The sequence below is a fragment of the Ruegeria arenilitoris genome (genome assembly GCF_013031355.1).
GTDB lineage: Bacteria > Pseudomonadota > Alphaproteobacteria > Rhodobacterales > Rhodobacteraceae > Ruegeria > Ruegeria arenilitoris_C.
Genome location: NZ_WPZO01000016.1, coordinates 1 through 56,289, shown reverse-complemented (window position 1 = coordinate 56,289; position 56,289 = coordinate 1). Strand labels below are relative to the sequence as shown.

Here is a 56,289-nt window from a genome sequence, read left to right as displayed (position 1 = left end):
TTGGCTGCAGCCTTCTGAACGATGGCGTCCAGTTCGGACTGTTTGCACAGGCCCAGCGCAACCGGGTCGATCGGCTGCATGTTGGCGATGTTCCAGTGGGTGCGCTCGCGGATCGACTGGATGGTCGGCTTGGTGGTGCCCACCAGTTTTGCGATCTGACCGTCGCTGAGTTCAGGGTGGAACTTGACCAGCCACAGGATCGAGTTCGGACGGTCCTGACGCTTGGACAGCGGCGTGTAACGCGGGCCACGGCGCTTTTCCTCGCCAGCGGCGGCGGCGTTGAACTTGAGCTTCAGCTTGTGCAGCGGGTTGTTTTGCGCCGAGTCGATCTCTTCCTGAGTCAGCTGGTTGTTGGCGATGGGATCGAACCCTTTGACGCCAGCTGCCACGTCGCCATCGGCGATGCCTTGCACCTCAAGCTCGTGCATACCTACGAAATCCGCGATCTGCTTGAAGCTGATCGTGGTGTTGTCCACCAGCCATACGGCTGTTGCCTTGGCCATAAGCGGTTTTGCCATCAGCCCGTCTCCTATAAATACATCTGTCCCGTCGCCGGAATTCGGCGGCCCCTTGGTCTTGGGGCAGGTTTCCGTTGTCGGGGAACTTGGGGCCTATATAGTCGCGGCAAGGCAAGAAGGGAAGAGGCGAATGCTGCGGCGGGTTTTAGGGCTGGTTTTGTGGGTGTTCAGCGCGATGGCGGCACTGGCCGATGGCGAAAAGGCGGGGGAGTTCGACTATTACGTCCTGTCGCTCAGCTGGTCACCGAACTGGTGCGCCCGTGAAGGCGATGCGCGCGGGTCGGACCAATGCGATGCGCGGCATGACCACGGTTGGGTTCTGCACGGGCTCTGGCCGCAATACCATCAGGGCTGGCCTGCCTATTGCCGCACGCCCGAGGCACCACCGTCGCGCGCCATGACCCGTGACATGGCTGATATTCAGGGATCGCCGGGCCTTGCATGGCACCAGTGGAAGAAACACGGCACCTGTTCCGGCCTCAGCGCGCCCGACTATTTTGCGCTGTCTCGGCAGGCCTATGAGGGCGTTCAGCGGCCGCCTGTATTCCGCAAGCTGGACGCGTCGGTCAAACTGCCCGCCTCGGTGGTGGAAGAGGCCTTTCTGAAAGCCAATCCGGCGCTGGAGCGGGACATGATCACCATCACCTGCAAACAAGGCTATATCGAAGAGGTCCGCCTGTGCCTGTCCCGCGATCTTGAACCGGTGCCCTGTGGCCGCGACGTGATCCGCGACTGTACGGCCAAGGATGCGCTGTTCGATCCGATTCGTTAAAGCTCTCGGTTCTGGCATTCGCGGGCGTATTCCAACGCTTTGGCGGTGCCATTGAGATCGATTGCCATCACCACTTCGCCCGCCGTGTTGTAAACGGTCATCGTCTTGTTCTGAGCGATGGCGTTGACAAAGTTCCGGTCAGTGAAGAAGACCGTCGCCCCCGGAACGCGGCCTTGATTGAAGCCGATGGCGGTGGCATCAAAGCTTTTGCCATCCAACTCGAACCGGATCGGATAGCTCTCGCCCTGTTTGATGTCGCCCCATGCCTTGTTGAAGACGGCGAAATACCCGCGATTGTCCAACGCGTCATAGCCGATACGCACCACCGAGAGGTCTTGATAAATCGTTTGGATCAGACACCCGTTGCCAAGCGCGGGGTCCATCATGATGTTCCAGCCCTCAATAAAGCCCTTATCGATCAGTTCCTGCGACCAAGCGGCGGTTGCGGTAAAGGCGGCGAAGGTGAGGGCGAGAAAGTGGCGCATGTGGCGTTTCCTAGTATAGCAGCTTGTTAGTCTGGATAGCTATTACCTAGCTTCCAGAGACGGTTTCAAAATGGTTTTCGTAGACTGTAGCTTCGGTTCAACCTGATAGCTGCAGTTTTCTACCTTCTTCGACCCACGTGTACGCCATTGAAAAGATGGAGGCGGTAAGGGCGGTGTTGAAGATTCCTAGAAACCCAGCCACCGTATGGTACGTGGCATTTGAAACTGTGATACCTGCGAATGTTTCTGGAATAGCTGGGTCAAGGCCCTGTTGTGCCAGCGTAAGAGTAACGCCCACAAAAACCAAAGTAAAAACCGTGGGGCCAGTTATAAGCCTCCAAAGAATAAACCAGAAGCTTCTCCGTGCTCGCTTCAATGCAGCGCGAACACCCGTTGAAGCCTGAATCGCTGCAGCTGGTATCATTGTTCCGATCGCGGCGAGTAGCAGGCCAAACAACGGTAGTGAAACGAGCATGGCAAACCCCAGTGCCGCGTCTCCAGGAAGCATCTCAGCTGGCAGTTTGGCTTTGACGATGAAAAAGGCGATTCCCATCGCCAATAGCAAGATAAAAATCGGAAGAATAAATGCGACCCAGAAGCTCCAATTCGGAGAAGGAGTTTGGCCAGATGTTTTAAACACCGAAGTAGTGGCTCCGGTGAGCAGTGTGTAATGAAATGCGAACGCTAAGTAGCCATAAACCATTAGTGTTGGCACAAGAGATCGACCGATACTTCCTTGCCCCCAAATATCCAACAAAAACAAGATCACTGACGCAAACAATACTGGCAGCCAGTACATACGAAAGACGTGGAATGCTAGTTTGTACAAGGGTAGTGCCTTAGTTCTCGGTAGTCTTAAATCGGGACGGTGCTAGTTGAATAAAATAAATGAGTAAAGGCTTACAACTCCTTCCGCGCCCTCAGCGCTGCCGTAATCGTCCCGTCATCCAGATAATCAAGCTCACCACCAATCGGCACGCCCTGCGCCAGTGAGGTCAGGCGGACTTGCCCCTCCAGTTGATCGGCGATGTAATGGGCGGTGGTCTGGCCATCGACGGTGGCGTTCAGGGCAAGGATGACTTCGGTGATCCCCTCGGCCATCACTCGGTCTTTCAGACGGGGAATGCGCAGTTCGTCCGGGCCGACACCGTCCAGCGCTGACAGTGTGCCGCCCAGAACGTGATAGCGGCCTTTGAAGACCCCGGCGCGCTCCATCGCCCAGAGGTCGGCGACGTCTTCGACCACGCACAACTCTCCGGTCGCGCGGGCTTCGGAATCGCAGATGTCGCAGATATCGGTGGTGCCGACATTGCCGCAGTTCAGGCATTCGCGGGCGGTGACGGCAACCTGCTGCATGGCGTCCGAAAGCGGCGTCAGCAGCAAGGCGCGTTTGCGGATCAGGTGCAGTACCGCGCGGCGGGCCGAGCGGGGGCCAAGGCCCGGCAGCTTGGCCATCAGGTCAATCAGGTTGTCGATATCGCTGTTCGAACTCACTGCGGATGCTCCTGCAAAAGGGCCGGGCAGGGGTGCCCGGCCGGTATTCCGTCAGGAGTGTGTATCAGAACGGCAGTTTGATGTCTGCGGGCAGACCCATGCTTTCGGTCAGTTTTGCCATCTCGGCCTGTGAGCGTTCGGCCGCTTTGGTCTGTGCGTCCTTGATGGCGGCGAGGATCAGGTCCTCGACCACTTCCTTGTCGTCGCCGTTGAAGATTGACGGGTCGATGTCCAGACCTTTGAGCTCACCTTTGGCAGTGGCGGTCGCCTTGACCAGACCAGCACCGGATTCGCCCACAACCATCAGGTTGTTCAGCTCTTCCTGCATTTCTGTCATCTTGGTTTGCAAATCCTGCGCGGATTTCATCATCTTGGCCATATCGCCCAGACCGCCGAGTCCTTTGAGCATTGTTTTTCTCCTGTGTGTCGGTTTGCCGCCTAAATACGGATGCCTTCGGCGCGGCACAAGGGGCGAGGGTGCTCCCGCCCGTCGTCAAGGTCTTTGGCAAGACCTTTCCTACCGTTGGGCCCGGGAGAATTCCGGAGAGGGATTACGCTAGTCTTCCTCGAAGGGGTCCCATTCGTCTTCGACCTCGGGCAGGGCCTCGGTTTCGACCTTGGCGGCGCGTTCTTCCGGTGTTTCGATCCGTTTGATACGCGCTTTGGGAAACTGCATCAGGACGGCCTGAACCAGAGGGTGTTGCTCGGCCTGTGCTTTCAATGCCAGATCGGCTGCGTCGCGAACCTCGGCGATGGTTGCAGCATCCCCGTCGGCTACGATTGACACCGCCCAGCGGTTTCCGGTCCAACGCTGTAATGCCGAGCCGATCCGGGCGGCCAGATCGGTCGGGGCGTTGTCTGTAGGTGTGAACTCGATCCGGCCGGGTTGGTAGGACACGAGGCGGACGCCGTTTTCGACCTCGACCAGTAATTTCACGTCGCGGTTCGTCCGGATCAGTTCGACGACATGGTCAAAGCTGGGATAGCGCGCTAGGGCTGACTGAGTGTCCTGCGCCAGCGCGGCGGTGGGTGCGCCAGCTGGCCCGCGCGCGGTTGAGGCATACGTAGTAGGAGCAGGCTGAGCAGGCGCATGGGACGGTATGGCCATGCCGCCGCCGGGGCCACCATTCGGTGGGGGCGGCGGTGTATCTTGCAGCCGTTTGATCAGTTCCTCCGGGCTGGGCAGGTCGGCCACATGTGTCAGACGGATTACCGCCATTTCGGCGGCCATCATGGCGTTTGGTGCGGCCGAGACCTCTTCCAGCGCTTTCAGAAGCATCTGCCACATCCGGGTCAGCACCCGCATTGGCAGGGCTTCGGCCATTTGCACACCACGGGCACGTTCATCCGGCGACACGGTCGGGTCCTCGGCCGCGTCCGGGGTGATTTTAACAACCGACACCCAGTGAGTGATTTCAGCCAGATCGCGCAGAACGGCCAGCGGGTCGGCGCCCTCGGCATACTGTGCGCTCAGTTCGGTCAGGGCGCCCGCCGCGTCGCCGCGCAGGATCATGTCCATCAGGTCCAGCACCCGCCCGCGATCGGCCAGGCCCAGCATTGCGCGCACTTGGTCGGCGCTGGTTTCCCCGGCCCCGTGCGAGATTGCCTGATCCAAAAGCGAAGTCGCATCCCGCGCTGAACCTTCGGCCGCGCGGGTGATCAGCGCCAGCGCGTCATCCGCGATCTGGGCATTTTCGGCTGCTGCGATCTTGCTGAGCAGGCTGATCATGTCCTCGGGTTCAATCCGGCGCAGGTCGAACCGCTGACAGCGGGACAACACCGTTACCGGGACTTTGCGAATCTCGGTTGTGGCGAAGATGAACTTCACATGTTCGGGCGGTTCCTCAAGCGTCTTGAGCAGCGCGTTGAACGCACTGGTCGACAGCATGTGGACCTCGTCGATGATGTAGATCTTGTAGCGGGCAGAGGCAGCGCGATATCGGACGCTGTCGATGATCTCGCGAATATCGTTTACGCCGGTGCGGCTGGCCGCGTCCATCTCCATCACGTCGACATGGCGGCCCTCCATGATGGCCACGCAATGCTCGCACTGGCCGCAGGGTTCCGTGGTCGGCTTGCCCTCGCCATCTGGACCGATGCAGTTCATGCCTTTGGCGATGATCCGCGCCGTAGTGGTTTTGCCGGTGCCGCGAATGCCGGTCATGATGAAGGCCTGCGCGATCCGGTCGGCCTCGAACGCGTTTTTCAGCGTGCGCACCATGGCGCCCTGGCCAACGAGGTCAGCAAAGGTTTCCGGGCGGTATTTGCGGGCAAGAACCTGATAGGCGGGGCTGGGCGTGTCGTTCATGTCTGCTCTGTCGGATTCGGGTTCCGATGCAGCGTAGAGACCCCCGCCGCCCGCGTCCACATCCCGCTTGGCGAATTTCCGTTTGCGTCGCAGTTTATGTACCATAGACGCGTAGGTAGGAGGGCTGTCGCTTGAGACTGTTTGCAATTCATCCCGTGCAGGTGGGGAACGGTACGGTTGCCCTCTCGCCGCTGCCGGGGCGTGCGGGCAATTACCTGCAGGATCTTGGCGTCGTTCGAGACTGGCAGCCCGATCTGGTGATTTCCATGACTACTGAAGGTGAGATGCTGCAGGTGGGTGCCGCCGGATTCGGCGACGATCTGCGCGCCGCGGCAATCGGCTGGGCGCATCTGCCGGTCATGGATTTTGGTGCGCCGCCGCGAGAGGTTCAGGCCGCATGGCCCGAGGTCAGCGCGGCGGCGGCACAGGTTCTGGCCCGCGGAGGGCGGGTGTTGGTACATTGCCGGGGCGGTTGCGGGCGGTCCGGGATGATTGCCCTGCGCCTTATGGTCGAACACGGCGAACGACCCGAGGCAGCGCTGAAACGTCTGCGCGCCGTGCGGCCCTGCGCCGTCGAAACCGACGGCCAATTAGACTGGGCCGCACAGACGCCCGGCACCGGGCCTTACCACTAGTTCAGAGCGCTGCGTGCCGTTCCGGCTGCACGATCGGGCTTTGCGCGATGACAGAGGCCTCAAGCATCGCGCAGGGCGGTGTCGGCAATAGCTTGGCCGGGCGTGTCGTGAATTCTAGGCCGAACATCATATCCGCATAGTCGTCCAGAGTTTCGATCGCGGTGTCGGCGTCGGTCCCGCAAAACACGCGAATCTGATCTGCCTGTGCGCGAAACCGTGCAAGGCAGCCCTGTGCGCAATGGGTCAGTTCGCTGCTGCCTTCAAATTCGAAATCCGGCGTGGTCGCAGGTACGGCGGCCTCCATCGCCTGCACGACGGCGCGGGCCATCTGTGCCAGAGCGGGACAAGTCTTGCCGGTTTTCTGGCATACGGTTGCGGTGAATTGATGTGTCTTCGTCTTCCAGATCATGGTGCGCCCTCCGCGCGCAGGACGGGGGCGTAGGTCAGGTGTGACAGCGTGCTGACGACCTGCCCGGACACCCCGCCCGAGTTTCGGTTTTGGTTCGATGGCAGGTCTCCTGACTTGCGGGTCGTCGCTTTGCCGACCTTCCCAGCCTTTCGGCCAGTGGTGTTTCGGCATTGCTCACCGCTTACAGTTGCGGGGGCAGTCGCGGCCTTGGTTCGTTCCGGCATCACCGGGCAGAACCGCACCGTGTTCCCTTTTCATCCCGCCCCGGGACCGGGGACGAGAACCATCACCGCATCGCTAGCGGGTGCGGGTGGCCCGAGTCAAGCGGGCAATTTGCGCGGCCAAGTGGACGTGTGGTCATGTTCGGGCGCTGTTGACTTGTGGCGGGAATCACGGCGGACTGGTGGAAGTGAACCGATCGGTTCAAAAGCCCGGAGGCCGCCCCATGCTGGACGCTGCACAGACTGTATCGACCGAGGATTTCCGGTTTCCGTCAGGCGCTGGAACCCTGTCCGCACGCCTGTATCTGCCGACGGTGGCTCCCAGAGTGGCCGTGGTCATTCATGGCGCAACCGGCGTGCCGCGGGATTACTATCAGCATTTTGCCCGGTGGCTGGCTGAGGTACAGGGGATGGCCTGTCTGACCTATGACTACAGCGATTTCGGCCACTCACTGAACGGGTCGTTGAAGGCATCGCGGGTCAAGATGGCCGATTGGGCCCTGATCGACATGCCTGCGGCCCGGGCCGAGATGCGGCGTAGGTTCCCGGATGCGCAGCAGTGGAGCATCGGTCATTCCGTCGGCGGGATGCTGGGGCCGATACAACCTGACATCGATCAGATCGACCGCATGATCTGCGTCTGTTCCGGGCCCGTAACGGTATCGGATCACCCCTGGCCCTATCGGGCACTGGCTTTGCTGTTCTGGTACGGTCATGCGCCCTTGGCGGTGAAAGCCTTGGGGTATCTTCCGGGCAAGGCGCTGGGGTTCGGGGCAGATCTGCCTGCGTCGGTCTATTGGCAGTGGCGACGGTGGTGTACCGCGCCGCGCAACTACCTGCCCGAGATCGGGGTCACCCTGCCCGAAGCGCTCTGGGCGCAATCGGAGACGCCTGTGGATCTGTTCACCTTCGAGGATGACGATCTTGTGCCACCAGCGGCAGTCTGGCGGCTGGCTGATTTGTATGGGCCGCACGCGCGGCGACATCTGTTGTCACCCGGTGAATTCGGCCTGCCCGGCGTTGGCCATATCGGTGCCTTCGCGCGCCGCAATGCTGCCGTTTGGCCGCGACTAATCGCTTGAATTTTCTTTTTGGTTTTCGGCGGGAGCTAAAGTGAGAGGTTGGACATCGACCCAAGCGGGGCTCGTTGTGGCTGCTTCCTTCCGGACCTGACCAGGTTGGCGAGGCGCTCGCCCGCGCCAACCTCTCATCGGTCGATATAGGCAACAGGCGCGGAAAAGACAACCCGTTAGAGCGTCAAACGGATCAGCAAAAAACCCTCATCGTCTTCTCCAACCAGCTCGGGGGCGTATTCCTCAAGCTCGGCAATGTGATCGCGGGCCTTCGGACCGGTCCTGAGTAAGGTCGTCGCACGGGGTATTGGCACAAACCGAAAGGCTCGGGGCGCGTGTTCCAGCGGATCACGCGGCAGGGCACCCGAGAAGTAATCCTGCAGGATGTGTTGGACCGGTCGCGCGGGCATCGGGATCGGCTCGGCTTGTTCTACAAAGGGGAAATGGCCGCCTCCGTTGGCGCGGTAATTGTTCAGCGCGACGACAAAGCGCTGGTCAGGGGCTACAGGGCGCCCCTCGAATCGGATGTCGTGAATACGGCGATGCGCCGGGTCGATCAGATGACCGGAGGCAGCAAAGCGCGGCGGGTGCGAGAGGTCGATTTTATAGCTCAACCCCAGCAGAACGTCGAAATTGTGCCCGGCCCGGCTGGGATCGACCAGATCGGATTTACAGCCGGGTTCGATCTGATTGAACACACATGCCGACATTTCCAGCCAGTCGCCAATCTGCGCGCCATTGACGACAACGGCCTGCAATTCGTTGGGAAAGACATACAGGTCGTTAATGTGGCGCAGGAAAACCTGCCCCGGCGGTACATCGGTATAAAACCGAGGTCCGGCGCGCCCGCCGAATTTAGAAGGGGCCACTGCGGACAGAACAGGCAGCTTCGCAAAGGGTGTCCCCTGCAGATGCGGACGCAGGGCTGCCGCCTGCGCCGCTGCGGCTAATGCAAGCCCCCTGTCCGGGGCGCAAAAGCTGAAATAGCTGTGCAAATACCGGTCGGTCCGGCCCACCGGCTGCGCCGTGTGACGGCGTGTTTCCTTATGTCCCTCGTCGAAAAGGCGCAGCAAATCCGGGTCTTCTGCAACCGGATGACCCACGCCGTCAGCGCCGACCGGGCAAACTGAGCGCAATTCGGTGCTGTGGTCCTGAATTGCCCACGTCCCGCCATCCGCCCTGCGCAGTGTCAGGTCAATCAGCCCCAGATTCGATCCTGCGGGGCCTGGCATGACCACTGGCTTCCCGTGCACCCGGCCCCGGGCAGCATCGACATGGTCCAGCCCCTCATGCGCTGGGCCGGGGAGTGTCAGGTGGGAATGCCCGGCGACAACGGCATCAATGCCGTCAATGGCAGCCAGCGGGATAACAGCGTTCTCCATATCGGATTGCGCAATGGGTGATCCCAATCCCGTATGCGCCAGCGCAATGATCAGATCACAGCCCTTCGCCTGCAAGTCCCGCACCTTGTCGCGGGCGCAGGTCAGAATATCGTCCATGACGACCCGACCCTGTAGCCGGTGCGCCTCCCACTTTGCGGTCTGCGGGGGGAGAACCGAAAACACACCGATCTTCAGCGCAACCTGCTGGCCCTGGCACAGGACCACGCGCGTCAGGATCGCATCACTTTGCCACAAGGGATCTGAGTCCTGCCGGTGCGCGTTGCTGCACACCACCGGACAGGGGGCATCTTTCAGAATACGGTCCAGAACTCCGAGGCCAAAACCGAAATCATGGTTGCCTAGCCCAATGGCGTCATAGCCCAGATTACCGAATGCCTGCATAAGGACATGCGGTGTATTGGCCGGTTCCGCAGCCCAGTCCCCGATTGGAGTTCCCTGCAGCGAATCTCCGTTGTCGAATAGCAGAACCAGCGCGCCAGCCGTCACCGCCTCGGCCCGCGCGGCCCGGATCAGGCTGGCGGTCCGCGTAAGTCCGATTGAGGTCTCGGGGGCGTCCGAGTAATAGTCGAAGCCGCTCAGATTCATATGCAGATCGGAGGTTGCCAAAATCCGTATTTTTGTTTCGGAACAGGGCGGATGAGCGGAACGTGTCAAGTTTCTACTTCTGGCAGTTGGTCGTCAGCCATATTCCCTAAAAAGTATAGTACATGCAATTTACAAGGCGCGCCTGCGATCATTTGACGGTCTCAGGTTTCCGGGTGTTTGGAATTGCCATTGCAACGCTGCTGCTGCCGTGGCAGCCCTGTGGCGAAGATCCAAAGGAACACTCATGAAACATGCGGAACTTGTGACGTTTGGGGGCTCGGGCCTGGATCGCGCGGCGCATATCCGGGGGAATGCGGACCAGCTTGCGCAAATGCGAGCCCATCCGCAGGCGTCCTGCCTGCTGCTGTGGCGGGGCAAGCCACTGGTTCGGGGCGAGGCGCTGGATCGGCTGGATTTGATCCCCATGACGCACGAATTGGTGCAGAACGGACCGGGCGGCAGGGTGGAGGAACCCGTGTTTCTGGGTCTCTCGGACGGGTCGCCTGTTTTTGCCCTCGATATCTCAAACTGGTCCCCCGAGGGGCTGGACATGTCCCAGTTGGGGGCGTTTGTCGACCGGACCGAACAGCAGCATCCGGACCTGCCCTGCGGCCATGTCTTTGCCGAGCTGCGCCGGATCATGACCCGCCTGTCGGCCCGCGATGCGGAGCTGGCCGCAGCGGCCAAGGCGGTGATCGGATGGCATGAAACTCATAGGTTCTGCGCCCGCTGCGGTGCTGCCAGCGAAATATCACAAGCCGGATGGCAGCGCAGTTGTGCGTCCTGCGGCGGGCAACATTTTCCGCGCACCGACCCGGTGGTCATCATGTTGATCACGCACGGGGATTCGGTGCTGATGGGGCGGTCTCCGGGCTGGCCCGAGGGGATGTATTCGTTGCTGGCCGGTTTTGTGGAACCCGGCGAAACGCTCGAGGCCGCGGTCCGGCGCGAGGTGATGGAAGAGGCGGGCGTGCCTGTCGGTGCCGTCAGCTATCTGTCCAGCCAGCCCTGGCCGTTTCCGGCCTCATTGATGTTTGGCTGCGCGGGTGAGGCGCTGTCGCGCGAGATCACTATCGATCCGGTGGAAATCGAGGAGGCGATGTGGGTCAGCAAGCCCGAGATGATGCAGGCCTTTGCCGGCGAGCATCCGCAGCTGCTGCCGGCCCGCAAGGGGGCCATTGCGCATTTCCTGCTGCAAAACTGGCTTGCGGATACGCTGGACTGACGGATACAGAGTCTACAGCCAAGAGAACCACGAAACCGTCATGCAATTTACAGCGCGCGAAGATATCGAAGCCCCGATCAATGCGGTGTTCGAAATGGTTGCTGATTTTGAGCGCTTCGAACGTATGGCAATGCGCCGCGGGATCGAAGTGCGGCGTCTGTCGGGCCATATGGGCGTGGTGCCTGGTACTCAATGGGAAACCGAGTTCAAGCTGCGCGGCAAGCCCCGGCAAGTCGCGATTGAAATGGCCGAATGCGACCCGCCATCCCTTTTGCGGTTCGATGCGGTCAGCAAGGGCATGAACGGGGTGACGATCATTGAATTCCTGGCCCTGTCGCAGCGCCGCACCCGGCTAAGCGTCGACATGTCGCTTGCCGCCAGATCCTTACCCGCGCGGCTGTTGCTGCAATCGCTGCGGCTGGGTCAGGCGCGGTTCCGGCGGCAGTTTCAGTTTCGACTCAGCGAATTCGCTCGAGAGATGGAAGAGCGCCACTTGCACGGCGGCTGAAAAGGGCAAGGAACAAAGGGCGGTGGTTCGGGATGGATAATCTGGTTTTTCGAAAGGCCGTTTTGGACGATGCCGAGGGCCTGTCGGAGGTGCTGCAAGAGCTGACAGCCGCCGGAAAACGATCTCGGCCAAGCAATGCTGACTTTGTCAGGACGAACTACATTGCCGATCCATGTGGAATTCAGTGCACCGTGGCCGTGCTGGATGGACGCCTGCTTGGGCTTCAGTCGCTGAAAAGGGCGATTAAGGGAAATGCCTACGACGTGCCCGAAGGTTGGGGCATCATAGGAACGCATATTCGCCCCACAGCAGCGCGTTTGGGGATCGGGCGCGCCATGTTTCAGGAATCGCTGTCGGCGGCACGGGCGGCTGGAATCAAGTATATTGATGCGACCATCGGGGCCGAGAACGCTGAGGGCCTAGGCTATTATCAGGCGATGGGATTTGTCGACTACCGGCAGTCTGCGGGCAGTGTTTCCAAGAAATACACCTTGTAACGACCCGGGCGATCAGCCGCGCGGGTGGGCTGCGGGATAAACACCCAGCACTTCGACATTGGTGGTGAAGTGCTCCAGCTCGTCCATGGCCAGTTGCACATTGTGGTCGTCAGGGTGACCGACGATATCGGCATAGAACTGCGTTGCAGTGAACGAACCATCGACCATGTAGCTTTCCAGCTTAGTCATGTTGATCCCGTTTGTGGCAAAGCCCCCCAGCGCCTTGTACAGCGCCGCCGGAATGTTGCGCACCTGAAAGACGAAGCTGGTGATCATACCATAGGGTCCACGCCGGGACAGGTCCGCCTGCCGGGACATGACAAGAAAGCGGGTGGTGTTGTTGTCCTGATCCTCGATGTGGCGCGCCAGTACGTTCAACCCATAGATTTCGCCGGCCAGTTCGCTGGCCAGCGCCGCCGAGTGCAGATCGCCCTGCTCTGACACCTCACGCGCGGCGCGCGCGTTGTCGGGGCTGACCCGACCACGGATGTTGTGTTCGTTCAGGAACCCGGCGCATTGCGGCAGCAGGACCAGATGCGAATGCGCCTCGGTGATATCGGCCAGAGTTGCACCGGGCACAGCCAGCAGGTTGATATGCACGCGCACGAAGGCCTCGTCGATGATATGCAGCCCGCTGTGCGGCAGCAGCCGGTGAATATCGGCCACCCGGCCATAGGTTGTGTTCTCGACCGGCAGCATCGCCAGATCCGCTTCGCCCGAGCGAACCGATTCGATCACGTCTTCGAATGTGCGGCAGGGCAGGGCCTCCATATCGGGGCGCGCATTGCGGCAGGCCTCGTGGCTATAGGCACCGGGTTCCCCCTGAAATGCGATACGATTGGTCATTTGATCGATTCCGTGCAACAAGTTCTAGAATTGGGCGTTTAGTCGCGGTGTCTATACCTTGCCTCTTGCGAGGGGAAGCCTTAGACACCCCGCAGACAGCTGAAATGGACTCGCGATCAATGTTCGACACGATGACAGTTACCAAGGCCGCCGCAGGCCTGTTTGGCACCTTCTTGGTGCTGCTTCTGGCCAAATGGGGCGCCGAGGCACTGTACCATGCCGATGGGCATGGTGAGACGGCCTCTTACATTATCGAAACCGAAAGCTCTGGTGAAAGCGCGGACGGTGAAGAAGTAGTCTTTGAAGACATGCTGGCCGCCGCCGATCCGGACAAGGGCGCGCGCGTCTTCCGTAAATGCACCGCCTGTCACAAGCTGGAAGATGGCGCGAATGGTACCGGCCCGTATCTGTACGGCATTGTGGACCGTCCGGTCGCTTCGGCCAAAGGCTTCACAGGCTACTCGGCATCAATGCAGGCCCATGGCGGCAACTGGACACCCGAAGCGCTGGATGCCTTCCTGACCCGCCCCAGCGCCTATATCTCGGGCACTTCCATGAGCTTTGCCGGTTTGAAAAAGCCGCAGGAGCGCGCCGACCTGATTGCTTACCTGCAGACCATCGGCAACTGATCCTGTGATCAACCGCACTGAATTTCAAAGCCGCTGCCCCGTGCAGCGGCTTTATTTTTTTGCCTAACAACATCTTCACAAAGCGTTCACGCATTCTAAACTTGAACCTGACAGTGCTGGTCATTTAGCTGGCACGCAAAAGATTAAAGGCAGAGGCCAAGCAGGGGATGAGCAATATGAGATCCGGCAAAACTACCGTACAGGCGCGCGCATTGGATTTCAGGGGCTGGGCATATACGTCAATGCTGGGGCTGTTTCTGGTCCTGCTGGCAGCGACGCAGCTGTTTGCCGAAGAAAAGATCATCAAAAGCCACGGTTTCTCGGAATTTGGTGATCTGAAATACCCCGAAGGCTTTGCCCATTTCGACTATGTGAACCCGAACGCGCCGCGGGGTGGAGAGCTGTCCTATGCCGCGCAGGGTACGTTCGACAGTTTCAACCCGTTCACGCGGCAGGGTCGCGCCGGAGCACGGTCGGCGGATCAGTACGAATCCCTGTTGTATCCGTCTTATGATGAGCCCGCGTCCTACTACGGCCTTCTTGCGGAAAGTCTGGAGTACCCGGAAAGTCAGGATTGGGTGATCTTCAACATGCGCCCCGAGGCGCGGTTTTCCGATGGCACGCCCGTGACCGCCGAAGATGTCGTGTTCTCTCATAACCTGCTGCTGGACCAGGGGTTGAAGTCCTACGCGGATGCGGTGCGCAAGCGCATTCCACGTGCCGAGGCATTGGATGAACACCGGGTCAAATTCTATTTCGCGCCGGATATCCCACGTCGGGCGTTGATTTCGCAGGTGGGCGGTACGCCGGTATTTTCCAAAGCTTGGTTCGAAGCGGACCCGGAAAACCGCCGCCTGGACAAATCCCGTCTGGTACCGGGCATTGGTTCGGCTCCGTATCTTCTGGACAGTTACGACATCAACCGGCGCATCGTTTACAAGCGCAACCCCGACTATTGGGGCGATGATGTGAACGTAAACGTAGGCCGCAACAATTACGACAGCATCCGTATCGAGTATTTCAGCGACTCGATTGCCGCGATGGAGGGGTTCAAGGCCGGCACGTTCACACTGCGGCAGGAGAACAACTCGAAAAGCTGGGCGACCGCATACGATTTTCCCGCGATCGCAAATGGCTCTGTGGTTCGGGCCGAACTTGAGGATGGTAACGTGCCGACGGCCTCGGGCTTTGTCATGAACCTCGACCGCCCGCAGTTTCAAGACCCCCGTGTGCGCGAGGCTGTTCAGCTTGCCTATAACTTCGAATGGACCAATGAAAGCCTGCAATACGGGCTGTTTCAGCAGCGCAGCTCGTTCTGGGAAGGCACGCATCTGGAAGCCACCGGTCTGCCCGAAGGGCGCGAGCTTGAGGTGTTGCAGGCCCTTGGTGACGCAGTGGACCCGGCGGTTCTGACCGAGGAACCGGTCACGGCGCATGAATCCCGCCCGGCCCGCCAGAATGACCGCCGCAACCTACGCGCGGCGATGAAACTGTTGGACGAAGCCGGTTGGCTGGTCGGCGACGACGGCATCCGCCGCAACGCAAATGGCGAGGTGCTGTCGATTGAATTCCTGTCGGATCAGCCGACCCTGGACCGGATCATCCAGCCTTTCGTCGACAACCTGCGCGCCATGGGTGTTGATGCGAAATACAATCGCGTCGACAACGCCCAGTTCACTCTGCGCCGCAGGGACCGGGATTTTGACATGATCGTTGGCGGATATCCCACGTCGCTGCAGCCTTCGACTGGCCTTTATCAGCAATTCGGGACCGAGGCGGCCTCGTACTCCGTGTTCAACCCGTCGGGCGCGCATGGCCCCGATATTGAACCTCTGATCGACAACATCGTCGCCGCAACTGAAAGCGAGGAGCTTTTCGCCAATGTCCGCGCGCTGGACCGCGTGCTGCGTGCAAAGCGGATCATGGTTCCGACATGGTATCTGGGCAAATACTGGGTCGCCTATTGGGATATGTACGAATACCCGGAAAACCTGCCGCCCTATGACTTGGGCATCCAGGACCTGTGGTGGATCAACGCCGAGAAAGAAGCCGAGTTGAAGTCCTCGGGCGCGTTGAGGTAATCCGCCCCCATGGGAGCATATATTCTAAGACGCCTGTTGCTGGTCATCCCAACCCTGCTTGGGATCATGATCGTCAACTTCACACTGGTTCAGTTCGTCCCCGGCGGCCCGATTGAACAGATCATCGCCCAGATGGAGGGCGGTGGTGACGTGTTCGAAGGTATCGCCGGCGGTGGCAGCGATATCGAACAACAGACCGGTGGCGCGAATGACCGCTATGTCGGTGCGCGAGGCCTGCCACCCGAGTTCATCGAAGAGCTTGAGAAAGAGTTCGGGTTCGACAAACCGCCGCTTGAGCGGTTCCTCGACATGATGGGCAATTACCTGACGCTGGATTTCGGTGAGAGCTATTTCCGCTCGATCAGCGTGATTGATCTGGTGCTGGAAAAGATGCCGGTCTCAATCTCGCTGGGCCTGTGGTCAACACTGATCGCCTACCTGGTGTCGATCCCGCTGGGCATTCGCAAGGCGGTCAAGGATGGATCGCGGTTCGACACCTGGACCAGCGGTATGATCATCGTTGCCTATGCCATCCCCGGCTTCCTGTTCGCGATCCTGTTGCTGGTGTTGTTCGCAGGTGGCTCCTATTGGCAGATTTTCCCGCTGCGGGGGCTGACCTCGGACAATTGGGACAGTCTCAGCCTGTTTGGTAAGATCGCCGACTATTTCTGGCACATTACCCTGCCGGTGATTGCCCTGACAATTTCCGCCTTTGCAACGCTGACCCTGCTGACCAAGAACTCGTTTCTGGATGAGATCAAGAAACAGTACGTCATGACCGCGCGTGCCAAGGGGCTGAGTGAGGGCAAGGTGCTGTATGGCCACGTCTTCCGCAACGCCATGCTGATCGTGATTGCGGGCTTTCCGGCTGTGTTCATCGGCGTGTTCTTCAGCGGCTCGATCATCATCGAAACCATCTTCTCGCTGGACGGTCTGGGCCGTCTGGGATTCGAGGCCGCCGTGGCGCGGGATTACCCGGTGATCTTCGGAACGCTGTTCATTTTTGGTCTGATGAGCCTTGTCGTCGGCATCATCAGCGACCTGATGTATGTGCTGGTCGACCCGCGCATCGATTTCGAAAAGCGGGAGGGGTAAATGGCACTGTCCCCACTCAACCAGCGCCGCTGGCGCAACTTCCGCCGCAATGGCCGGGCGTTCTGGTCGCTGATCATCTTCTCGGTGCTGTTCGGCCTATCGCTGTTCGCCGAGTTCATCGCCAATGACAAACCGATCCTGGTGAAATACCGGGGCGAGTTCTACACGCCAATCTTCAATTTCTACCCGGAGACCGAGTTCGGCGGCGATTTCCAGACCGAAGCGATTTATCGCGACCCTGAGGTGCAATGCCTGATCGGCAGCGGCGGAATCGAAGACTGTTTCGACGACCCCGAAGGCATCATTGATGAGATCAACGCCGGGACTTATCAGGCTGACGGGTTTGAACGTGGCTGGGCCATCTGGCCGCTGATCCCGTATTCCTTCAACACCAGCGTGGATCGACCGGGGGCAGCGCCTTTGCCCCCCAATGGGCAGAACCTGCTGGGTACGGATGACACCAAACGGGACGTTCTGGCACGGGTCATCTATGGCTTCCGCCTGTCGATCCTGTTCACGCTGATGGTCACCGGTGCCGCCAGTATCATCGGCATCTTTGCGGGCGCCATTCAGGGTTTTTTCGGCGGTTGGCTGGATCTCGTGTTCCAGCGCATCATCGAAATCTGGTCCGCCACGCCTTCGCTCTACGTGATCATCATCATGTTCGCCATTCTGGGACGAAGTTTCTGGCTGCTTGTGGCGTTGATGATCCTGTTCAGCTGGACCGGATTGGTCGGCGTTGTACGGGCCGAGTTCCTGCGGGCGCGGAACCTTGAATATGTGCGGGCCGCGCGCGCGCTGGGCGTGGGCAACATGACCATCATGTTCCGCCACATGCTGCCCAACGCGATGGTGGCCACGCTGACTTTCATGCCGTTCATCGTTACGGGCACAATCGCGGGTCTGGCCTCATTGGATTTTCTGGGCTTCGGCCTGCCATCCTCTGCCCCGTCGCTGGGCGAACTGACCTTGCAGGCGAAACAAAACCTGCAGGCGCCGTGGCTTGCCTTCACCGCGTTTTTCACCTTTGCCATCATGCTGTCACTGCTTGTCTTCATCTTTGAAGGTGTGCGCGACGCGTTTGATCCCAGAAAGACCTTCTCATGAGCCTGTTGGATGTGAACAACCTCAAGGTCTCGTTCCGGCAGGACGGGCAGGTGAGCGCCGCGGTCAAGGGGGTGTCCTTCACCGTGGATCGGGGGGAAACCGTGGCTTTGGTGGGCGAGTCCGGTTCGGGCAAGTCCGTCACTGCCCTGTCCACCGTGTCGTTGCTGGGCGACAGCGCCATTGTCGAGGGCTCGGTCAAATACGATGGCGATGAGATGATCGGCGCCTCGCAGGATAAGCTGATGGATGTGCGCGGCAACGATATCAGCTTTATCTTTCAGGAGCCGATGACCTCGCTGAACCCGCTGCACACGATCCAGAAGCAGATGGCCGAGTCGTTGGCTCTGCACCAGGGACTGAAGGGTGATGCGGCGCGGGAACGAATTGTCGAGTTGCTGACCAAGGTGGGCATCCGCGATCCGCGCGAAAGGCTGGACAGCTATCCGCACCAGCTGTCAGGTGGGCAGCGGCAGCGTGTGATGATCGCCATGGCGCTGGCCAACAAGCCGGACATTCTGATCGCAGACGAACCGACGACTGCACTGGACGTGACCATTCAGGCGCAGATTCTCGAACTGCTGGCCGAGCTGCAGAAATCCGAAAACATGGGGATGCTGTTCATCACCCACGATCTTGGGATCGTGCGGCGCATTGCTGACCGGGTTTGCGTGATGAAGGATGGTGAGATCGTCGAAACCGGCGTGACCACCGAGATTTTCGACAACCCGCAACATCCCTATACGCGCAAGCTGCTGGGGGCCGAGCCCTCGGGCCATCCGGACCCGGTCGCGCCCGACGCCGAAGAGGTCGCCCGGACGAACAACCTGAAGGTCTGGTTCCCGATCCAGCGCGGATTTCTGAAGCGTACCGTGGGCTATGTGAAGGCAGTTAACGACGCCACACTGAACGTCCGCGCAGGTGAAACGCTGGGTATTGTCGGTGAAAGCGGCTCCGGCAAGACCACGCTGGCTTTGGCGATTATGCGGCTGATCGCGTCCGAGGGTGGGATCACCTTCCGTGATCAGGACGTGCGCCGCTGGTCCACGCGACAGCTGCGGCGGTTGCGCAAGGATATGCAGATCGTGTTTCAGGACCCGTTCGGCAGCCTCAGCCCGCGGATGACCTGCCAGCAGATCATTGCCGAAGGCTTGGCGATCCACAACGTCGACCCTCACCGCGCCCCGCGAGAGCTGGTGGCCGAGGTGATGACCGAGGTGGGCCTTGATCCGGCCGCGATGGATCGTTACCCGCATGAGTTTTCAGGCGGGCAACGCCAGCGGATCGCGATTGCACGCGCCATGGTGCTGCGGCCCAAACTGCTGGTGCTGGACGAACCGACCAGCGCGCTGGACATGACGGTACAGGTACAGATCGTTGATCTGCTGCGCGACCTGCAGCGGAAATACGGGCTGGCCTATCTGTTCATCAGCCACGACCTCAAGGTCGTTCGCGCCATGTCTCACAAGGTAATCGTGATGCGCAACGGCGATGTGGTTGAAATGGGCACGGCCGAGGACTTGTTCGAAAACGCCCAGACAGACTATACCCGCGAATTAATTGCGGCGGCGGGGTAGGGCGGGTTGTTACCCGCCCGGCCAGAGATCAAAGCCCCAGATCTTTTTTGATCTTGTTGAATTTTCTTTTTTGGGTGTCGCCTTTGACCTGTTTTTCGTACTTATGCTTGTACCAGTCTGATTTCTCAGGAAGGTAACGTTCCCAAATGGTTCCGTCTGGCGCTGTTACGAACTCCCAGCACTCATTGTACAATTCTGACTTTGTTTGACCGTTCTCAGGCCAATACCAAGTCGTCTCGTTGCACAGTTTTCCCTTGTTGGTGACGTACCACTTACCGATACCGATGGAGTCGCCATTTTTGCCAACGCCATGCATGACACCGTTGGGAGCCCAATAAAATTTGCTGCCCCGGCTCCAGTTTGACGTTTTCCCTGAAAACAACTGTGCAATTTGCTGGGGATCAGTTGCCGATGCGCCCTTGGGTTTTCCTTTCGCAAGGCCTTCACTGGCGAACAGTGCTAAGGATACTGCGGCAGCTGTGCTCAGGATGGCTTTTGAATATCCCATAGCAAAGACTCCTCTCTAACTTTTTTAAAAAAATGGGACGTGGTCCCGGATGCCCTCTGACCGGCGGGGGCCGATCAGAGGAATTCTGGAAATGTCAGTGTGCGTTGGCCGCTTCGCGTGATGCCGATTTTGGCACCGGCCCGCGCAACTCTTCATAGTGATCGAAGCTCAGCTTGACCCAGCCGGTGCCGCGCGTGGCGCTGGCGAGGGTGCGGTGCAGCTCATCCTCGGCCACGGCGGGAAGCTGGGCGTTAAAGATTTCCCAGCCCGAGGCGTTGGGGTTGCCTTCAAAGCCCAGCACCTGGCCCTGCAGTGAACTGATGGTCGGAACCAGATCGCCGACGAAATCCGAAGGCAGGTGGATCTCGGCATTCAGGATTGGTTGTAGGACCACGGGTTTGGCCTGCGGCAGGGCCTCGCGCACGGCGTTCTTGCCAGCGGTGCGGAAGGCATAGTCCGAGCTGTCCACGTTGTGGTGCTTGCCATCGCTAAGCGTGACCTTCACATCGACCACCGGGAAACCCTCCGGCCCTTGCGCCAACGCGTCCTTGGCGCCGTGTTCGACCGAAGGGATATAGTTCTTGGGCACTGCACCGCCCTTGACGATCTCTTCGAACTGGAACCCGGCCCCGCGCGGCATTGGCGCGACTGAGATTACCACATCGGCAAACTGCCCGGCGCCACCGGATTGCTTGCGGTGACGGTGGCGATGTTCGACGGGTGCGCGGATGGTCTCGCGATAGGCGGTTTCAACCTGCTCGGTAGCGATCTCGATGCCGAAATCCTCGGCCAGCTTGGCGGTGACGCGCCGCATGTGCTGCGGCCCTTGCGAGCCCAGAACCGCGTGACCGCTCAATTCATCCTGCTCCAGATGCAGGCCGGGGTCGATCTCGACTAGGCGGGACAGCGCGTTGGACAGGCGCACATCGTCGCGTTCATGCGCTGGAGAGACGATTTGGCGGAAGGCCACGGGATGGGACGAGGCCCATTCCGGCAGTGGTGTCGTCTCGGTACTGTCATAGAGGTTGCCGGGGTTCAGGTGGTCGGACTTGACCGCCAGCCCGATCTGTCCGGCAGGCAGATCCGCGATCTGCGTCTTTGCGTCCAGCGTGGTCAGGTTGCCGACGGTCTCGCCGCCCAGATTCTCATGCGCTTTCACGCCTTCGCCCAAGCCGCGCAGAACGACGATCTTGCCGATATGCTTTTTCACATCTGCAAACCCGGCAATGGCGCGGGCATTCTCGGCGGCCTCGTCGCGGTCGGCCGCAATGTCGAATTCTGGAGCCTCATGCCGCAGTGCCTTCATCAGGCGGGTTAGGCCGTTGCCATGGCTGGCCGCGCCCAGACAGGCCGGGATCAGTTGGTGGTTCTGCAGCACCTGCGCGGCCAGATCATAAACCTCGGCGCTGGGGGGCTGCTTGTCCTCAATCAGTTGTTCCAGCAGGTGGTCATCGAAATCCGAAAGGGTTTCCAGAAGCTCGGTGCGGGCCTCCTGTTCGCGGTCTTCGACCGATTGCGGCAGTTCGATCAGGGCCGAGGGCTGCCCCTCCTGATATTTCCATGCCCGCTCCGAGATCAGATCGACTGCGCCGATGATCGCGTCTCCCTCGCGGATCGGCACCTGACGCAGGGCGATGTGGTTGGTGCAATAGGTCTGCAGCGCCGCGATGATGTCGCGGATGCGGCCGTTCGGATTGTCCATACGATTGATGAACAGGAAACAAGGAATGCCCGCCTCTTCGACCAGCCGCAGGTAGGGGGCGCACAGGACCGCCGCGTTTGGGTCGGGCGGAACGACGACCACGGCGGCGTCCGAGATGGCCATGGCCGGGCCGACATAGGCCAGATTGTCGCCGCCGCCATCCACATCGATCGCGCACCAAGGCTCGTCCAAGTAAGAAAAACCGTGCAAATGCACGGTTCCGGATACGTCGAAGGTTGTGGGCCGGTCGTCGAGGCGGCTGATGGCCTCGACCAGAGTGGTTTTGCCCGATTGGCTGGGGCCGAGGACGGTGAAAACGCGCATAGGTGCTGTCCCTCTTTCAAATTGCAGAACGACTGCACGAAAAAGGTAGCCTCACGCGGATGCGTCAGCGCAATTGTCTGTTACTCGGCCTGCCTCAGGTGCGGGCGAGACGTTCGCCCGCCCTGCAAGTGTGTGAAAAACCGACCCTTCGCGTCAAGTCCTGACCTCTTGTCGGGTCAGATTGCTGAGCTGTGGCCGGCTTTACTTAGATCATAGGCGTCAAAGCTGCGGGCGATCATGCGGGTCAGCGGGCGCGCCTCGGGCGGGATGAACAATCCGTCCTCGTTAATGCGCAGCAACCCGTCAAAGGCGCTGTTGGCGTCGTGATACATGCGCTGCAGTTCGTCGGCGGTGATGTCGTGGTCACGCAGAATCTCGGCGCTGTCGATCTGGAAATCGCACATCAGCGCCTCGATCAGCCGCGAACGCAAGATGTCCTGCCCTTTGAATAGGTGCCCGCGCGAAGTCGAGAATCGTCCTTCGCGGATCGCCTTGGTATGGGCGGACGTCGCGGGCGCGTTCTGAGCATAGCCCTGCGGGAAGCGCGAGATCGAGCTGGCGCCGACACCGATCAGAACCTCGGCCTGATCGTCGGTATAGCCCTGGAAGTTCCGCTTGAGCCGCCCGGCATTCAACGCATGGGTCAGGCCATCGTCCTGCGTTGCAAAGTGGTCGATGCCGATTTCTGCGTAATTGTCCCACATGAACAGACGGCGGGCGGTGTCGAACAGGTCCAGCCGCTCTTCGGGGGTGGGCAGAGCGTCCGAGGGAATCAGCTGTTGCCGCTTGGCCATCCACGGTACGTGCGCATAGCCATAGAGTGCCACCCGGTCCGGGCTGAGCGACAGCAGTTTCTGCACGCTTTCCGTCATCCGGGTCTTGGTCTGATGCGGCAGGCCATACAGGATGTCTGCGTTCAGGCTGTTGATCCCGCGCGCGCGGATCATGTCCACGGCTTCTCGGGTGGTGTCATAGCTTTGGATACGCCCGATGGTCTTTTGAATCTCGTCGTCGAAATCCTGCACCCCGATCGAGGCGCGGTTCATACCGGCCTCGGCCAGCGCGTCCAGACGGCCTTCGTCGATCTCATTCGGGTCGATCTCAACGGAAAACTCGGCATTCGGTCCCAGCGGTACCACGTCCAGAATCCGGGCCGCCAGATCGCGCATCAAATCCGGGTTCAGCAGGGTCGGCGTGCCGCCACCCCAATGCAGGCGCGACAGGGTGATCCCCTCGGGCAGACGCTCGGCCAGCAGGTCCAGCTCGGCCTTCAGCACGTCGACATAGGCGATGACCGGGTTGTCTGTCTGCGTGCCTTGCGTCCGACAGGCACAGAACCAGCACAGCCTGCGGCAGAAGGGGACATGGATATACAGCGATACGGAACTTCCAGGCTTGAGGCCGGAAATCCAGTCGCTATAAAGACTTGACCCCACATCATTGCTGAAGTGGGGAGCGGTGGGGTAGCTTGTGTAACGCGGTACTTTCGCGTCAAAAAGTCCAAGCTTTGCCAATTGTGGTTTCACTATCATGGCGATACGTTTAAGGGACGGCCCGGCCATATGCTTTGACCGAGATCAAGTGGAAACGCGCATGACACCGATATTCAAGATCGACCATACGAACTGTGGAGACTGCCCAATCCGGCATCGCGCAGTGTGCGCGCATTGCGATGCGAATGAGCTGGAAGAGCTTGAAGGCATTAAATATTACCGCAGTTTCGAAGCAGGTCAGACCATCATCTGGTCCGGGGATCAGATGAACTTTGTCGGCTCTGTCGTGTCCGGTATCGCATCACTGACACAGACGATGGAGGACGGGCGCACACAAATGGTCGGCCTTTTGCTGCCCAGCGACTTTGTCGGTCGGCCGGGGCGTGATTCTGCGCCCTATGACGTGCAGGCGACAACCGATCTGGTCATGTGCTGCTTTCGCAAGAAGCCGTTCGAAGACCTGATGAGCGCAACGCCGCATATCGCGCATCGTCTGCTGCAGATGACGCTGGACGAGCTGGACGCAGCGCGCGAGTGGATGTTGGTGCTGGGGCGCAAGACCGCACGTGAGAAGATCGCCAGCCTGCTGTCGATCATCGCCCGCCGCGATGCCTCGATCCACCAGAAGGGCAATTCCGGCCCGATCGTGTTCGACCTGCCCCTGACCCGCGAGGCGATGGCGGACTACCTTGGCCTGACACTGGAAACGGTCAGCCGTCAGATCTCGGCCCTGAAAAAGGAACAGGTCATTCTGTTGGAAGGCAAGCGCCATGTCACGATCCCGGATATGGGGCGCCTGATGGAAGAGGCGGGCGACGACTCGGACGGCGGGTTTCTGGTCTGACGCGCTTGCGGCGTGACTGAGGTTGCGCGCCGTGTTTAACTTGGCCCGAAGGAAGCAATCCTCGGGAGAAAATCATGGAATTCAGTAGCATTCTGGCGATGCTGTTCATCGGCGCTGTCGCCGGGTGGCTGTCGGGCAAGATCATGGAAGGCCGCGGCTTTGGCCTGATCGGCAACATTATTGTCGGCATCGTTGGTGCATTCCTGGCCGGATTGATCTTTCCCGCGCTGGGTTTCGCTGTCGGAGGCGGCATCTTCTCCTCCATCTTCTTCGCCACGATCGGCGCAGTGATCCTGCTGTTCCTGATCGGATTGGTTAAAAGATAGAAAAGCCGCCCCTTGGGGCGGCTTTTGCGATCATCTTTGCTTTAGTGGGCCAGAAACACCGGAACAGAAGCTTGTTCCAGCATGTTTCGGGTCGCACCACCCAGAATGGCTTCGCGGAACCGCGAATGGCCATAGGCCCCCATCACGATCATGTCCGCTTCGGTATCTGCGGCGTGCCGGTTCAGGATGTCCGACACGCGGGTCATGGTCTTGCTCAGCACGTCAATCTCGCATTTAACCCCGTGACGGGCCAGCATTTGCGACAGCAGTCCGCCGGGGTCCGACCGGTCAGGCCCGTGGCGCGGCGGGTCGATGACGACGATGCGTACCAGATCGGCCGCGATCAGGAAGGGCAGGGCGCGGCGAATGGCGCGCATGGCCTCGACGCTTTCGTTCCAGCCGATCAGGATCGTGCCGGGCCGCGCAAACGGTGCGGAGTTCTGCGGCGTGATCAGAACCGGCGCGTGACCCTCGAACATCGCGGCTTCGACTATGGGTTCGGCCTCGGCGCCGCGATCTTCTCCATAGGGTTGCGGCAGGATGACCAGATCGGAAAACCGCGCGCGATGGGCGACATGGCGGCCGATGTCCGAGATCTGCGCCACACCGCTTTCGGCAGACCAGCGGGTGTCGGTCTTGCCTAGGTAGGTTTTGGCGTAGGTCAGGATTTCCTCGGCTTCGGCATTGGCGCGGTTCAGCGTTTCCTGAAGAATCAGGGCGTTGGCACCGGCGTAATAATACCCTGTCTGGCTGCGGTCGACGCCCAGACAAAGCGCCTCGATATGCGCGTCCTGCGCTGATGCCAGCGCAGCCATTTGGGCCAGAGCCGGATCGCTCTGGCTTGTGTCCGTCATGACGGTGAGAAGAGATTTGTAAGCCATTTTGACCTCGTGCCTGCAGAGCGACTTGCTGCGGCCTGATGACCCAGCTGCAATATTACGATTGTCACAGAAAACAGGCTATTGTCTTGACACAGATCAAAGCAGTTCTGGCCTCTGTCCGACAAAACAGCAGCCAGTCAAATAAGCCCTGTGACACATAAAGAATCGCGCGGGGCATGGCAAAGGGACGCAATATGTCAAATTACATCAAGCTGATCGTGCTTGGTCTGATCGCGATATTCGCGGCGATCGGAACCAATTATGCACGCGATTTGGCGTATCAGGTGCACGCAATTCTGGTGATGGTGATCGCCGTTGGTTTGTTCATCTGGACGCTTAGAAATACCGATGAGCCAGATATTCTCGTAGATCGCTCGGGCGAATATATGGACGGCGTCATCCGTTACGGCGTGATCGCAACCGCCCTTTGGGGCGTGGTCGGGTTCCTGGCGGGAACCTTTATTGCGTTCCAGCTGGCCTTTCCGGCGCTGAACTTCGAATGGGCGCAGGGTTATCTGAATTTTGGCCGCTTGCGCCCGCTGCACACCTCGGCGGTGATTTTTGCATTTGGTGGCAACGCGCTGATCGCGACCTCGTTCTATGTCGTGCAGCGTACCAGCGCCGCACGTCTGTGGGGCGGCAACCTGGCGTGGTTCGTGTTCTGGGGCTACCAGCTGTTCATCGTGTTGGCCGCGACCGGCTACGTGCTGGGCGGAACCCAATCCAAAGAATACGCCGAGCCCGAATGGTATGTTGACCTGTGGCTGACCATTGTCTGGGTCGCTTATCTGGCCGTTTACCTGGGAACCGTCATCAAACGGAAAGAACCCCATATCTATGTAGCCAACTGGTTCTATCTGGCCTTCATCGTCACCGTTGCGATGCTGCACCTGGTCAACAACATGACCATCCCTGTCAGCGTCTGGGGTTCGAAATCGGTCATCGTCTGGTCGGGCGTACAGGACGCCATGATCCAGTGGTGGTACGGCCACAACGCTGTGGGCTTCTTCCTGACCGCGGGCTTCCTGGGCATGATGTACTATTTCATCCCGAAACAGGCCGACCGTCCGGTGTTCTCGTACAAGCTGTCGATCATCCACTTCTGGGCGCTGATCTTCCTGTACATCTGGGCCGGTCCGCACCACCTGCACTATACCGCGCTGCCTGACTGGGCCTCGACGCTGGGCATGGTGTTCTCGGTGATCCTGTGGATGCCGTCCTGGGGTGGCATGATCAACGGTCTGATGACCCTGTCGGGCGCTTGGGACAAGCTGCGCACCGACCCCGTGATCCGGATGATGGTGATCTCGGTCGGCTTCTACGGCATGTCCACCTTTGAAGGTCCGATGATGTCGATCCGCGCTGTGAACTCGCTCAGCCACTACACCGACTGGACCATTGGTCACGTGCACTCGGGCGCGCTGGGTTGGAACGGCATGATCACCTTTGGTGCTCTGTACTTCCTGGTACCTGTCCTGTGGAAGCGTGAGCGTCTGTACTCGCTGCAGATGGTCAGCTGGCACTTCTGGCTCGCCACCATCGGCATCGTGCTCTACGCTGCGTCGATGTGGGTGACCGGTATCATGGAAGGCCTGATGTGGCGTGAAGTGGATGCCAATGGCTTCCTGGTGAACTCGTTCGCTGACACCGTGGCGGCCAAGTTCCCGATGTATGTGGTGCGTGCTCTGGGTGGCGTTCTGTTCGTCGCTGGCGCTGTGATCATGTGCTACAACCTGTGGATGACTGTGCGGAAGGCACCGGCCAAAGAGGCCAGCCTGACCGTCGCGGTCCCGGCTGAATAAGGAGGGCCGGAGCAATGGCAATTCTCGACAAACATAAGATCCTCGAGACCAACGCGACCCTCCTGCTGATCTTCAGCTTTCTGGTCGTGACCATCGGTGGCCTGGTTCAGATCACCCCGCTGTTCTACCTTGAGAACACCATCGAGAAGGTGGAGGGCATGCGCCCTTACACCCCTCTTGAAATGGCGGGACGTGAGATTTACATCCGCGAAGGCTGCTATGTCTGCCACAGCCAGATGATCCGCCCCATGCGGGATGAGGTCGAACGCTATGGCCACTACTCACTGGCGGCTGAGTCGATGTATGACCACCCGTTCCAGTGGGGTTCCAAACGTACCGGTCCTGACCTGGCGCGTGTGGGCGGCCGTTACTCGGACCAGTGGCATGTGGACCACCTGCGTGATCCGCAGTCGGTTGTGCCGGAATCGGTGATGCCGAAATACGGCTTCCTCGAGCACCGCAAAATCGATGGCAAGTATATCGGCGACATCATGGCGGCGAACGCTCTGGTGGGCACGCCCTATACCGAAGAGATGCTGGCCAACGCGCAGGCGGACTTCCGTGCGCAGGCCGATCCGGACAGCGACTATGACGGGCTGCTGGAACGCTATGGCGACAAGGTCAGCGTGCGCAACTTCGACGGTCAGCCCGAACTGACCGAAGCGGACGCGCTGGTTGCTTACTTGCAGATGCTGGGAACGCTGGTCGATTTCTCGACCTTCACCCCGGACGCGAGCCGCTAAGGAGGGTGTGATGGAAGAATATACACTCCTGAGGCAATTCGCGGATAGCTGGATGCTGCTGCTGTTGTTTGCCTTCTTTGTCGGCATCGTGATCTGGGTTTTCCGTCCCGGTGCCAGCAAGGAATACAAGGACACCGCCAACATCCCGTTCCGGCATCAAGACAAACCCGCCACATCCGAGGAGGCGCGGCAATGAGCAAACCATCTGAAAAACTGCCGGGCGATCCAAACACAACCGGACATACCTGGGACGGCATCGAAGAGTTTGACAACCCGATGCCCCGCTGGTGGCTGTGGACATTCTACGCCACTATTTTCTGGGGTGTGATCTACACGATCATGTATCCTGCGTGGCCATTGGTTCATTCTGCGACAGCCGGTGTTCTGGGCTGGTCCACGCGTGAGGACGTGCAACAGGAAATGGTGAGTTTCGAAGAGGCCAACGCGCCTTGGAACGCCAAGCTGGTTGAAACGCCGCTGGAACAAATCTCGGCCGATGCAGAATTGCAGCAATATGCAGTGAACGCGGGCGGCGCTGTGTTCCGCACCTGGTGTGCGCAGTGTCACGGCTCGGGTGCGCAGGGTGCCACTGGCTTCCCGAACCTGTTGGATGACGCCTGGCTGTGGGGCGGTACGCTCGAAGATATCGAGTACACCATTGCCCACGGTATCCGGAACGAGGAAAGCGACGATGCGCGCTATTCCGAGATGCCGGCCTTTGGCGAAATTCTCGAAGGGGAAGAGATCACTCAGGTGGTTCAGTATGTCATGTCGCTGACCAATGCGCAGACCGACGATGCGGCGGCGCAGGCGGGCAAGGTTGTTTTTGAAGACAACTGTGCGGCCTGTCACGGCGAAGACGGTAAAGGCGATGTCTTCCAGGGCGCGCCGAACCTGACCGATGCCATCTGGCTCTATGGCGGTAGCGAAGAGGCTCTGACCGAAACGGTGACCTACAGCCGCTTTGGTGTGATGCCTGCTTGGGAAAATCGTCTGACCGACGCGCAAATCCGCGCCGTCACCGCCTATGTCCACCAGCTTGGTGGTGGTCAGTAAGGTTTAAAGAATACCTTCGGACGGTTCGCCGCCCGAAGGTTGAGGCACCGGCTGTTCCATCTGTTCGCGCGTTTCCTGAACAGCCGGTGCTACATTTCCAGACTAGTAGTCCAAAATGTACCGGTCCAGTGCACCTATTACTTGGAGCACGAACCTGTGACGCGCAAGCTTTTCTTCCACCAGTGATCATCAGAAAGCCACTTTGGCTTTGGCAGTTCGTCACGCGGGTCGGTTTGGGTGGCGACCATGAAAGTTCTGGCAAGAATAGACAGCATCTGATCTCTCCTGAATGTGGGTCCAACTGTATTCAAGATTGATCTGCGGGCGCGGAAATGCGACTCAATTGATATGTGAAAGTGTAAGGTAGGCTTACATATGGATTGGTTGAAAATGCCGCCGCTTGCGTCGCTGAAGGCCTTCAATGCCTTTGCGGAAGCCGGAAATGTGGTGCAGGCGGGTACAATGCTGAACGTCAGTCACGCTGCCATCAGCCAGCAATTGCGCGCGTTGGAGAAGCATCTGGGCGCCGCGTTGCTGGACCGAAGCGGAAAATCCATGACCCTGACCCCCGAGGGTGAGAAACTGGCCCGTGCCCTGCATCTGGGATTTGGTGCCATCGGTGATGCGGTGGCCGACCTGATGCACCTGGCCGAGGACCGTCCAGTTCACATTTCGCTGACCGCGTCTTTTGCGGCCTCGTGGCTGATGCCGCGCCTGCCTGCATTTCAGCTTGAACACCCCGATATCCCTCTGGTGCTAGATCCCTCGCCGGATCTGGTCAGCCTGCGCCCGGGCGGGGTGGATGTAGCGATCCGGTACGGCGACGGGAACTGGCCTGGCCTAGAATCGGAACTATTGCTGCAAAGCCCGATCGTGATCGTCGCTGCGCCCTCCCTGCTGCAGGGCAGGACGTCGATGACCCCTGACGAACTGAGCCAGCTGCCCTGGCTTGAAGAGCTTGGAACCACCGAGGCGACCTCGTGGCTCGCCCAACATGGCGTTGAACATGGCCCTCGTGCCGGGCGCATTATGTTGCCGGGCAATCTGGTGCTTGAAGGGCTGCGGGCCGGGCAGGGGGTGACTGTCACGGCGCGGCATTTCGTTGAACAGGACTTAAAGGCGGGCCGCCTTGTCGAACTGTTTTGCGAACCGGGCGAACGGGGCTATCATATTGTAACCGGCGATGCACCGCTGCGGCCTGCCGTCAAGGTTTTTGTGGCTTGGCTCAGGCGGCAATCTGGTCGCATGTGACAAAAGGTGTCTGTGCGATGCGCTTTTGACCCATGTCAAAGTGGGACCCGTTGTGATTTGGGACAAGACGCCTAAAAAACAGCCACATCTGGAGCCAGCTCGTGAGCGATTCCGACCCCGCCCCCAGCCTTTATGCTGCTAGGGAGCCCATTTTTCCCCGGCGCGTGTCCGGTCCTTTTCGAAACCTGAAATGGATCATACTCGCGGTCACATTGGGGATTTACTATCTAACGCCTTGGATCAGGTGGGACCGCGGCCCCAGCTTGCCGGATCAGGCGGTGCTGCTGGATCTGGCGAACCGGCGGTTCTATTTCTTCTGGATCGAGATCTGGCCGCATGAATTCTACTTTGTCGCGGGCCTGCTGATCATGGCGGGCCTCGGGCTGTTCCTGTTTACCTCGGCGCTGGGGCGTGTGTGGTGCGGCTATGCCTGCCCGCAGACCGTGTGGACCGATCTTTACATTCTGGTCGAACGCTGGATCGAGGGGGACAGAAACGCCCGTCTGCGTTTGCATCGGCAGGAAAAGCTGGACTTCCGCAAGGCACGGCTGCGTCTGACAAAGTGGACCGTCTGGCTGTTGATCGGCGTGGCTACTGGCGGCGCCTGGGTGTTTTATTTTGCCGATGCGCCGACGCTGTTGCGCGATCTGGTCACCGGCAACGCCCATCCGATTGCTTACACCACCATTTTGATTCTGACCGGCACGACCTTTTTGTTCGGTGGCTTCGCCCGCGAGCAGATTTGTATTTATGCCTGCCCATGGCCGCGCATCCAGGCTGCGATGATGGACGAGGATACTCTGGTCGTTGGCTACCGAGAATGGCGCGGTGAGCCGCGCGGCAAGGGCAAGCGGACAGCGGATTCCGAATTGGGCGATTGCATCGACTGCATGGCCTGCGTGAATGTCTGCCCCGTAGGGATCGACATCCGCGACGGTCAGCAGCTGGAATGCATCACCTGCGCCCTGTGCATCGACGCTTGCGATGACATGATGGCAAAAATCGGCAAGCCACGCGGCCTGATCGACTACATGGCGCTCAGCGATGAGACCCGCGAACGCGCAGGCGATCCGCCCAAGAATGTCTGGAAACACATCCTGCGGCCGCGGACGATCATGTATACGTCCCTGTGGTCTCTGGTTGGCTTTGGCCTGCTGTTTGCGCTGTTCATCCGCTCGGATATCGATCTGACCGTGGCACCGGTGCGCAACCCGACTTTCGTAACCCTGTCTGACGGCACCATCCGCAACACCTATGACGTGCGCCTGCGCAACAAACATGGTGAGGACCGGCCGTTCGAGCTGACGCTGGCCGGTGATCCGGCGCTGCAGCTGCAAATCGAAGGGATCGAGGGCAGCACTGTTAATGTCACCGCAGATACGGCACAATTGACCCGCGTTTACATCGTTTCGGCGAAAGGCACCGGACCTGCGGCTACGGCGTCCACTCCGGTTCGTATCTGGGTCGAAGATGTGGAAAGTGGTGAACGGGCTTACAAGGACACCACGTTCAACGGACAAGGAAACTAAGATGGCCGAGCGTCAGTTTACCGGAAAGCACGCCCTGGCGGTGTTCGTGGCCGCCTTTGGTGTGATCATCGCAGTCAACCTCGTGTTGGCCTATAGCGCGGTGAAAACCTTTCCGGGGCTCGAGGTCAAAAACTCGTATGTCGCCAGTCAGGAGTTCAACGAGCGTCTGCAGGAACAGCAGGCGCTGGGTTGGAACATCCGCGCCGAGGTGTCGGGCGGCCTGCTGATCCTGCACATTACCGACAAGACCGGCGCCCCGGTCGAAGTGACGGAATTGCAGGCGGTGGTTGGCCGTGCCACCCATGTGAAAGAGGACTTTTCGCCCGATTTCACCTTTGACGGGCAGGCCTATGCAACCCCGGCGGCTTTGGGCAAGGGCAACTGGAACATCCGTCTGGTCGCCAAGGACAGCTCGGGTGCCGAGTTCGCGCAGCGTGTGCCGCTGTATGTGAAGGGGTGATCGGATGACGGCGCAACTTACATCCGGCACGGCGGCCTGTCCGGGATGCATTGCCAGCCCGGCGGAACCGGCGCGGCCCATACCGCAGGATGTGCAGATCGCGCTGTCGCTGCCGGGCATTCACTGCTCGGCCTGTATTGCCACTGTCGAACGTGAGCTGAACGCTCATCCCGGCGTGGAAGACGCGCGGGTAAACCTGACCCTGAAACGCGCGATGGTCAAAGCGGCACCCGATCTACGCGCCGCCGACCTGATCCCGGTGCTGGAGAACGCGGGTTTCGAAGCGCATGAGCTGGACCCCGGTGCCCTGTCGGCCACGCAGGCGGACAAGGCGGGCCGCGATCTGTTGATGCGTCTGGCGGTTGCCGGGTTTGCCTCGATGAACGTGATGCTGTTGTCGGTCTCGGTCTGGTCAGGGGCCTCGGATGCCACGCGCGACATGTTCCACTGGATTTCGGCGGCAATTGCGCTGCCTGCGATTGCCTTTTCCGCGCAGCCCTTCTTTACCAACGCCTGGAGCGCGCTGCGTGTCAAACGCCTGAACATGGACGTGCCGATTGTGCTGGCCATCGTGCTGGCGCTGGTGACGTCGCTGTGGGAAACCGCGCTCAGCGGTGAGCACGCCTATTTCGACGCGGCGCTGACGCTGACCTTCTTCCTGCTTGCGGGCCGGTATCTGGATTACCGTACCCGCGCCGCCGCCCGGTCTGCGGCCGAGGAACTGACGGCGCTTGAAGTGCCCCGTGCCATCAAGCTGGTCGATGGGGCCGAAGAAGAGGTCGCCGTGGCCACGCTGGCCGTCGGTGACCTGATCCTTGTCCGACCCGGTGGCCGTATGCCGGTGGATGGCGCAATCGTCTCGGGCCAGTCGGAACTGGATCGCTCGCTGCTGACTGGGGAAACCCTGCCTGTCTTTGCTGAGGCTGGCCTGACCGTCAGCGCCGGTGAGGTCAACCTGACCGGCCCCTTGACCATCCGCGCGACGGCGGTGGGCGAGGATACTTCGCTGCATCGCATGGCCGATCTGGTGGCCATCGCTGAGTCGGGGCGGTCGCGCTATACCTCGCTGGCGGACAAGGCGGCCAAGCTTTATGCGCCCGGCGTGCACATCCTGTCGGCGCTCAGCTTTCTGGGCTGGTATATCTATTCCGGCGATATCCGCACCGCGTTGAACATCGCTGCCGCCGTTCTGATCATCACCTGCCCCTGTGCGTTGGGTCTGGCCGTGCCTGCGGTGACCACGGCGGCCTCGGGGCGGCTGTTCCGCAAGGGGATGCTGATCAAGCACGCCACTGCGTTGGAGCGTCTGGCCGAGGTCGATACAGTCGTCTTCGACAAGACCGGTACACTGACCTCGGGTACGCCCGAACTGACCAATCTGGGCGATCATTCCCGCACGGACCTCGAGATCGCGCTGGCATTGGCCGAGGCGTCCTCGCATCCGTTGTCGGTGGCTCTGACCAAGGCGGCGCGGGACGCCGGGATCAAGCCGGCCTCCCTCAAAGACGTCACCGAGGTGCCGGGTTATGGCACCGAAGGCAGCTGGCGTGGCCAGCGCGTGCGCCTGGGTCGCGCCGCATGGACTGGTGCGGAAGAGGGTAACCAGACGGCGGCCTGGCTGTCTGTTGGTGGGCAAGCCCCCGCAACCTTCCTGTTCACGGACAGCCTACGCCCCGGCGCGGCTGAGGCGGTTCAGGCCCTTCGCGACGCAGGCAAGGACGTCATCCTGATTTCCGGCGACACGCAGGGCGCGGTTCAGGCGCTGGCTGCAAAACTGGGGATCGACAATTGGGTTGCACAGGCCCTGCCGCAGGACAAGGCGGCGCGCGTGCAGGAGTTGAGCGATCAGGGCCGTCACGTTTTGATGGTCGGCGATGGCCTGAATGACACGGCAGCGCTGGCTGCGGCGCATGTGTCGATTTCTCCGGCCTCGGCGCTGGATGCGGCGCGGGTGGCGTCGGATATCGTGCTGCTGGGCAATGATCTTGCCCCGATCGCGGATGCTTGCGATACGGCGGTGAAGGCGACCAAACGGATTCGTGAAAACTTCCGCATCGCAACCGTGTATAATATCATCGCGGTTCCGCTGGCCGTGGTTGGCCTGGCCACACCGCTGATCGCGGCGCTGGCGATGTCGACGTCGTCCATCACCGTGTCGCTGAACGCCCTGCGTCTGAGGTAGTTGATTTGGAAGTTCTGGCTTATCTGATACCGATTTCCCTGCTTCTGGGCGGGGTTGGCCTTGTGGCGTTCATCTACACCGTGCGCTCGAACCAGTATGACGATCCCGAAGGCGATGCACGCCGCATCCTCAGCGATGAATGGGACGACAAGCCCAGACCCTGACGGCCCTTGAAATTGCCGCAATGCCCGGTTATGTCCGGCCCATCCGCTAGCAGAGAGAACCAAGCCAAATGGCAACTATGAATCCGATCCAGTTCATTCAGCAAGTCCGCGCCGAAGTCTCAAAGGTCGTCTGGCCGACCCGGCGTGAAGTTCTGCTGACCACGGTTATGGTGTTCATCATGGCGGCGCTGACGGCCGTGTTCTTTGCGTTGGTTGATCTTGCCATTCGCGGCGGGCTTCAGGCAATTCTGGGCGCGTTCAGCTAAACCGGCCCGGGCAGGTGGAAACGCCAGTGCCCCCTTGCACAGCGCGCGATGTCAGAGTAGGTGACGCGGTACTATTCGGAATGGGCGTGCGGCGATTCGGGCTGCGCGCCGCTTTTTGTTCCGGGTGATGCGATAGAATTTCAATGACGGTGCTTGCGGCCATCCGAACGCACCGAAAGTAAACAAGGACGACAGGTTCATGGCGAAACGGTGGTACTCGGTCAGCGTTCTTTCGAATTTCGAAAAGAAGATCGCAGAGCAGATCCGCACGTCGGTGGCCGAGCAGGGCCTTGAGGACGATATCGACGAGGTTCTGGTGCCCACCGAAGAGGTGATCGAAGTGCGCCGGGGCAAGAAAGTCACGACCGAACGCCGCTTCATGCCCGGCTACGTGCTGGTGCACATGGAGATGTCGGATCAGGGCTATCACCTTGTGAACTCGATCAACCGCGTCACTGGTTTTCTGGGCCCGCAGGGTCGCCCGATGCCGATGCGCGATGCCGAGGTGAACCAGATCCTCAACCGCGTTCAGGAAGGTGAAGAAGCGCCCAAGCTGATGATCACCTTCGAAGTGGGCGAAAAGGTCAAGGTCAACGACGGCCCGTTCGAGGATTTCGACGGCATGGTCGAAGGCGTGGACGACGAAAACCAGAAGCTGAAGGTCTCGGTTTCGATCTTTGGTCGCGAGACCCCGGTCGAGCTGGATTTTACGCAGGTCACCAAGCAGAGCTAAAAAGCTTCTCAACGTATATTGCAGCGCCGCGATGCCACGAGCACCGCGGCGTTTTTGTTTTGTTCGAACCGAATCTACGGCCCGAAGACAAAGGGTGGGCTACTTCAGTGGCACTGAAAGGCCTTTGCAATTACGGCGGACCAGGGATCAGTTCTTTTTGTTGAAGGACTGTCAGAATGTCGAGGATTGTCGAAGGGCTGAAATCCACCGACCCTTCTAGGAAGACACCTAGGCCACCTTCTCCGATCTCTTTTGGACCGCCATTGTCATAGACCGGGTCAAGTGATGCCAATTCCGCCGGCAGTTCCGGGCACAAAGGCGTATCGTTCAATACAAGATCTACAGCGGCCAGCATAAGCTCTTTTACAGAGTCGAGGGTGTCGTCCTCGAGAAGTTGCTCTCGCTGTGCTTCGGGTGCTGTAAGCGTAAGATCGATGAGTTTGAAATAAGCACAATTGTCACGCAGCTCGACCGTCGCTTCGGTGGACATGTTCGCCGAGATAGCTCTTTTTTGTTCACCTCGCTGAAAATCGCGTTCGCTGGTTCGGCTGCATTCGAAAACCGTGATGGTTACATCCCCATCCAGATCTATTGCATCCCCCCTAGCCTTGAAGCTCAATTCATCCAGCCGGACTTGCAGACCACAATTGTCGACCACTGCGTTGTCAGCCAACCGCTCTGGCACAATTTTCTGTATTTCCCGCAGGTCGAGAAGAGCATCCACCCCGATCCGTGTGGGCGCCGCAGCAGTGAGGTTCAGATCAAGCGTATAGGGAAGTTCCGTATCACGTACCGGCAGTGATGCGTCGATAACAAAGTCCACTTGTTGCGCTTCTGGAGCGCGGGCATCCAGAGCGGCTGCCAATAAGACCGGGAAAACCAACCAAAGTCTCATTCCGCAAACTCCAATACACCAAGCTCTTTCAGCCCTCCAAGGACTTTGACTATTGTCTCGGCGCTGACATCAGCAGATCCGACAACAGCTGCCCCCATCCCGCCAGGAGCGATTTCGCGTGTGCCTCCGGATTCGTAGATCGGGTCGAGAACGGAGAATTCTTCAGGCAGCGGCGGACAAACCGGGTTGGCGGCCAAAAACTCGCCACCTTTTTCCAGAACGGCTTCGTTGATGCGGTTGGTCAGACCGAAGAGGTTGGAGATAGCGCCGATGAGCCCGCGCGGATTCAGATTAACGTCTTCAATACTGAAGGTTAGGCACTGGCCCTGTACCGTTGCCTTGGCAACCGCAACTGCATCTACCGTAGCCCCAAAGTAACGAAGGCCCGGTTCTTCGCGCCGGTTACACCTCGTAAACTGCGCACGGGCTGAACCCTCGATCTTTACGGTGTCCCCTATGGCGGTGACGTTTCGGACCTCGGTATAGATTTGGCGTTTGCAGCTTTCTTCCAAGGGGCCGGTCAGTATCTGAGGCGCCTTTTCCTGTAATCCGCGCAAGTCCATGAAAGCCCTTATTCGCAAACGGGTAGGGCTGGCCTCTTCGAGGCCGCTGTAGACAGTGAAGGGAACGGGAATATCGCGCAGCGGAACTTCCTTGGTCAATTTTATCTGAAAACGACCGGCATAGGTGGCGGGGTCAACTCCTGTTGCCGCAAACGCGGCAGTGTTGTTGGTGCCGTCGGTTTGCGCGGCCGTCTCGGACGCGGCGCCCTGGTCCTGTGCCTTGCTGCCACAGCCGGGCAGCATGGCAAAAAGAACGCAGATCAATAGTCCCTTGTTCAGCCGAGATGATGCCATCCCTGACCACCTCTTTTGTGTCCAAGTTCCACCAAGATACCCGGCTGCGTCTCTTAAGCAACTAATGCATTCAAATAAATTGTTTTGTACTGCGGTTCCCTACTGTCACCGAGGCCTGATCCGGGCACAAATGCATCCTTTGGGAATAAGGCGTCAGCCACTTGCCAACCCCCGGATTCCTCTGTAAACGCCGCCTCTATCGTCTTCGGGCGAGATTCTCTCGTGGGAGGTTGCCGGGATCGCGATCCCGGATCGGACCACGCAACATAAACCGGGTGGGACGCGTCCCATTCACGTTGAAAGGAAAACCAAATGGCCAAGAAGCTTGCTGGTACAATGAAACTGCAGGTTCCTGCAGGTCAGGCGAACCCGTCGCCGCCAGTTGGTCCGGCGCTGGGTCAGCGCGGCATCAACATCATGGAATTCTGCAAGGCGTTCAACGCCAAGACCGCAGACATGGAGCCCGGCGCTCCGTGCCCGACCGTGATCACCTACTATCAGGACAAGTCCTTCACCATGGACATCAAGACGCCGCCCGCGTCTTACTACCTGAAAAAAGCAGCTGGTCTGAAGCCGGTCGGCAAGCGTAACCGCCCCCGTGGTGCGGAAAACCCCGGTCGTGAGACCGTGGCCACCGTGACCTCGAAGCAGGTTCGCGAAATCGCCGAAGCCAAAATGAAAGATCTGAACGCCAACGACGTCGAAGGCGCAATGCAGATCATCCTGGGCTCGGCCCGCTCCATGGGCATCGAGGTGAAGTAAGATGGCAAAACTCGGTAAACGTACCCGCGCTGCGCGCGAAGCTGTCGCCGGCAAGGAAAACCTGTCGATCGAAGAAGCTGTTGCCCTGGTCAAAGCCAACGCAACCTCGAAATTCGACGAGACCATCGAAATCGCAATGAACCTGGGCGTTGACACCCGTCACGCAGACCAGATGGTTCGCGGCGTTGTCGGTCTGCCGAACGGCACCGGTAAAGCGATGCGCGTTGCTGTTTTCGCTCGTGGCCCCAAGGCTGACGAAGCGAAAGAAGCAGGCGCAGATATCGTTGGCGCAGAGGACCTGATGGAAACCATTCAGGGCGGCACCATCGAATTCGATCGCTGCATTGCCACCCCGGATATGATGCCGATCGTCGGCCGTCTGGGTAAGGTTCTGGGCCCCCGTAACCTGATGCCGAACCCCAAAGTCGGCACCGTGACCATGGACGTGAAAGCGGCCGTGGAAGCAGCCAAGGGCGGTGAAGTTCAGTTCAAGGCGGAAAAAGGCGGCGTTGTGCACGCCGGCGTTGGCAAAGCGTCGTTCGACGAAGCCAAGCTGGCCGAAAACGTCCGTGCGTTCGTCTCGGCTGTTGCCAAGGCCAAACCGTCGGGCGCCAAAGGCACCTACATGAAGAAAATCGCGCTGAGCTCGACCATGGGCCCGGGCGTGACTCTGGACGTGGCTGCTGCGGCGGGCGAATAAGCCTTAAAGCAAAGTTGCGAAGATTTGGTCCCGGGTGGTGCAAACTGCCCGGGATTTTCATTTGGGCCTTGCTGGAATTTAAGCGTTTTCAGCGATGTTGAAACGCGATCTGCAGCCGATCGCCCAAACGCCTCCGCCTGTCTTCCTCATAAGGACTGCAACTGTGATCGACGTGCCACGAGGCAAGCCAGTCTTTCAGCAGGCGCCCGCGGATGCAGAAATCCAGTATCCCTATATGGATCGGATGCCGATAGCGGCGAAAGAACATGTCCTTGTTCAGTTTCAGAATCCCACTACGGTCTACATTGGATGGGTGGGTATTGCGGAAGATATCCGACTTGAGAAAATCGACGATGTCATAGACGGCGAGCTTCTCGCGCATTTCGGTAAAGTCCAGCCCGATCATCTCGCCCTTGCCGACTATCAGGTTCTGGCCGTGAAAGTCGCCATGCGAAAACACCCGCGTATCGGGGATGCCCTTCAGATGTAGCGCTGCGTTTTCCAGGTTTTCTGCCATCTGGCCGCCTGTTGACTGGATGTGCGGAGGCACGAATGGCAGCAATTCATTGATGGCATCGGTCATCCAGCGCGGGCGGAATTCATACTCGGTGGCAGGTTGAAAACTATGCAGGTCGTGCAGCCACGCCCCGGCGCGGCGGTAGATCCGGGCGACCTGATCGTCGTCCTTGCTGTTATGGATCACGTCAACGGCTGTGGGCCGGTCGATAAACTCGGACACGAAGAACAAGCCCCCTGGCGACAGATAAAAAGGGCGCACCACGCGCGATGTCTCGTTCCCATCAAAATACCGGGCCAGCCGGGTCAGAATATCGAATTCTGCCTGCAACCGGCCGGACTCGGGCGACGCGGTGTCGATCTTCATCGCATAGTCCTGTGGCGGGCCCTGCAGCCTCAAGACCAGGCGGGTGTCGGGAAAGTCGTGCGATCGGTATACGCAACCGAATTGCAACGTCTCGCCCAGCCCGACATGGCGCGAGAATTCCGCAACAAACTCAGTTGCGCGCCTGTGTTCATCTGCTGTGAGGGTTGGCATAGGGGGCAAAAGCTGGACGCGAAACAAGAGGTTTTGTTGACAGGACCCTAGGGTGCAGGCCATGTCAATCGCTGACATGGAACGATGCGCGGCGGCACGGCCCCGCCAAACCGCCTGAACGGGCAATTTACCCCTTGGAAACTTCGGCCATCTGCCCTAAAGAGAGCTGCGGAGTAAAGCGTGCGATTCGTCGTGCGCTTTATTTCGTTTCGTCCAAGACGGTGGGTGGGTCCATTCGGCCCCTTAATTCCCTGCCTGAGACGGGTAAGACCAAAGAATTCTGAGGGTCACGATCCTCGGGCGAGTTTTGGCCAATCCCGTAACAACGGACCTGAACGCCGGGGCGCAAGCCGCGGCAAATATGAGCCGGGGTGAGATATCGCCCCTAACTTGGAGAGAACTGTGGATAGAGCCCAGAAAGAGAAAGTGGTCGAGGAACTCGGCCAAATCTTCGAAAGCTCTGGCGTCGTAGTGGTTGCTCACTACGCCGGTCTGACAGTTGCCGAGATGCAGGACCTTCGCGCACGTGCTCGTGACGCGGGTGGTGCCGTGCGTGTTGCCAAAAACAGGCTCGCCAAAATCGCCCTTGAGGGTAAGCCGTGTGAAAGCATGGCCGACCTGCTGACAGGGATGACTGTTCTGACCTATTCCGAGGACCCCGTGGCAGCAGCCAAGGTGGCCGAGGACTTCGCCAAGGAGAACCAAAAGTTCGAAATCCTTGGCGGTGCAATGGGCGAGAACGCTCTGGACCGCAAAGGCGTCGAAACAGTTTCGAAAATGCCGTCTCGCGAGGAGCTTATTGCTTCGATCGCGGGCTGCATTGGCGCACCTGCTTCGAACATCGCCGGCGCGATTGGCGCACCTGCAAGCAATATCGCAAGCATCCTTTCCACCATCGAAGAGAAGGCGGAAGCTGCGTAAGCGGTTGGCACTGAATGATCTGCGTGGGGCATTTGCCCTGACGTTGGAACACACACTGTAAACGGAAAGAGCTGATAAAATGGCTGATCTGAAAGCACTCGCAGAAAGCATCGTGGGTCTGACCCTGCTGGAAGCACAAGAACTGAAAACCATCCTCAAAGACGAATACGGCATCGAGCCCGCAGCAGGCGGCGCAGTTGTCATGGCTGCTGGTGGCGACGCCGGCGGTGCAGCTGAGGAAGAAAAAACCGAATTCGACGTCGTTCTGAAGAACGCCGGCGCATCGAAAATCAACGTCATCAAAGAAGTTCGCGGCATCACCGGCCTGGGCCTGAAAGAAGCCAAGGAACTGGTCGAAGCCGGCGGCAAGATCAAAGAAGGCGTGGACAAAGCAGAAGCAGAAGACATCAAAGGCAAGCTGGAAGCAGCTGGCGCCGAAGTCGAGCTGGCCTAAGCTTAGTCTCTGGTGCATCGCTGATGCGCCGAAAAATTTGGCTGGGTCCGGAGAAATCCGGGTCCAGCCGAACCTGTCTTAGAAAGGGCCTCATGGGTTGGGGCGTTTTCTAAGACGCGGTTCGCGGATCGGGAGGCTGCCTTCGGGACGGTGGCCATGAATTGATCCGGACGTGTCGTCTCGAATGTGCAAGGCGCCGGGGCCCGACGGTGTCTTTGCCCGCTGAGAACATCGAAAGGTGACATCTGACATGGCTCAAACGTTCCTTGGCCAGAAACGTCTTCGTAAATATTACGGCAAAATCCGCGAAGTTTTGGAGATGCCGAACCTCATTGAGGTCCAGAAATCTTCTTATGATCTTTTCCTGCGCTCCGGCGATGCAGAGCAGCCCACTGACGGCGAAGGCATCAAAGGTGTGTTCCAGTCGGTTTTCCCGATCAAGGATTTCAACGAAACCTCCGTGCTGGAGTTCGTGAAATACGATCTGGAAAAACCCAAATATGACGTCGAAGAGTGCATGCAGCGCGACATGACCTACAGCGCGCCGCTGAAGGTCACTCTGCGTCTGATCGTGTTTGATGTCGATGAGGACACCGGCGCCAAATCGGTCAAAGACATCAAAGAACAGGACGTGTTCATGGGCGACATGCCCCTGATGACGCCGAACGGTACGTTCATCGTGAACGGTACCGAGCGTGTGATCGTGTCCCAGATGCACCGCTCGCCCGGTGTGTTCTTCGACCACGACAAGGGCAAGACCCATTCCTCGGGCAAACTGCTGTTTGCCTGCCGCATCATCCCGTATCGCGGCAGCTGGCTGGACTTTGAGTTCGACGCCAAGGACATCGTGTTCGCCCGTATCGACCGTCGCCGCAAACTGCCTGTGACCACCCTGCTGTATGCGCTCGGTCTGGACCAGGAAGCGATCATGGACGCGTATTACAACACCGTGTCCTACAAGCTGGACAAGAAGAAGGGCTGGGTCACGCCGTTCTTCCCCGAGCGTGTACGCGGTACTCGCCCGACCTATGATCTGATCGATGCGAAATCCGGTGAAGTGATTGCCGAAGCGGGCAAGAAAGTCACCCCGCGCGCGGTCAAGAAGCTGATCGAAGAAGGCGTCGTTACCGACCTGCTGGTTCCGTTCGATCACATCGTTGGCAAGTACGTCGCCAAGGACATCATCAACGAAGAAAACGGCGCGATCTATGTCGAAGCCGGTGATGAACTGACCCTGGAATACGACAAGGATGGCGACCTGATCGGTGGTACCGTCAAGGAACTGATCGATGCCGGTATCACCGACATCCCGGTTCTGGACATCGACAACGTCAACGTTGGCCCCTACATGCGCAACACCATGGCTCAGGACAAGAACCTGAACCGTGAAAGCGCGCTGATGGACATCTACCGCGTCATGCGTCCGGGTGAGCCGCCCACCGTCGAAGCTGCGTCGGCTCTGTTCGACACCCTGTTCTTCGACAGCGAGCGTTATGACCTGTCCGCCGTTGGCCGCGTGAAGATGAACATGCGCCTGGCTCTGGACGCGCCGGATACCCTGCGTACCCTGCGCCGCGAAGACATCGTGGCCTGCATCAAGGCGCTGGTGGAATTGCGTGACGGTAAAGGCGACGTGGACGATATCGACCACCTCGGCAACCGTCGTGTCCGTTCGGTCGGCGAACTGATGGAAAACCAGTACCGCGTCGGTCTGCTGCGCATGGAGCGCGCGATCAAAGAGCGTATGTCGTCGGTCGAAATCGACACCGTCATGCCGCAAGACCTGATCAACGCGAAACCGGCTGCGGCTGCGGTTCGTGAATTCTTTGGCTCGTCGCAGCTGTCGCAGTTTATGGACCAGACCAACCCGCTGTCGGAAGTCACCCACAAACGCCGCCTCTCGGCGCTTGGCCCGGGTGGTCTGACCCGTGAGCGTGCGGGCTTTGAGGTTCGCGACGTACACCCGACCCACTATGGCCGGATGTGCCCGATTGAAACGCCGGAAGGTCCGAACATCGGTCTGATCAACTCGCTGGCCACCTTCGCCCGTGTGAACAAGTATGGCTTCATCGAAACACCGTACCGCGTCGTCAAAGACGCCGAGGTGACCGATGAGGTTCACTACATGTCCGCGACCGAGGAAATGCGCCATACTGTGGCGCAGGCGAACGCGACGCTGGATGCTGATGGCAAGTTCATCAACGATCTGGTTTCGACCCGTCAGGCCGGTGACTACACCCTCGCCCCGCGCGAGAATGTGGACCTGATCGACGTGTCGCCGAAACAGCTGGTTTCGGTTGCTGCATCGCTGATCCCGTTCCTTGAAAATGACGACGCCAACCGCGCTCTGATGGGCTCGAACATGCAACGTCAGGCGGTTCCGCTGCTGCGGGCCGAGGCACCGCTGGTCGGTACCGGGATCGAGGAAAAGGTTGCAATCGACTCGGGTGCTGCGATTCAGGCGAAACGCGCCGGTATCATCGACCAGGTCGATGCCCAGCGTATCGTTATCCGCGCCACCGAAGATCTGGAACTGGGCGACGCTGGCGTTGACATTTATCGTCTGCGCAAGTTCCAGCGTTCGAACCAGAACACCTGCATCAACCAGCGTCCGCTGATCAAGGTGGGTGACACCGTCCAGAAGGGCGAGGTCATTGCCGATGGTCCGTCGACCGATATGGGTGAACTGGCCTTGGGTAAGAACGTGGTCGTCGCGTTCATGCCGTGGAACGGTTACAACTACGAAGACTCGATCCTGATCTCGGAACGTATCGCGCGTGATGACGTCTTCACCTCGGTTCATATCGAGGAGTTTGAAGTCGCCGCCCGTGACACCAAGCTGGGTCCGGAAGAGATCACCCGCGACATCCCGAACGTCGGTGAAGAAGCGCTGCGCAACCTCGACGAGGCCGGCATCGTTTACATCGGTGCGGATGTTGAGCCGGGCGATATTCTGGTCGGTAAGATCACTCCGAAGGGCGAAAGCCCGATGACCCCGGAAGAAAAGCTGCTGCGCGCCATCTTTGGTGAAAAAGCATCTGACGTGCGCGATACCTCGCTGCGCGTGAAGCCGGGCGATTACGGTACGGTCGTCGAGGTCCGCGTCTTCAACCGTCACGGCGTCGAGAAAGACGAGCGTGCGCTGCAGATCGAGCGTGAAGAAGTCGAACGTCTGGCCCGTGACCGGGACGACGAGCTGGCGATCCTTGACCGCAACATCTATGCGCGTCTGCAAGGCCTGATCCTGGGTAAAACTGCTGTCAAAGGCCCGAAAGGCGTCAAGGCAGGTTCGGTGATCACCGAGGAACTGCTGGAAACCCTGACCCGTGGTCAGTGGTGGCAGCTGGCGCTGGAAGGTGAGCAGGACGCACAGATCGTTGAAGCTCTGAACGAGCAGTACGAAGTGCAAAAGCGTGCTCTGGACGCCCGTTTTGAGGACAAGGTCGAGAAAGTCCGTCGTGGCGACGACCTGCCGCCGGGTGTGATGAAGATGGTCAAAGTCTTCATCGCCGTGAAGCGCAAGCTGCAGCCGGGCGACAAGATGGCCGGTCGTCACGGGAACAAAGGTGTGATCTCCAAGGTTGTTCCGATGGAAGACATGCCGTTCCTGGCCGATGGTACGCCGGTTGACTTCTGTCTGAACCCGCTGGGTGTGCCTTCGCGTATGAACGTTGGTCAGATTCTGGAAACCCACATGGGTTGGGCCGCACGCGGTCTGGGTCTGAACATCGACGACGCACTGGGTGAATACCGCCGTTCCGGCGATTTGACCCCGGTACGCGAAGCGATGAAGCTGGCCTATGGCGAGAATGTCTACGAAGAAGGCATCACCGGTCTGGACGAGGATGGCCTGATCGAAGCTGCGGGCAACGTGACCCGCGGTGTTCCGATCGCAACCCCGGTCTTCGACGGTGCCAAGGAAGCAGACGTCAACGACGCGCTGGTGCGTGCGGGCTTCTCGGAAAGTGGTCAGTCGGTTCTGTTCGACGGTCGTACCGGTGAGCAATTCGCACGTCCGGTGACCGTGGGCATCAAGTACCTGCTGAAACTGCATCACCTGGTGGACGACAAGATCCACGCGCGTTCGACCGGGCCGTACAGCCTGGTTACTCAGCAGCCGCTGGGTGGTAAGGCGCAGTTCGGTGGTCAGCGCTTTGGTGAGATGGAAGTCTGGGCTCTGGAAGCTTACGGCGCCGCCTACACCCTGCAGGAGATGCTCACCGTGAAATCGGATGACGTCGCCGGCCGGACCAAGGTCTATGAGTCGATCGTCAAGGGCGAGGATAACTTTGAAGCGGGCGTACCGGAATCGTTCAACGTTCTGGTGAAAGAAGTCCGTGGCCTCGGCCTGAATATGGAACTCCTGGATGCGGAGGTTGAGGAGTAAGGGCGCTGCCCTGTCTCCCGTCCCCCCTTCCGCAAGATTTGAGGTAACAAATGAACCAGGAAATCACCAACAACCCGTTCAACCCGCTGACGCCCCCGAAGGTTTTCGACGAGATCAAGGTCTCGCTGGCGTCGCCCGAGCGGATCCTGTCTTGGTCCTATGGCGAGATCAAGAAACCCGAAACCATCAACTACCGGACGTTCAAGCCTGAACGTGACGGCCTGTTCTGCGCGCGTATCTTTGGCCCGATCAAAGACTACGAATGTCTGTGCGGCAAATATAAGCGGATGAAGTATCGCGGCGTTGTCTGCGAGAAATGCGGTGTGGAAGTCACCCTGCAGAAAGTCCGCCGCGAGCGTATGGGCCACATCGAACTGGCCGCGCCTGTCGCACATATCTGGTTCCTGAAATCGCTGCCGTCCCGCATCGGTCTGATGCTGGACATGACGCTGCGCGATCTGGAACGCGTTCTGTACTTTGAAAACTATGTCGTCATCGAGCCCGGTCTGACTGACCTGACCTACGGCCAGATGCTGACCGAAGAAGAGTACATGGATGCGCAGGACGCTTACGGCATGGACGCGTTCACCGCGAACATCGGCGCTGAAGCCATCCGTGAGATGCTGGCCCAGATCGATCTGGAAGCCGAAGCCGAGCAGCTGCGCGCTGATCTGGCCGAAGCAACCGGCGAACTGAAGCCCAAGAAGATCATCAAGCGTCTGAAGGTCGTTGAATCCTTCCTCGAGTCGGGCAACCGTCCCGAGTGGATGGTGATGACCGTGATCCCGGTCATCCCGCCGGAACTGCGTCCGCTGGTTCCGCTGGATGGCGGCCGTTTCGCGACTTCGGATCTGAACGATCTGTATCGCCGCGTCATCAACCGGAACAACCGTCTGAAGCGTCTGATCGAGCTGCGCGCGCCTGACATCATCGTCCGCAACGAAAAGCGGATGCTGCAGGAATCCGTGGATGCTCTGTTCGACAACGGCCGTCGTGGCCGAGTGATCACCGGCGCCAACAAGCGCCCGCTGAAATCGCTGTCGGACATGCTGAAAGGTAAGCAGGGCCGCTTCCGTCAGAACCTTCTGGGTAAGCGCGTCGACTTCTCGGGTCGTTCGGTCATCGTGACGGGTCCGGAACTCAAACTGCACCAGTGTGGTCTGCCCAAGAAGATGGCGCTGGAGCTGTTCAAGCCGTTCATCTACTCGCGCCTTGAAGCCAAGGGTCTGTCTTCGACTGTTAAGCAGGCGAAGAAGCTGGTCGAGAAAGAGCGTCCCGAAGTGTGGGATATCCTCGACGAGGTGATCCGCGAACACCCAGTTATGCTGAACCGTGCGCCGACGCTGCACCGTCTTGGCATTCAGGCGTTCGAGCCGGTTCTGATCGAAGGCAAAGCCATCCAGCTGCACCCGCTGGTCTGTTCGGCCTTTAACGCCGACTTCGACGGTGACCAGATGGCCGTTCACGTCCCGCTGAGCCTTGAGGCGCAGCTGGAAGCGCGTGTTCTGATGATGTCGACGAACAACGTTCTGTCGCCTGCAAACGGCGCGCCGATCATTGTTCCGTCGCAGGATATGATCCTGGGTCTCTACTACGTGACCCTGGAGCGTGAAGGCATGCCGGGTGAAGGCAAAGTGTTCGGTTCGATCGACGAAGTTCAGCACGCGCTGGATTCCGGCGAAGTGCACCTGCACACCAAGATCACCGCGCGGATCACGCAGATCGACGACGAAGGCAACGAAGTTCAGAAGCGTTATGAAACCACTCCGGGCCGTCTGCGTCTGGGTGCTCTGCTGCCGATGAACAACAAGGCGCCGTTCGAACTGGTCAACCGCCTGCTGCGGAAGAAAGAAGTGCAGCAGGTGATCGACACCGTCTACCGCTACTGCGGTCAGAAAGAGTCGGTCATTTTCTGTGACCAGATCATGTCGATGGGCTTCAAAGAAGCGTTCAAGGCGGGCATTTCGTTCGGTAAGGACGACATGGTTATCCCGAACGACAAGTGGGGCATCGTCGATGACACCCGCGGTCAGGTGAAGGACTTTGAACAGCAGTACATGGACGGCCTGATCACTCAGGGCGAAAAGTACAACAAAGTTGTCGATGCCTGGTCGAAGTGTAACGACCGCGTCACCGAAGCCATGATGAACACCATCTCGGCGTCGTCGCGTGATGAGGCGGGTGCCGAACAGGAACCGAACTCGGTCTACATGATGGCTCACTCGGGTGCGCGTGGGTCGGTCACTCAGATGAAACAGCTGGGCGGTATGCGTGGCCTGATGGCCAAGCCGAACGGTGACATCATCGAGACGCCGATCATCTCGAACTTTAAAGAAGGCCTGACCGTTCTCGAGTACTTCAACTCGACCCACGGTGCCCGTAAGGGTCTGTCGGATACCGCTCTGAAGACGGCGAACTCGGGTTACCTGACCCGTCGTCTGGTTGACGTGGCACAGGACTGCATCGTTCGTGAGATCGACTGTGGCACCGAGCGTGCGATCACTGCCGAAGCCGCAGTCAACGACGGTGAGGTTGTTGCCTCGCTGGCCGAGCGTATCCTGGGCCGTGTGGCTGCTGACGACATCCTGCGTCCGGGTACGGACGAGGTGATCGTGGCTGCAGGTCAGCTGATCGACGAGCGTATGGCAGATGCCATCGATGAGGCCGGCGTTCAGTCGACCCGCATCCGTTCGCCGCTGACCTGTGAGTCCGAGGAAGGCGTCTGTGCCACCTGCTACGGTCGTGACCTTGCACGCGGTACCATGGTGAACACGGGTGAGGCTGTCGGCATCATCGCCGCCCAGTCGATCGGTGAACCCGGTACACAGCTGACCATGCGTACATTCCACATCGGTGGTGTTGCGCAAGGTGGTCAGCAGTCGTTCCAGGAAGCCAGCCAGGAAGGTGTTGTTTCCTTCGAGAACCCGCAGATTCTGATCAATGCCGCAGGCGAAAGCCTGGTCATGGGCCGGAACATGAAGCTGGTGATCAAGGACGAGCACGGCGAAGAGCGTGCCAGCCACAAGCTGGGCTACGGCTCCAAACTGTTCGTCAAGGACGGCACCAAAGTGGCCCGTGGCGACAAGCTGTTCGAGTGGGATCCCTACACCCTGCCGATCATCGCCGAGAAAGCCGGTACTGCGAAATACGTTGACCTTGTTTCGGGCCTTGCTGTCCGCGACGAGACCGACGAAGCAACCGGCATGACCCAGAAGATCGTGATCGACTGGCGCGCCGCCCCCAAAGGCAGCGACCTGAAGCCCGAGATCATTCTGGTCGGTGAAGATGGCGAGCCGGTCCGCAACGATGCGGGCAACCCGGTTCACTATCCGATGTCGGTGGATGCGATTCTGTCGGTCGAAGACGGTCAGAAGGTCGAAGCAGGTGACGTTGTTGCGCGTATCCCGCGTGAAGGCGCTAAGACCAAGGACATCACCGGTGGTCTGCCGCGTGTGGCCGAACTGTTCGAAGCCCGTCGTCCGAAAGATCACGCGATCATCGCAGAAGCAGATGGTTACGTGCGCTTTGGCCGCGACTACAAGAACAAGCGCCGCATCAGCATCGAACCGGCTGACGAGTCCATGGAGACCATCGAGTACATGGTACCCAAGGGCAAGCACATCCCGGTCGCCGAAGGGGACTTCATCCAGAAGGGTGAATACCTGATGGACGGTAACCCGGCTCCGCACGACATCCTGTCCATCATGGGTGTCGAAGCGCTGGCGGATTACATGATCGACGAAGTGCAGGACGTCTATCGTCTGCAGGGCGTGAAGATCAACGACAAGCACATCGAAGTCATCGTGCGTCAGATGCTGCAGAAGTGGGAGATCCTGGATTCAGGCGACACCACCCTGCTGAAAGGCGAGCATGTCGACAAGCAGGAGTTCGACGCGGCCAACGAGAAGACCATCGCCCGCGGTGGTCGTCCGGCACAGGGCGAGCCGATCCTGCTGGGGATCACCAAAGCCTCGCTGCAGACGCGTTCGTTCATCTCGGCGGCGTCGTTCCAGGAAACCACTCGTGTGCTGACCGAAGCTTCGGTTCAGGGCAAGAAAGACAAACTGGTTGGCTTGAAAGAGAACGTCATCGTCGGTCGCCTGATCCCCGCCGGTACTGGTGGTGCGACCCAGGCCGTGCGTCAGGTTGCGCAATCGCGCGACAACGTCGTGATCGAAGCCCGCCGGGAAGAGGCCGAAGCGGCCGCTGCTCTGGCTGCACCGATGATGGACGATGACATGGTCGGCGACGAGCTGGACGTTCTGGTGGAAACACCGGAAAGCCGCGAGTAAGCGCCTTAGCATAAATTCAGGAAAGGCCCTGCGGAAACGCGGGGCCTTTTCTTTTGGCGTCGTGGACGAAGCCTGCGCGCTTGCGTTTGTAGCGCATTCTGGTGTTCGTTTGCCGTATGAGTGAAAACGAATTTGAATCAGTCATTTACTTCTATGCGCAAACGGACCCGTATGCCGAGTTCTCGAACTTTGCACCCTTTGGCGTTGCCATGGATGGCATGTGGTGGCGTACGGTCGAGCACTATTTCCAAGCTCAGAAATTCCATGATGCTGGATATCGTGAGCGTATTCGGCTTTGCAGCAAACCGAAGAATGCCAAGGCGCTGGGTATGACTCGGAACGTTGATCTGCGGTCGGATTGGGATGAGATTAAAAATCAGATCATACTGGATGCCGTTCGGGTCAAATTTGCAACGCATGAGCACCCTCGTGAATTGTTGCTGGGGACTGGAACGGCGAAGATCGTCGAGAACGCGCCGATGGATTCCTATTGGGGGTGCGGGCCGGACGGACAGGGATTGAACAAGCTTGGTAAGATATTGATGCAGGTTCGCAGGGAATTGCAGGTTCTATAAATGCAAATCGAAAACTGGAGAATTCGATCGCAAGAGGATTTAATCTGTGCTGTCTACGCTGCTGTCACAGGACGCTACTGGACAACCGAAGACCTCTCTGACTGGGCAGCGGAACTATTGCTGCAGGTCGAGGCGCCGCCAGAATGGCTGATGGATTTCGTGATCATAAAGGGTCTGGATGACTTGGAGAACTCTTTTGCCAAAGCCTATGGTGCGCTTCGTGATATGCGCCTGGATGGTCTCGAAGAGTTTCAGGTGAGATTTGCCCTAATGGCGTATCAAGAGGGTGCGCTGAGCGAAGCGAACACCAAAGCTGTGCTTGCAGATATTAGTGATCCGGGGCCAGTTTTGGAGATTACAGTGGAAGATGTTGGCGGGCTTTGTTTGGATGAGTGGACGACCGAAGATGTCATCGGCGGGGTGCGCCATCTGACCGGACAGATCAATTCGAAGCAGATAGTATCAGTGTTTGAACACTGCTGATCAGGACACGTTCATGACCCCAAACATAAAAGGCGCGCTGTTGATGAACGGCAGCATGGCGGCCTTTACCATCAATGATGCGTTGATCAAGGCCGCGGGGGCAGAGGTGCCGCTGTTCCAGATGGTGGCGATGCGCGGGGTTCTGGCGACGGTTCTGGTGTATATGCTGGCGCGCAACCTTGGGGCGCTGCATCTGAACTTTCCGCGTCATGACAAGTGGCTGGTGGCGGCTCGGTGTGTGGCGGAACTCTCGGCTACGTTCTTCTTTCTGACCGCGCTGCTGCATATGCCGCTGGCCAATGTGACGGCTGTATTGCAGGCCTTGCCGCTAACAGTGACCCTCGGCGCGGTGGTGTTCTTCGGTGAACAGATCGGCTGGCGGCGGGTTCTGGCCATTGCGCTTGGGTTTCTCGGCATGCTGCTGATTGTGCGCCCGGGCCCCGAGGGGTTCAGCATCTATGCCATCTACGCGCTGATCGCGGTTGTATCAGTTACGATCCGCGATCTGATCACACGGCGGATGTCGATCCATGTGCCGTCATTGGCCGTTACATTGGCGACCTCGTTCACCATCACCGTTGCGGCCGGGTGCGCCTCTCTCGCCTCAGGTTGGCAGCCGGTCCCGACGGGGGCCGGGCTGATGGTTGCCTGTGCTGCGGTGTTTGTGCTGACCGGTTACTTGTGCAGCGTCATGGTGATGCGTGTCGGAGACGTCGGATTTGTTGCGCCGTTCCGCTATTCCAGCCTGATCTGGGCGCTGGCCCTGGGCTGGCTAGTCTTCGGCGACTGGCCGGATTCGGTCACTCTGCTCGGGGCGGCGTTGGTGGTTGGGGCCGGCTTGTTCACGCTGTTCCGCGAACGGCATTCTCACACCGAAGAGTGAGCCTGCCGAACCAAGTCCTGTTCGATGGCAAAGCGGGCGATGAATTCGCCCTCCTGCTCAGGCGTCAGCGGAGACAACTCTGTGGTGCTGTTGCGGGCATGGGGTGAATCGTTGAACTGGTTCAGCGTACGTACCCACATCGGTGCGTCCGGATAGCTGATCACCGGCATGAAATTTCCGATCCGGTGATGGGCGAAATTCATGATCGTCTGCTCGCATCCGCCGCGCACGTGCATGGCGAACCCAACGCCTAACAGAGGCCGAAACACCTGCGCGGCGCGAATGCCGTCCGGCCCGAAACGGGCCAGAAAACCCTGATTATAGTCGATGGCGACGGTTTTGTTGTTCGCCATCAGCCCTTCGCCCTCGACCGTCGCGTCGCGCAGACGTTCAACGAAATCCACCGAGACGGCATCGTCATCGTCATGGCGGAATTGAACGCAGGGCGCGCTGGGGTTGTCGCGCGCGGCGTTCAGGATCTCTTTCATCACTTTGCGGTGTCGGGCGGGCGCACGGGCGATGATCCGGACCTGTTTCATGCCGGAGGTCAGATCGTGCAACCGGTCAAAGGCGGGTTTCGGCAGGCACTCCCCGATCACGATCAAGAACTGAAAATCCTCATCGGTTTGTTCTTTGAAACAGGGCAAGGTGGTGGTTTCGAACAGCCGGAACCGCTCTTCCAGACGGGCCGGGTTATAAAGGTACCGCCGGCGTTCCTCGATCGTGTCATGTTCGACTTGAAAGCCGCCATGGGCGGGGTAGGAAAAGCGGCAAAGGCCTATGACTTGCATGAATCATCCGTGGTGCAGACCGTTGAACAGACTATGCCTGCGCACCGAGGGACCCGCAACGGGCGGTCGTGCTGGAAATCCCCGCCGAGCACTGATAAATCCCGGCGGACCGGCCAGTTGATCCCCTAATTAGCCGTACTGTTGACACTCGGGCCGACTCCCCCTATTACGCGCGTCATCTCGGTGCCGGGGGCCGCCCCACAACCGATTCCAGTAATGAACTGGTCAAGGCCCGGACAATTTTGCAGTTCGCGCCCTCTGATAACCAACCGCGACGTTCACCTCGGAATGGGAACGCTCGCGGATTTTGCGCTTGTGGACGCATAAGTGCAGCAAGTTTAACCGCACGCAACGCGCGTGCATGTCATGTGTGTTGCAAAACGGGGAAGAAACCGGAATGCCAACTATTCAACAGCTGATCCGCAAGCCGCGGCAGCCCAAAGTAAAACGCTCGAAGTCCATGCACCTGGAGCAGTGCCCGCAGAAACGCGGCGTCTGCACACGTGTTTACACCACCACGCCTAAGAAGCCGAACTCGGCTATGCGTAAGGTTGCCAAGGTGCGCCTGACCAACGGGTTCGAGGTCATCTCGTACATCCCCGGTGAAAGCCACAACCTGCAGGAACACTCGGTTGTTCTGATCCGTGGCGGCCGTGTAAAAGACCTTCCCGGTGTGCGTTACCACATCCTGCGTGGTGTTCTGGATACTCAGGGCGTCAAAGATCGTAAGCAACGTCGTTCGAAATACGGCGCGAAGCGTCCCAAGTAAGAAGGAGAGGCTGATATGTCACGTCGTCACGCCGCCGAAAAACGCGAAGTCCTGCCTGACGCCAAATTTGGCGACAAGGTACTGACAAAATTCATGAACAACCTGATGATCGACGGCAAGAAGTCGGTCGCAGAGCGCATCGTTTACAACGCATTTGACCGCGTTGAGAACAAGATCAAGCGCGCTCCTGTCGAAGTGTTCCACGAAGCGCTCGACAACATCAAACCGTCGGTCGAGGTTCGCTCGCGCCGCGTTGGTGGTGCAACCTATCAGGTTCCGGTCGAAGTGCGCCCCGAGCGCCGCGAAGCACTGGCCATCCGCTGGCTGATCACTGCTGCGCGTGGCCGCAACGAAAACACCATGGAAGAACGCCTCGCCGGTGAGCTGCTGGACGCTGTACAGTCCCGCGGTACCGCCGTGAAGAAGCGTGAAGACACCCACAAGATGGCCGAGGCGAACAAAGCCTTCAGCCATTATCGTTGGTAATCCGAGAGGCTTAGACCAATGGCACGCGAATATCCGCTCGAACTGTACCGCAACTTCGGTATCATGGCGCACATCGACGCAGGTAAGACCACCTGCTCGGAGCGTATCCTGTATTACACTGGTAAATCCCACAACATCGGTGAGGTGCACGATGGTGCAGCCACCATGGACTGGATGGAGCAGGAGCAGGAACGCGGCATCACCATCACTTCGGCTGCGACCACCACTTTCTGGGAGCGCACCGAAGACGGTCAGACCGCAGAAACTCCTAAGCACCGCCTGAACATCATCGACACCCCCGGCCACGTTGACTTCACCATCGAAGTTGAGCGCTCGCTGGCGGTTCTCGACGGTGCCGTCTGCGTTCTGGACGCAAACGCCGGTGTTGAGCCCCAGACCGAAACCGTGTGGCGTCAGGCTGACCGCTACAAGGTTCCGCGTATGGTTTTCGTCAACAAGATGGACAAGATCGGCGCTGACTTCTTCAACTGCGTCAACATGATCGAAGACCGCACCGGCGCACGTGCTGTTCCGGTTGGTATTCCGATCGGCGCCGAGTCCGAGCTGGAAGGTCTGATCGACCTGGTCACCATGGAAGAGTGGCTGTGGCAGGGCGAAGATCTGGGCGCAAGCTGGATCAAAGCTCCGATCCGCGACAGCCTGAAAGACATGGCTGACGAATGGCGCGGCAAGATGATCGAAGCGGCCGTCGAAATGGACGACGACGCGATGATGGAATACCTGGAAGGCAATGAGCCCGACGTTCCGACCCTGCGCGCCCTGTTGCGCAAAGGTACGCTGGAAATCGCGTTCGTTCCGGTTCTGGGTGGTTCGGCGTTCAAGAACAAAGGCGTTCAGCCGCTGCTCAACGCTGTGATCGACTATCTGCCCAGCCCGCTGGACGTTGTTGATTACATGGGCTTCAAGCCCGGCGACGAGGAAGAAGTTCGTGACATCGCACGTCGTGCAGACGACGACATGGCCTTCTCGGGCCTGGCGTTCAAAATCATGAACGACCCCTTCGTTGGCTCGCTGACCTTCACCCGGATCTACTCGGGCACCATGAACAAGGGTGACTCGATCCTGAACTCGACCAAAGGTAAGAAAGAGCGCATCGGTCGTATGATGATGATGCACTCGAACAACCGGGAAGAGATCGAAGAAGCGTTTGCAGGCGACATCATCGCGCTGGCGGGTCTGAAAGACACCACCACCGGTGACACCCTGTGTGACGCGAAGGATCCGGTGGTTCTGGAAACCATGACCTTCCCTGATCCGGTGATCGAGATCGCGGTTGAGCCCAAAACCAAGGGCGACCAAGAGAAGATGTCCCAGGGTCTGGCCCGTCTGGCCGCCGAAGACCCGTCCTTCCGCGTGGAAACTGACCTGGAATCGGGTCAGACCATCATGAAGGGCATGGGCGAACTTCACCTGGACATCCTGGTTGACCGTCTGAAGCGCGAGTTCAAGGTTGAAGCGAACATCGGTGCACCGCAGGTGGCCTATCGTGAAACCATCTCGATGCCGGTCGAGCACACCTACACCCACAAGAAACAGTCGGGTGGTTCGGGTCAGTTCGCGGAAGTCAAGCTGGAGATCCAGCCGACCGAAGCGGGCGAAGGCTATTCGTTCGAAAGCCGCATCGTTGGTGGTGCCGTTCCGAAGGAATACATCCCGGGTGTTGAAAAAGGCATCAACTCGGTCATGGACAGCGGCCCGCTGGCTGGCTTCCCCGTGATCGACTTCAAGGTTGCCCTGCTGGACGGTAAGTTCCACGACGTTGACTCGAGCGTTCTGGCGTTCGAAATCGCATCGCGGATGTGTATGCGTGAAGGCATGCGCAAAGCCGGCGCGAAGCTGCTGGAACCGATCATGAAGGTCGAAGTGATCACCCCGGAAGAATACACCGGCGGTATTATCGGCGACCTGACCTCGCGTCGTGGCCAGGTATCTGGACAAGAGCCGCGCGGCAACGCAATCGCGATCGACGCGTTCGTTCCGCTGGCCAACATGTTCGGCTACATCAACACTCTGCGTTCGATGTCGTCGGGCCGTGCCCAGTTCACCATGCAGTTCGACCACTACGATCCGGTTCCGCAGAATATCTCGGACGAGATCCAGGCGAAATACGCATAAGCGAAGATTTGAGGGAGCTCCGACCTGGGGCTCCCTTCATTACCGACAAAGGAGGCCATCATGGCAAAGGAAAAGTTTGAGCGTACAAAACCGCACGTCAACATCGGCACGATTG

Annotated in this window: 54 protein-coding genes, 1 other RNA gene and 1 riboswitch (1 of these 56 only partly in view); of the genes, 36 read left to right on the top strand and 19 right to left on the bottom strand. The window is 59.3% G+C overall.

Annotated features, from left to right (window positions below; translation table 11 throughout):
• Positions 1–518 carry the 5' portion of a DUF1013 domain-containing protein gene (locus GOX63_RS22715; protein ID WP_170328860.1) on the bottom strand. The gene continues 244 nt to the left of window position 1, outside the view, so only the first 518 of its 762 coding nucleotides appear in the window; its start codon is at positions 516–518; its stop codon lies off the left edge, out of view.
• Between the two features lie 130 nt (positions 519–648).
• On the opposite strand from GOX63_RS22715, the gene GOX63_RS22710 reads away from it, so the two are divergent.
• A complete protein-coding gene (locus GOX63_RS22710) occupies positions 649–1,290 on the top strand; it encodes a ribonuclease T2 family protein (RefSeq protein WP_170328859.1) in 642 nt (213 codons plus the stop codon).
• On the opposite strand, the gene GOX63_RS22705 is transcribed toward GOX63_RS22710, so the two are convergent.
• From GOX63_RS22705 to GOX63_RS22685, 5 genes are all read right to left on the bottom strand, one after another.
• Complete coding sequence (locus GOX63_RS22705) at positions 1,287–1,775, bottom strand: hypothetical protein (protein ID WP_170328857.1); 489 nt, start codon at positions 1,773–1,775, stop codon at positions 1,287–1,289. The genes GOX63_RS22710 and GOX63_RS22705 overlap by 4 nt on opposite strands.
• 97 nt (positions 1,776–1,872) lie before the next feature.
• Positions 1,873–2,604, bottom strand: a complete 732-nt coding sequence (locus GOX63_RS22700) for a hypothetical protein (RefSeq protein WP_170328855.1) — start codon at positions 2,602–2,604, stop codon at positions 1,873–1,875.
• A gap of 71 nt (positions 2,605–2,675) precedes the next feature.
• Complete coding sequence (gene recR, locus GOX63_RS22695) at positions 2,676–3,269, bottom strand: recombination mediator RecR (protein WP_170328853.1); 594 nt, start codon at positions 3,267–3,269, stop codon at positions 2,676–2,678.
• Between the two features lie 64 nt (positions 3,270–3,333).
• Positions 3,334–3,678, bottom strand: coding sequence for a YbaB/EbfC family nucleoid-associated protein (locus tag GOX63_RS22690; RefSeq protein ID WP_170328851.1), 345 nt, complete (start codon positions 3,676–3,678; stop codon positions 3,334–3,336).
• 147 nt (positions 3,679–3,825) lie between these two features.
• The gene (locus GOX63_RS22685; protein WP_170328886.1) at positions 3,826–5,577 is read right to left on the bottom strand and encodes a DNA polymerase III subunit gamma/tau; all 1,752 of its coding nucleotides are present in this window, start codon (positions 5,575–5,577) and stop codon (positions 3,826–3,828) included.
• 131 nt (positions 5,578–5,708) lie between these two features.
• Between GOX63_RS22685 and GOX63_RS22680 the strand changes: the two genes are divergently transcribed.
• Positions 5,709–6,212, top strand: coding sequence for a protein-tyrosine phosphatase family protein (locus GOX63_RS22680; RefSeq protein ID WP_170328849.1), 504 nt, complete (start codon positions 5,709–5,711; stop codon positions 6,210–6,212).
• 1 nt (position 6,213) lies between these two features.
• Here the strand turns inward: GOX63_RS22680 and GOX63_RS22675 are convergent, their stop codons facing one another.
• Positions 6,214–6,621 carry a hypothetical protein gene (locus GOX63_RS22675; protein ID WP_170328847.1) on the bottom strand — a complete coding sequence of 136 codons (408 nt, stop codon included), beginning with the start codon at positions 6,619–6,621 and terminating at the stop codon, positions 6,214–6,216.
• Positions 6,622–6,703: 82 nt separating this feature from the next.
• Positions 6,704–6,924, bottom strand: a riboswitch (cobalamin riboswitch).
• Between the two features lie 142 nt (positions 6,925–7,066).
• Between GOX63_RS22675 and GOX63_RS22670 the strand changes: the two genes are divergently transcribed.
• A complete protein-coding gene (locus GOX63_RS22670; protein ID WP_170328846.1) occupies positions 7,067–7,924 on the top strand; it encodes an alpha/beta hydrolase family protein in 858 nt (285 codons plus the stop codon).
• A 29-nt stretch (positions 7,925–7,953) separates the two neighbouring features.
• Here the strand turns inward: GOX63_RS22670 and ffs are convergent.
• Together ffs and GOX63_RS22660 are read right to left on the bottom strand one after the other, a co-directional pair.
• Positions 7,954–8,052: signal recognition particle sRNA small type (ffs, locus tag GOX63_RS22665), an RNA gene on the bottom strand.
• 39 nt (positions 8,053–8,091) lie between these two features.
• Complete coding sequence (locus tag GOX63_RS22660) at positions 8,092–9,972, bottom strand: bifunctional 2',3'-cyclic-nucleotide 2'-phosphodiesterase/3'-nucleotidase (protein WP_302478385.1); 1,881 nt, start codon at positions 9,970–9,972, stop codon at positions 8,092–8,094.
• 175 nt (positions 9,973–10,147) lie between these two features.
• Here GOX63_RS22660 and nudC point away from each other — a divergent pair, with 175 nt between their 5' ends.
• Genes nudC through GOX63_RS22645 form a run of 3 tightly spaced genes read left to right on the top strand, consistent with a single transcriptional unit; the run spans position 10,148 to position 12,133 of the window.
• Positions 10,148–11,128, top strand: coding sequence for an NAD(+) diphosphatase (gene nudC, locus GOX63_RS22655; protein WP_170547285.1), 981 nt, complete (start codon positions 10,148–10,150; stop codon positions 11,126–11,128).
• Positions 11,129–11,168: 40 nt separating this feature from the next.
• The gene (locus GOX63_RS22650; RefSeq protein WP_170328842.1) at positions 11,169–11,636 is read left to right on the top strand and encodes an SRPBCC family protein; all 468 of its coding nucleotides are present in this window, start codon (positions 11,169–11,171) and stop codon (positions 11,634–11,636) included.
• A 32-nt stretch (positions 11,637–11,668) separates the two neighbouring features.
• Positions 11,669–12,133 (top strand): GNAT family N-acetyltransferase, encoded by a 465-nt coding sequence (locus GOX63_RS22645; RefSeq protein WP_217356277.1) that lies wholly within the window; start codon positions 11,669–11,671, stop codon positions 12,131–12,133.
• Positions 12,134–12,145: 12 nt separating this feature from the next.
• Here GOX63_RS22645 and GOX63_RS22640 read toward each other — a convergent pair whose 3' ends face one another.
• A complete protein-coding gene (locus GOX63_RS22640) occupies positions 12,146–12,979 on the bottom strand; it encodes a prephenate dehydratase (protein ID WP_170328838.1) in 834 nt (277 codons plus the stop codon).
• Between the two features lie 119 nt (positions 12,980–13,098).
• Between GOX63_RS22640 and GOX63_RS22635 the strand changes: the two genes are divergently transcribed.
• The 5 genes from GOX63_RS22635 (at position 13,099) to GOX63_RS22615 (ending at position 19,465) form a co-directional block, all read left to right on the top strand.
• Entirely contained in the window at positions 13,099–13,608 is a 510-nt protein-coding gene (locus GOX63_RS22635; protein WP_170328882.1) for a c-type cytochrome, read from the top strand.
• 167 nt (positions 13,609–13,775) lie between these two features.
• Positions 13,776–15,689, top strand: coding sequence for an extracellular solute-binding protein (locus tag GOX63_RS22630; RefSeq protein ID WP_170328836.1), 1,914 nt, complete (start codon positions 13,776–13,778; stop codon positions 15,687–15,689).
• A 9-nt stretch (positions 15,690–15,698) separates the two neighbouring features.
• Positions 15,699–16,784: a microcin C ABC transporter permease YejB gene (locus GOX63_RS22625; RefSeq protein ID WP_170328834.1), complete on the top strand. Its 1,086-nt coding sequence runs from the start codon at positions 15,699–15,701 to the stop codon at positions 16,782–16,784.
• Entirely contained in the window at positions 16,785–17,891 is a 1,107-nt protein-coding gene (locus tag GOX63_RS22620) for an ABC transporter permease (RefSeq protein ID WP_170328832.1), read from the top strand.
• Positions 17,888–19,465, top strand: a complete 1,578-nt coding sequence (locus GOX63_RS22615) for an ABC transporter ATP-binding protein (protein ID WP_170328829.1) — start codon at positions 17,888–17,890, stop codon at positions 19,463–19,465. Before GOX63_RS22620 ends, GOX63_RS22615 begins: the two co-directional genes overlap by 4 nt.
• A 28-nt stretch (positions 19,466–19,493) precedes the next feature.
• On the opposite strand, the gene GOX63_RS22610 is transcribed toward GOX63_RS22615, so the two are convergent.
• The 3 genes from GOX63_RS22610 to hemN all read right to left on the bottom strand — a co-directional run bounded on the left by GOX63_RS22610 (position 19,494) and on the right by hemN (position 23,531).
• A complete protein-coding gene (locus GOX63_RS22610) occupies positions 19,494–19,973 on the bottom strand; it encodes a DUF995 domain-containing protein (RefSeq protein ID WP_170328828.1) in 480 nt (159 codons plus the stop codon).
• A gap of 94 nt (positions 19,974–20,067) precedes the next feature.
• Positions 20,068–21,999: an elongation factor G gene (locus GOX63_RS22605; RefSeq protein ID WP_170328826.1), complete on the bottom strand. Its 1,932-nt coding sequence runs from the start codon at positions 21,997–21,999 to the stop codon at positions 20,068–20,070.
• Positions 22,000–22,175: 176 nt separating this feature from the next.
• On the bottom strand, positions 22,176–23,531 hold the full coding sequence (gene hemN / locus GOX63_RS22600) for an oxygen-independent coproporphyrinogen III oxidase (RefSeq protein WP_170547283.1): 1,356 nt from the start codon (positions 23,529–23,531) through the stop codon (positions 22,176–22,178).
• A 61-nt stretch (positions 23,532–23,592) separates the two neighbouring features.
• Here hemN and fnrL point away from each other — a divergent pair, with 61 nt between their 5' ends.
• The gene (gene fnrL / locus GOX63_RS22595) at positions 23,593–24,336 is read left to right on the top strand and encodes a transcriptional regulator FnrL (RefSeq protein ID WP_170328822.1); all 744 of its coding nucleotides are present in this window, start codon (positions 23,593–23,595) and stop codon (positions 24,334–24,336) included.
• A 74-nt stretch (positions 24,337–24,410) separates the two neighbouring features.
• A complete protein-coding gene (locus GOX63_RS22590) occupies positions 24,411–24,662 on the top strand; it encodes a GlsB/YeaQ/YmgE family stress response membrane protein (protein ID WP_170328820.1) in 252 nt (83 codons plus the stop codon).
• 41 nt (positions 24,663–24,703) lie between these two features.
• On the opposite strand, the gene GOX63_RS22585 is transcribed toward GOX63_RS22590, so the two are convergent.
• Entirely contained in the window at positions 24,704–25,543 is an 840-nt protein-coding gene (locus GOX63_RS22585; RefSeq protein ID WP_170328818.1) for a universal stress protein, read from the bottom strand.
• Between the two features lie 194 nt (positions 25,544–25,737).
• Between GOX63_RS22585 and ccoN the strand changes: the two genes are divergently transcribed.
• The 4 genes from ccoN to ccoP are packed head-to-tail and all read left to right on the top strand — an operon-like array spanning position 25,738 to position 29,144.
• On the top strand, positions 25,738–27,345 hold the full coding sequence (ccoN, locus tag GOX63_RS22580; RefSeq protein ID WP_170328816.1) for a cytochrome-c oxidase, cbb3-type subunit I: 1,608 nt from the start codon (positions 25,738–25,740) through the stop codon (positions 27,343–27,345).
• Positions 27,346–27,359: 14 nt separating this feature from the next.
• On the top strand, positions 27,360–28,088 hold the full coding sequence (gene ccoO / locus GOX63_RS22575) for a cytochrome-c oxidase, cbb3-type subunit II (protein ID WP_170328814.1): 729 nt from the start codon (positions 27,360–27,362) through the stop codon (positions 28,086–28,088).
• Positions 28,089–28,098: 10 nt separating this feature from the next.
• Positions 28,099–28,284: a cbb3-type cytochrome c oxidase subunit 3 gene (locus tag GOX63_RS22570; RefSeq protein ID WP_170328812.1), complete on the top strand. Its 186-nt coding sequence runs from the start codon at positions 28,099–28,101 to the stop codon at positions 28,282–28,284.
• Positions 28,281–29,144: a cytochrome-c oxidase, cbb3-type subunit III gene (gene ccoP, locus GOX63_RS22565; RefSeq protein ID WP_170328810.1), complete on the top strand. Its 864-nt coding sequence runs from the start codon at positions 28,281–28,283 to the stop codon at positions 29,142–29,144. Before GOX63_RS22570 ends, ccoP begins: the two co-directional genes overlap by 4 nt.
• Positions 29,145–29,281: 137 nt before the next feature.
• On the opposite strand, the gene GOX63_RS22560 is transcribed toward ccoP, so the two are convergent.
• On the bottom strand, positions 29,282–29,419 hold the full coding sequence (locus tag GOX63_RS22560; protein ID WP_170547280.1) for a hypothetical protein: 138 nt from the start codon (positions 29,417–29,419) through the stop codon (positions 29,282–29,284).
• A gap of 100 nt (positions 29,420–29,519) precedes the next feature.
• Between GOX63_RS22560 and GOX63_RS22555 the strand changes: the two genes are divergently transcribed.
• The 7 genes from GOX63_RS22555 (at position 29,520) to nusG (ending at position 35,729) form a co-directional block, all read left to right on the top strand.
• A complete protein-coding gene (locus GOX63_RS22555; RefSeq protein WP_170547278.1) occupies positions 29,520–30,395 on the top strand; it encodes a LysR family transcriptional regulator in 876 nt (291 codons plus the stop codon).
• Positions 30,396–30,496: 101 nt separating this feature from the next.
• A complete protein-coding gene (gene ccoG / locus GOX63_RS22550; RefSeq protein ID WP_170328805.1) occupies positions 30,497–31,924 on the top strand; it encodes a cytochrome c oxidase accessory protein CcoG in 1,428 nt (475 codons plus the stop codon).
• A 1-nt stretch (position 31,925) separates the two neighbouring features.
• Complete coding sequence (locus GOX63_RS22545; protein WP_170328803.1) at positions 31,926–32,384, top strand: FixH family protein; 459 nt, start codon at positions 31,926–31,928, stop codon at positions 32,382–32,384.
• A gap of 4 nt (positions 32,385–32,388) precedes the next feature.
• Positions 32,389–34,566, top strand: a complete 2,178-nt coding sequence (locus GOX63_RS22540) for a heavy metal translocating P-type ATPase (RefSeq protein ID WP_170547275.1) — start codon at positions 32,389–32,391, stop codon at positions 34,564–34,566.
• A 5-nt stretch (positions 34,567–34,571) separates the two neighbouring features.
• Positions 34,572–34,730: a cbb3-type cytochrome oxidase assembly protein CcoS gene (gene ccoS, locus GOX63_RS22535; protein ID WP_170328799.1), complete on the top strand. Its 159-nt coding sequence runs from the start codon at positions 34,572–34,574 to the stop codon at positions 34,728–34,730.
• Positions 34,731–34,798: 68 nt separating this feature from the next.
• A complete protein-coding gene (gene secE, locus GOX63_RS22530; protein ID WP_170328797.1) occupies positions 34,799–34,996 on the top strand; it encodes a preprotein translocase subunit SecE in 198 nt (65 codons plus the stop codon).
• Between the two features lie 199 nt (positions 34,997–35,195).
• Positions 35,196–35,729 carry a transcription termination/antitermination protein NusG gene (gene nusG, locus GOX63_RS22525; RefSeq protein WP_170328796.1) on the top strand — a complete coding sequence of 178 codons (534 nt, stop codon included), beginning with the start codon at positions 35,196–35,198 and terminating at the stop codon, positions 35,727–35,729.
• Between the two features lie 130 nt (positions 35,730–35,859).
• Here nusG and GOX63_RS22520 read toward each other — a convergent pair whose 3' ends face one another.
• Both GOX63_RS22520 and GOX63_RS22515 read right to left on the bottom strand, forming a co-directional pair.
• Complete coding sequence (locus GOX63_RS22520; RefSeq protein ID WP_170547272.1) at positions 35,860–36,624, bottom strand: hypothetical protein; 765 nt, start codon at positions 36,622–36,624, stop codon at positions 35,860–35,862.
• A complete protein-coding gene (locus GOX63_RS22515; RefSeq protein ID WP_170328793.1) occupies positions 36,621–37,481 on the bottom strand; it encodes a hypothetical protein in 861 nt (286 codons plus the stop codon). The genes GOX63_RS22520 and GOX63_RS22515 overlap by 4 nt, the downstream gene beginning before the upstream one ends.
• Before the next feature lie 312 nt (positions 37,482–37,793).
• Between GOX63_RS22515 and rplK the strand changes: the two genes are divergently transcribed.
• Together rplK and rplA are read left to right on the top strand one after the other, a co-directional pair.
• Positions 37,794–38,243 carry a 50S ribosomal protein L11 gene (rplK, locus tag GOX63_RS22510; protein WP_010440985.1) on the top strand — a complete coding sequence of 150 codons (450 nt, stop codon included), beginning with the start codon at positions 37,794–37,796 and terminating at the stop codon, positions 38,241–38,243.
• 1 nt (position 38,244) lies between these two features.
• Positions 38,245–38,943 (top strand): 50S ribosomal protein L1, encoded by a 699-nt coding sequence (gene rplA / locus GOX63_RS22505; protein WP_170328792.1) that lies wholly within the window; start codon positions 38,245–38,247, stop codon positions 38,941–38,943.
• 88 nt (positions 38,944–39,031) lie between these two features.
• Here the strand turns inward: rplA and GOX63_RS22500 are convergent, their stop codons facing one another.
• Entirely contained in the window at positions 39,032–40,123 is a 1,092-nt protein-coding gene (locus tag GOX63_RS22500; protein WP_170547269.1) for a phosphotransferase family protein, read from the bottom strand.
• Between the two features lie 276 nt (positions 40,124–40,399).
• Between GOX63_RS22500 and rplJ the strand changes: the two genes are divergently transcribed.
• The 7 genes from rplJ to GOX63_RS22465 all read left to right on the top strand — a co-directional run bounded on the left by rplJ (position 40,400) and on the right by GOX63_RS22465 (position 51,992).
• Positions 40,400–40,918, top strand: a complete 519-nt coding sequence (gene rplJ / locus GOX63_RS22495) for a 50S ribosomal protein L10 (protein WP_170328790.1) — start codon at positions 40,400–40,402, stop codon at positions 40,916–40,918.
• Positions 40,919–40,997: 79 nt separating this feature from the next.
• Entirely contained in the window at positions 40,998–41,372 is a 375-nt protein-coding gene (gene rplL / locus GOX63_RS22490) for a 50S ribosomal protein L7/L12 (RefSeq protein WP_008559766.1), read from the top strand.
• 250 nt (positions 41,373–41,622) lie between these two features.
• Positions 41,623–45,759 (top strand): DNA-directed RNA polymerase subunit beta, encoded by a 4,137-nt coding sequence (gene rpoB / locus GOX63_RS22485; protein WP_170328789.1) that lies wholly within the window; start codon positions 41,623–41,625, stop codon positions 45,757–45,759.
• Positions 45,760–45,809: 50 nt separating this feature from the next.
• A complete protein-coding gene (rpoC, locus tag GOX63_RS22480; RefSeq protein ID WP_170328788.1) occupies positions 45,810–50,051 on the top strand; it encodes a DNA-directed RNA polymerase subunit beta' in 4,242 nt (1,413 codons plus the stop codon).
• Between the two features lie 116 nt (positions 50,052–50,167).
• The gene (locus tag GOX63_RS22475; RefSeq protein ID WP_170328787.1) at positions 50,168–50,626 is read left to right on the top strand and encodes an NADAR family protein; all 459 of its coding nucleotides are present in this window, start codon (positions 50,168–50,170) and stop codon (positions 50,624–50,626) included.
• Positions 50,627–51,109, top strand: coding sequence for a hypothetical protein (locus GOX63_RS22470; protein ID WP_170328786.1), 483 nt, complete (start codon positions 50,627–50,629; stop codon positions 51,107–51,109).
• A 13-nt stretch (positions 51,110–51,122) separates the two neighbouring features.
• On the top strand, positions 51,123–51,992 hold the full coding sequence (locus GOX63_RS22465) for a DMT family transporter (protein WP_170328785.1): 870 nt from the start codon (positions 51,123–51,125) through the stop codon (positions 51,990–51,992).
• Here the strand turns inward: GOX63_RS22465 and GOX63_RS22460 are convergent.
• A complete protein-coding gene (locus tag GOX63_RS22460; RefSeq protein WP_170328784.1) occupies positions 51,977–52,783 on the bottom strand; it encodes a putative rhamnosyl transferase in 807 nt (268 codons plus the stop codon). The genes GOX63_RS22465 and GOX63_RS22460 overlap by 16 nt on opposite strands.
• A 397-nt stretch (positions 52,784–53,180) precedes the next feature.
• On the opposite strand from GOX63_RS22460, the gene rpsL reads away from it, so the two are divergent.
• Genes rpsL through fusA form a run of 3 tightly spaced genes read left to right on the top strand, consistent with a single transcriptional unit; the run spans position 53,181 to position 56,174 of the window.
• The gene (rpsL, locus tag GOX63_RS22455; RefSeq protein ID WP_005621086.1) at positions 53,181–53,552 is read left to right on the top strand and encodes a 30S ribosomal protein S12; all 372 of its coding nucleotides are present in this window, start codon (positions 53,181–53,183) and stop codon (positions 53,550–53,552) included.
• A gap of 15 nt (positions 53,553–53,567) precedes the next feature.
• Positions 53,568–54,038 (top strand): 30S ribosomal protein S7, encoded by a 471-nt coding sequence (gene rpsG, locus GOX63_RS22450; RefSeq protein WP_039529242.1) that lies wholly within the window; start codon positions 53,568–53,570, stop codon positions 54,036–54,038.
• 18 nt (positions 54,039–54,056) lie between these two features.
• Positions 54,057–56,174 (top strand): elongation factor G, encoded by a 2,118-nt coding sequence (gene fusA / locus GOX63_RS22445; protein WP_170328783.1) that lies wholly within the window; start codon positions 54,057–54,059, stop codon positions 56,172–56,174.
• Positions 56,175–56,289 lie beyond the last annotated feature (115 nt).

Excerpts from the sequence above, each read along its gene's own strand:
- rplK (WP_010440985.1), top strand. The coding sequence starts at position 37,794 with ATGGCCAAGAAGCTTGCTGGTACAATGAAACTGCAGGTTCCTGCAGGT.
- nusG (WP_170328796.1), top strand. The coding sequence starts at position 35,196 with ATGGCGAAACGGTGGTACTCGGTCAGCGTTCTTTCGAATTTCGAAAAG.
- GOX63_RS22470 (WP_170328786.1), top strand. The coding sequence starts at position 50,627 with ATGCAAATCGAAAACTGGAGAATTCGATCGCAAGAGGATTTAATCTGT.
- GOX63_RS22710 (WP_170328859.1), top strand. The coding sequence starts at position 649 with ATGCTGCGGCGGGTTTTAGGGCTGGTTTTGTGGGTGTTCAGCGCGATG.
- GOX63_RS22555 (WP_170547278.1), top strand. The coding sequence starts at position 29,520 with ATGGATTGGTTGAAAATGCCGCCGCTTGCGTCGCTGAAGGCCTTCAAT.
- GOX63_RS22520 (WP_170547272.1), bottom strand. The coding sequence starts at position 36,624 with ATGAGACTTTGGTTGGTTTTCCCGGTCTTATTGGCAGCCGCTCTGGAT.
- GOX63_RS22630 (WP_170328836.1), top strand. The coding sequence starts at position 13,776 with ATGAGCAATATGAGATCCGGCAAAACTACCGTACAGGCGCGCGCATTG.
- GOX63_RS22635 (WP_170328882.1), top strand. The coding sequence starts at position 13,099 with ATGTTCGACACGATGACAGTTACCAAGGCCGCCGCAGGCCTGTTTGGC.
- GOX63_RS22515 (WP_170328793.1), bottom strand. The coding sequence starts at position 37,481 with ATGGCATCATCTCGGCTGAACAAGGGACTATTGATCTGCGTTCTTTTT.
- rpsG (WP_039529242.1), top strand. The coding sequence starts at position 53,568 with ATGTCACGTCGTCACGCCGCCGAAAAACGCGAAGTCCTGCCTGACGCC.
- GOX63_RS22620 (WP_170328832.1), top strand. The coding sequence starts at position 16,785 with ATGGCACTGTCCCCACTCAACCAGCGCCGCTGGCGCAACTTCCGCCGC.
- GOX63_RS22590 (WP_170328820.1), top strand. The coding sequence starts at position 24,411 with ATGGAATTCAGTAGCATTCTGGCGATGCTGTTCATCGGCGCTGTCGCC.
- GOX63_RS22650 (WP_170328842.1), top strand. The coding sequence starts at position 11,169 with ATGCAATTTACAGCGCGCGAAGATATCGAAGCCCCGATCAATGCGGTG.
- GOX63_RS22545 (WP_170328803.1), top strand. The coding sequence starts at position 31,926 with ATGGCCGAGCGTCAGTTTACCGGAAAGCACGCCCTGGCGGTGTTCGTG.
- GOX63_RS22540 (WP_170547275.1), top strand. The coding sequence starts at position 32,389 with ATGACGGCGCAACTTACATCCGGCACGGCGGCCTGTCCGGGATGCATT.
- GOX63_RS22560 (WP_170547280.1), bottom strand. The coding sequence starts at position 29,419 with ATGCTGTCTATTCTTGCCAGAACTTTCATGGTCGCCACCCAAACCGAC.
- rplL (WP_008559766.1), top strand. The coding sequence starts at position 40,998 with ATGGCTGATCTGAAAGCACTCGCAGAAAGCATCGTGGGTCTGACCCTG.
- rplA (WP_170328792.1), top strand. The coding sequence starts at position 38,245 with ATGGCAAAACTCGGTAAACGTACCCGCGCTGCGCGCGAAGCTGTCGCC.
- GOX63_RS22570 (WP_170328812.1), top strand. The coding sequence starts at position 28,099 with ATGGAAGAATATACACTCCTGAGGCAATTCGCGGATAGCTGGATGCTG.
- GOX63_RS22640 (WP_170328838.1), bottom strand. The coding sequence starts at position 12,979 with ATGACCAATCGTATCGCATTTCAGGGGGAACCCGGTGCCTATAGCCAC.
- GOX63_RS22460 (WP_170328784.1), bottom strand. The coding sequence starts at position 52,783 with ATGCAAGTCATAGGCCTTTGCCGCTTTTCCTACCCCGCCCATGGCGGC.
- GOX63_RS22670 (WP_170328846.1), top strand. The coding sequence starts at position 7,067 with ATGCTGGACGCTGCACAGACTGTATCGACCGAGGATTTCCGGTTTCCG.
- nudC (WP_170547285.1), top strand. The coding sequence starts at position 10,148 with ATGAAACATGCGGAACTTGTGACGTTTGGGGGCTCGGGCCTGGATCGC.
- GOX63_RS22610 (WP_170328828.1), bottom strand. The coding sequence starts at position 19,973 with ATGGGATATTCAAAAGCCATCCTGAGCACAGCTGCCGCAGTATCCTTA.
- hemN (WP_170547283.1), bottom strand. The coding sequence starts at position 23,531 with ATGATAGTGAAACCACAATTGGCAAAGCTTGGACTTTTTGACGCGAAA.
- ccoO (WP_170328814.1), top strand. The coding sequence starts at position 27,360 with ATGGCAATTCTCGACAAACATAAGATCCTCGAGACCAACGCGACCCTC.
- GOX63_RS22685 (WP_170328886.1), bottom strand. The coding sequence starts at position 5,577 with ATGAACGACACGCCCAGCCCCGCCTATCAGGTTCTTGCCCGCAAATAC.
- GOX63_RS22625 (WP_170328834.1), top strand. The coding sequence starts at position 15,699 with ATGGGAGCATATATTCTAAGACGCCTGTTGCTGGTCATCCCAACCCTG.
- ccoN (WP_170328816.1), top strand. The coding sequence starts at position 25,738 with ATGTCAAATTACATCAAGCTGATCGTGCTTGGTCTGATCGCGATATTC.
- GOX63_RS22705 (WP_170328857.1), bottom strand. The coding sequence starts at position 1,775 with ATGCGCCACTTTCTCGCCCTCACCTTCGCCGCCTTTACCGCAACCGCC.
- fusA (WP_170328783.1), top strand. The coding sequence starts at position 54,057 with ATGGCACGCGAATATCCGCTCGAACTGTACCGCAACTTCGGTATCATG.
- rpoC (WP_170328788.1), top strand. The coding sequence starts at position 45,810 with ATGAACCAGGAAATCACCAACAACCCGTTCAACCCGCTGACGCCCCCG.
- GOX63_RS22475 (WP_170328787.1), top strand. The coding sequence starts at position 50,168 with ATGAGTGAAAACGAATTTGAATCAGTCATTTACTTCTATGCGCAAACG.
- GOX63_RS22690 (WP_170328851.1), bottom strand. The coding sequence starts at position 3,678 with ATGCTCAAAGGACTCGGCGGTCTGGGCGATATGGCCAAGATGATGAAA.
- secE (WP_170328797.1), top strand. The coding sequence starts at position 34,799 with ATGGCAACTATGAATCCGATCCAGTTCATTCAGCAAGTCCGCGCCGAA.
- ccoP (WP_170328810.1), top strand. The coding sequence starts at position 28,281 with ATGAGCAAACCATCTGAAAAACTGCCGGGCGATCCAAACACAACCGGA.
- GOX63_RS22645 (WP_217356277.1), top strand. The coding sequence starts at position 11,669 with ATGGATAATCTGGTTTTTCGAAAGGCCGTTTTGGACGATGCCGAGGGC.
- rpoB (WP_170328789.1), top strand. The coding sequence starts at position 41,623 with ATGGCTCAAACGTTCCTTGGCCAGAAACGTCTTCGTAAATATTACGGC.
- GOX63_RS22585 (WP_170328818.1), bottom strand. The coding sequence starts at position 25,543 with ATGGCTTACAAATCTCTTCTCACCGTCATGACGGACACAAGCCAGAGC.
- GOX63_RS22675 (WP_170328847.1), bottom strand. The coding sequence starts at position 6,621 with ATGATCTGGAAGACGAAGACACATCAATTCACCGCAACCGTATGCCAG.
- rpsL (WP_005621086.1), top strand. The coding sequence starts at position 53,181 with ATGCCAACTATTCAACAGCTGATCCGCAAGCCGCGGCAGCCCAAAGTA.
- GOX63_RS22605 (WP_170328826.1), bottom strand. The coding sequence starts at position 21,999 with ATGCGCGTTTTCACCGTCCTCGGCCCCAGCCAATCGGGCAAAACCACT.
- GOX63_RS22615 (WP_170328829.1), top strand. The coding sequence starts at position 17,888 with ATGAGCCTGTTGGATGTGAACAACCTCAAGGTCTCGTTCCGGCAGGAC.
- fnrL (WP_170328822.1), top strand. The coding sequence starts at position 23,593 with ATGACACCGATATTCAAGATCGACCATACGAACTGTGGAGACTGCCCA.
- GOX63_RS22465 (WP_170328785.1), top strand. The coding sequence starts at position 51,123 with ATGACCCCAAACATAAAAGGCGCGCTGTTGATGAACGGCAGCATGGCG.